We start from the raw sequence: 57,671 nt of genomic DNA, 5'->3' as shown, positions 1-57,671 counted from the left end.
CGAAAACATACGTAATTTTTTATCTCAAAAACGGCAGTAAAGTACCCAAATCCCTATTCAAAATGGGATTTTACCCTGCTTCAACTGATCTTCAATGGGTTACAAAACAAAACCCAGCCAATGGCTGGGTTTTTGGTATGCTTATTGTGCTTTAACATAATACTAACAAAATCAATTGTATTATGAATCAAAACACAACGCGTGTCGATTCATCCCACGGCAATGGGAGAATTGACAAAGCTACCGAACCTGCTTGTTACAATTGGCGTAGCAAGCAAGATGTAAATCTACGAAAAAACGGATTTCTTCATTTTCAAATCGGACTGATTATTGCCTTAGCACTGGTATATGGTGGATTCGAGGCCACATTTGAATTTTTTAAAGACGTAGAACCTATGAACCAAATCGAAGAGATATCGGAGACGGAGTACTTTCTCGATTTCAGTAAGATTGAAGTGGAAAAAGAAATTGTGAAAGAAGTAAAGCCGCTAAAAAAGAAGTTGGTCCAGAAGTTCACTGAGGTAAAAGATGACTTTAAAATCGAGGAGGGAAAAGAAGAATTCGTTCAAGAGCCCAAGGAGCCTGTTGTTTCCAATGCAGGGCTTGGAGGTCCCCCGACAAAGGAAAAACCTAAAGAGGTTCGCGAATTACCCATGGGTGCGATTACCGAAGTCCCTGTTTTTCCGGGTTGTGAACGAGTTTCCAAAGAAGAACGCTTAGCCTGTTTTCAAAAAAAGATGAAAAAGCATATCAAGAGAAATTTCAGGTATCCCAATAGCGCTATCGCCACTCGACAAGAAGGTAGGGTTAGTGTATTGTTCAAAATTGATGAATTTGGCAAGGTTTCGGATATTCGGATGAAAGGACCCGCCGAGGTTTTGGAAGAAGAGGCAGAACGAATTATAAGTAAACTACCCCAAATGACACCGGGAAAAGTTAATGGAAGACCCGTTCGAGTAGTGTATACCATTCCAATCCATTTTCAACTGAATTGATAGAAATTACATTATTTGGCTAGGGGCTGTACGAAAAAAAAACGCCAAGTAAACTTGGCGTTTTGCTGTTTTTGTGACCACGGTAGGGTCGTAACTTATAATCTATTTATTTGATATTCAAAAAGTTATAATTTTTAGTTTTGAAATAAGCACCGAATTACTCACCCGATTGTAATCCCAATTTAAAAGAACATATTTCAGATTAAAAGTACTCAATTTTCATCAACCCTAATTTCGGGATTTTATAGATGTTGAATCATTCGACAATTCCAAGTAACCTCATGGACTGATTCAAGAACCAAAAAATTATTTATTTTTCGCAGATTCACGTACGCGGCGCGCTCCCCTTTTGCCTATCGCCTTCGATGGGCCATGTACATTCCACCTCATAACAAACCTTAGTTTTCCTAAATTTGAATCAAGTTTAAGGACAAAAGGTACAGCCATCGACTACATTTATAGCAAATGAGGCGAATCGATAGACCCCTGTGAGAAACGCCTCACCCGCCATAAATAAAGCCCATCAGACACAACAAAAAATGATAAAAACACCAACACTACTGCTTGACGAAAAAAGATGTAAGCGAAACATTGAAAAACTGATACTAAAATCAAGGAATAACAATTTAGTTTTTAGACCACATTTCAAAACGCACCAATCCATCGAAATTGGCGAATGGTTTAAAGATTTTGGAATCAACAAAATTACTGTTTCTTCCTTGCAAATGGCAGAATATTTTTCTCCCTATTGGAAAGATATAACCGTAGCTTTTCCTGTCAATATTTTGGAAATTGACCGTATCAACAATATTGCCACGAACATCACTTTAAACCTATTAGTGGAATCTTTGGATGTGCTCACTTTTTTGCGCAATCAACTCAATTATCCCGTTGGTGTTTTTCTAAAAATAGATGTTGGTTATCACAGAACGGGAATTACTCCTGATAATGAACAATTAATAAAATCAATATTGGAGGAAATGACCAATACCAAGAACATTACATTCAAAGGCTTTCTTGCACATGCAGGGCATACTTACGACTGTAGAAATACTTCAGAAGTTCTTGCAATTCACGAGGCAAGCAAAAAGATAATGGTTGAACTTAAAAACCAATATTTTCATAATTTCCCCAATGCAATAATATCTCTTGGGGATACGCCAAGCTGCAGTGTTGCCGAAAATTTTGAAGGAGTAGATGAAATAAGACCCGGAAATTTTGTGTTTTATGACCTCACTCAGGAACAAATTGGTTCTAATAGTATGGATGAAATAGCGGTGGCTTTAGCTTGCCCCATTGTAGCTGTCCATGACAAAAAATTAATCATTTATGGTGGCGGTGTCCATTTTTCTAAAGAGAATTTGCTTGACGAGAAATGTGGAACTATTTATGGAAAAGTTGTTTATCATCAAGGGTTAAATTGGAGCAATACTATTCCCGATTTGTATGTTAGCAAATTATCTCAAGAGCATGGCACCATTCATGTTCCAGAATCTTTAATAGGAAATTATAAAGTGGGTGATTACCTTGTTATACTTCCGGTACATTCTTGCATGACTGCCAATTTAACGAAATCTTACCTTACCACAGATAACATAAAAATAGACAGATTATGAGTACAAGAAAGACCTTGATATTTAACCGTTCCGCGTTTGGATCTTTGATGACTATGGAAGATTACATTGATGCAGTAGAAATGGGACACAGGTTACATGCCGAGGGCAAATCTATAGAAACCAATCTATTGCATGCAGATGCACCCAATGGAGAATACCACATAAAAACAGGTGGTTTATTGGGTGAAAGATCATATTATGGCTTGAAAGCCAATGGCGGTTTTTTCAATAATAAAAGTAAATTTGACTTACCAAACATTTTAGGTGTCATCTACTTATCGGATGCTAAAAATGCTTATCCATTGGCTATTTTTGAATCTTCTCTAATTTCTAAAATGAGAACGGCTGCAGCAACGGCTGTAGCAGCAAAACATCTAGCTCCAAAAGACAGCATTAGGCTAAGCGTTATTGGTTATGGCAATCAGGCAGAAGCTCAAATTGAGGCATTGAATTGTGTATGCAATATAGAATCAATTACAATAAGTGGTAGAGATAGCAACAAAGCTAATTTGTTTGCTAAAAAAATGGATGGTCTGTATGAAGCTCCTGTAACACATACAGATATTGAACAGGCATGTATGGAGGCAAACACTATCATTACCTGTACACCTTCTACTTATTTCTTGGTTAAAAAAGAATGGATACAAAAGGGAACATTTATAGCAGCAATAGGAGCAGATAGCCCTGGTAAGAATGAATTGGAACCTACCATTTTTACAAATGCGAAAATAGTGGGAGATATACATCGACAAATCGTTAAAGTTGGTGAAGCACAACACGCAATAAAGAAAGGACTTATAGCTGAAACTGATATTCACGGAGAATTAGGAGAACTGGTTATTGGTAAAATCAAAGGAAGGTCATCAAAGGATGAAATCACTATTTATGATTCTACTGGAACAGCCATACAGGACATAGTTTGTGCCGCATATGTTTATGAGAAGTTGAAAGATAATCGGAATATTATTGGAGTGGATTTATTCGAATAATGCTGTATCTAACAATGTGCATGATGTTCATAGTCGCTAAACACAGCTACGTCACAGACACTGACCACTGATAGCACATTCAGCGAAAAGCTGACATGTGTTGCTACTTGCTGGCGCACTCACGCCCCAAAAGAAATGTGCCCCAACGACCTGTTAAACCAAACTACACAATCCTATTGACCACAAACAGCTCTCAGCCGTCCGCTCAAGCGGCCAACGTGCCATAACATTTGCTAAAAGTCAATTTGGTCCGATGACTTATACTCCCAATACCACAAAATCCACCAGTGGAACGTCGGACTGCGCGGACTCCCAGTAGAACAATGACATGCGATAAGATGGAAGCACGTTTCGCATATCATTGTTGAAGGGATTTTGCTATGTTTCCGTAGAAATCACCGAACTGAGTTTAGCTGGTCGTTCTGTATAATATTGACCCGATCTAAAGCGGGTTAAAAAAAATATCTTTATGTCTAACAAAGCAAACCTTCGAAAAGGGTTATTGAACCATGACAAGGCCCATACAATATTAATATCTTCACCTCCTTCGGCAATGCCTGATAAAATGGTATCTGTCTAAAAGTCAGGATTATTGTTCACGGAATTTTGCGGTTCTGTTTCTGTAAAAGCAAAAATTTTGTGGTATCTATCTACGAAGTTGGTCAAGTCTACAAGCTAACGAAATTCCCTTTGAATCAATAAGTATGATATTAGGGGGGGGGGTACTCTTCCCTGAAAACAACTCAGATTTATGCTAAGGTCATGGATAAAAAATTGTGTGAGGATATGAGACTTGTGGCAAATAAATGTTAAAATAGGGTTATTTCATAGTCATTTCCTAAATCCTTTGGATTAGCTTTCTAATAAAAACCAATATTTATGATGTTAAAAAGAGGGAGTTCGGGGGAGTCTCACAACTTAATGTCCAGCTTAGCTAACAATAGAAAGCCCTCATGCCATAGTGCTCAAAGTGCAATAATCAACATCACAGAACTATTTCTTTGAAGTGGCTCCTGGTTTTGGCATCCATAATTCACCACGGTTGAAACAAATTATACTTTCCCTTTTTAAGTTATTCATAACTTTATTTACCGTCTGTCTAGATGTAAACGTAATCAATGCAATGTCCTTGTTAGAAAGCATATTTTTAGAATAAATAAATCCATCTCTTTCTTCACCAAAATCTTGCATGTAACCAAAAAGAAAATTTTCTATCCTCTCAGTTGCGTTTTTGTTCACCAAAAAAGAAAAATTGCTTTCTATTTTTTTCACTCTTTTATTTATCAACTTAAAAACATAGTCATTTAGTGATTTGTTGTTATCCATTAAACCCTTAAAAATGCGAACATCTAAAATACAGACATAGGTGTCATCCAATGCCGTTATATAATCTTCGCGACCATCATTTTCAAAAAGATTTAATATCCCCAAAATTTCGCCTTCATTATAAAGGTTCTTTATGACTTCGGCCCCATTTTTCAAATAACACGTAACTTTTACTGCCCCATTTTTAATAAAATATATATTACTGGCAAATCTCTTTCTGCCTTTAATTAAAAAATCTTGACCCTTTTTGAAATGCCTATGCTCTATAGCTTGTGCCATACAATCAAATTCATCTTTGCTCAATTTACTGATCAAATCGAATTGCTTTAATTTCCAATACTTTGTATTAAAATCTGGACCAACAGAATTGTAATTGCCAATATTCTTATTGATTGTTTTCATATTTTCTTAAACAATTATTTAGCTATTTCAACATGATGCGGTTTGCTAATTTCCGCCAGCCATTACCCCACCGTAAGTGTCCCAAATAGCATCGGTAACCCAAGATGCTTTTTCTGAAAGTAAAATGATAAAAACCAAAATCTTTAATTACCTCATACATTTTTTTCCAACAATGAAAATATTTCTTCCAATATTCTTATTCTTCGTTTTTTTTTCTATTGCTCCATCTCCCTCCGAACTCCGAATACATCTTATTGTTCGGTCACGAACAATAAGATGTATTCGTTAATGGCCACCAACGCCTTGCGTTTAGTTTGTTGTAACATGTTTTTCAACAATGGCCATTTGAGGTTTGTCCATGCCATTTTCTGGCTCAATGGATAAAATATAGTCTCCCCACCAAGGCCCTGCGGCCCAATATGTTCCGTTAACACAATTCTGTTTTAGATATTCTAAAAAATTATCCAATGCGGCCAACCATCTATCATCGTTTGATGGAACACCATATTCACCGATGAACCCTTTTAATTTATTGGTCCGTAGCCACTCGATAAATGGTTTTACCCTGTCCACCCCAATATTTGGGTTTGCTCCCTCGCCGTCGTAAGAACTGTCATATTTTCCGGAAGCGTCATTGTCAAAATAAACATGGGCTTCAAAGACAAGATTGTTTGAAGGGTCTTTCAAATCTTTTAATGTATCACTGCGGGTCATCCAACGCTCCGCGGAACTCCAACTATCTCCACCAACAATTATTCTGGTATTGATGTCGTGGTCTCTTATACCAGTAATAATATTTTGGGCAATATTAAACCAAGGCGTGGACGAAAGCATATCATGTGGTTCGTTCATAATTCCATATCCCCATATTTCATCCCGATCTGCCAGGGCAGAGGATAATTTGCTCCATAAATCCTTAATATGACCTGTTGTTACATTTGCAGAACCAATAATGTGATCAGTGCCGTTTATGTTATATCTTCCGTAATTGTGCAAGTCAAGAATGACGAACATATTCCTGTTTTTTGCCAATTGAAGAAAATTTTCGATTCTTCCCAGTTCTTCACTGTTTAAATCACCTCCCAAAACGGGTTGGACTCTTTCCCATCTAAAAGGCAATCGCATAAGTTTTAATCCTTTGGAATTGAAATAATCAAGTTCTTCAACAGTGGGATAAGTGTAATCGGTATTATATGTACCTGGAAAATTATTCCCAAATTCTGCCCCCGCTAGATTTACTCCAAAAGGCAACTGGAGGCAATTTTGAGTCTGAAGGTTAAGCAAATATGTTTTTTGAGTCATTCCGTCTTGTGCTGTAATCTCAAAAGATATGGGGCTTTGACTTATCTGTAGAACCTGTCCCTTGCTTATGTTTGATGTGGCGAAAGATGAAAATTCAATTGTTTTTACAACTACCTCTATCGTATTGTTCGGCAAATAGTTTGAAAGGGTTATGTCTGTTCCGTTTATCACAGTTGTATAAACTGTGCCATTTGATTCTAGTTCCAAACCTAGCAGATTGGCGCTGTTTGATACAGACGCGACCTCTAAGTTTAAGCTAAAGGATTTTTTTGTTCCATCTTCCGCTGTTACTTCAATTGAAATAGGACCATCACTTACTTGTAGATTGTCTCCAGTGCTTCTGTTTGCGGTAGCTTTATCGGATATAGCTAAGGTTTTGATGCTTACTTCTACCGTTGAGTAGGGTAAGGCACCTGAAAGCGTTATATTCGTTCCACTTATGGAAGTGGTGTACGTCCTTCCCTCGTGTTCTAAATCCAATTTCAACAAGTTTGCTTCGTTGGATTTGATATCGGTCGGGTTAATTGAGTCATCTTTACTACAAGAATTGAGCAAAACTAAAAGTATCAAAACTGTAATTTTTCTTACTGATTTCATGTTTTTTTTATTTTAAAGTCTCCTTCACAACTTGGAACCAGTTCACTGTCCTGCAAGTAATGAGGTTATTAAGGTTATACTTTTTTGGTTTCTGCCATTATCACCCCATGATTTGGTTTTACGCGTTGATTACTAGTGTTAAAGGGAGCTATTTGTATGGCTCATCGAATGATATTTAATATAATTTCTGTATTGTAGCCAAAAAAAGCCACCAACTAATTAATCTTCGAAGCAACCGAAGACCAAATTCGGTGTTTCAATTATCAAAAAGAGTACTTTCAATACGCTTTATTCTTATTTCGTATTTCGTTTCTTATCATGGTTCCAGAAGTAGTCAAATCCGATAGTGGCCAATCACCAGTAGTGCTAGCCCCCGGTTTTAATGCCGCTGAAAGCTCATCTTTATCAGCGATTGACCAATTTAAATGTGAAATGCCGTGCTCATCCAAAAAGTTCCACCATATTTCTGCCTCTTCGGCATTGATCGTACCATCCCCATTAGCCTCTGACACACCATATTCGGTCACAAACAATGGAATATCGTTGTTAATTGCCACCAATGCCTTATCACGGAGTGCCTTCTTATGGGTAGCTGCATAATAGTGCAAGGTGTACATAACATTCGGGTCGTCTATTTTAGAAAAAATAACATCGTCCACATCTTGGGACCAATTAGGCGTGCCACAAATAATGAGGTTGTCAGGATCATACTTCCGAATCTCGGCGATTACTGCGTCATGATATGGTTTTAATACGTTTGACCAAGAAAGCTTTAAAGGCTCATTATATGTTTCATAAATGACATTGGGGTAATGTCCATATTTTTGAGCCATTTCGCCAAAAAAGGCAATCGCCTCGTCTGAATGGTTTTCAGCATTGTGGTCGTGCCAGTCAATAATGACATACAAACCGTGTTCTAAAGCAGAATCTATCACTGTGACTATTTTTTGTTTCTCAACCTCTGGATTTGCTAAATAACCTCCATGCTCAACCGCCAAAGCGGCCCTAATAACATTACATTGCCAATCGTCTTTTAACCATTTGACCGTTTCGGCGGTATAGTATTTTCCAACCCATTGGCTCCAATAAAATGACATCCCCCTGAGCTGAACCGGGGTGCCATTTTTGTCAACCATTTTGTTCTTGTTGACAGATAGTTGTCCGTACTCTACTACTGCTGATTCATAAGAAAGGTTATTTTCATTTTCATCGTTTTCCTTGTTTTCTGGTTCCCCATCTTCAGAAGAATTATCCTTTTGTGCGATTTCTTCCGTCTTCTTATCATTGGCTTCAGAGGAAGAACAACCTGGATTTAAAAAAAATGCTAAAAACAAAAACAATGGGAAATATTGATATATGATTTTCATATTTTAATTTTTATCTACCCCTAATAGGCAACACTTTATAGGGACTTATTATAACAAAAGCCAACAAACCGACTGCTATTTTTCTTCGAACCTCACGTTATCCATAGCGAAGTTCAACAGGACATCAGCGTTCTGGAACGCCATCCCGAAATCGGAGTCTACAAGACTAAAATCGGGTACGCCCAAAGCCGACAAGGGAATTTCTATGGTCTCCCATCCATTGGTTCCAAAGGGTTGTCCGGAATCGACCCATGGTTGCCAATCATAAAAGGCATCCACCCCATCGGCATCCCTAAAGCGTATTTTAAACGTGCCTGCCGGAATAGGTTCAATAATGTTGATATCGAATTTGAGCACATAATCATCGATATTATCAGCCACTACGTTTTGTCCATCCAAGGTCGAACCGTTTCGAAAAAACAACGCTCGGAAATCTGTATTTCCGGTCTGGAAATTGGCTCTACCGTAACTGGTACCATCCAATGAGATGACAGGGTCGTTCTCTGCCTGCACATCGCCCCACCAAGGCCCTTTGTTGTCCCAATCGAAGAAGACCAAATCTGGATCGTCCACTTCGTCAGGTCCTCCACACTCATAACCTGGAACATCAAACCTCACATTATCCATGGCGAAGTTCAACAGGACATCAGCGTTCTGGAACGCCATCCCGAAATCGGAGTCTACTAGACTAAAATCGGGTACGCCCAAAGCCGACAAGGGAATTTCTATGGTCTCCCATCCATTGGTTCCAAAGGGTTGTCCGGAATCGACCCATGGTTGCCAATCATAAAAGGCATCCACCCCATCGGCATCCCTAAAGCGTATTTTAAACGTGCCTGCCGGAATAGGTTCAATAATGTTGATATCGAATTTGAGCACATAATCATCGATATTATCAGCCACTACGTTTTGTCCATCCAGGGTCGAACCGTTTCGAAAAAACAACGCTCGAAAATCTGTACTTCCGGTCTGGAAATTGGCTCTACCGTAACTGGTACCATCCAAGGAAATAACAGGATCGTTCTCTGCCTGCACATCGCCCCACCAAGGCCCTTTGTTGTCCCAATCGAAGAAGACCAAATCTGGATCCGTGACTGGATGCGTACCATCACAACCTGTAGAGATGCCCAATGCTTCAAGTAATTCGTTTGGAATCAAAACCCTATTTATTTCGTGTATCACACCATTCGAAGCAGCTATGTCGGTATTCAATACCAAAGAAGGCGTCGCTTCTGCGTATGATGGTTGCAACCTGATTGCATCCGTATTATTAACGTCGAAAGAATCGCCTAGCACAGTACTCACAGAACTACCATCTGTCAATTGGGATTCCAATAAAGGTCCAGCGTAGAGATGGTATTCCAACAACTTTTTGAGCGTATCTATCTCTTCGGGAGTGTCAAAATCATCTAGAGAGCTAAAATTACCAATTGCTGCAAATAATGCCACAAATGCATCATTATTGGGCGCAAAAACCGTTAAATTATCGGTAATCGCACTTTCCGAAAGACCTGTCAATTCAATGGATGCCTTTAAAGAAGTGAGCCCTTTGTCCTCCAATCGTGATGGTATATCCAATGTGGCTCCTAAAACTTGTTGAAATATTGCATCTGGCAACAATACTTTGTCGGTGCCATGAACGATTCCATTGATTCCTTGAACATCGGTTAAATTGATTTCGGCATTGGTGTGGGAAGCATCATCTATTGTTGTTCCCATTACGGAAAAAAATTCCCCTTGAGCCGACTCCAGACTTTGTCCATCCACTTTTCTCGAACTCAAATTAGAACCGACAATAACTTGGTACAATAACACTTGGACCAAAACATCATCGGGAACATCCGCCAATGAAGACCATCCAAAAGCGGCATCCAACTGAATCATAAGCATTTCAAAAGCGGCATTACTGGGCGCAAAAATTGTAAATGGACCATCACCTTGTAATACTTCAATCAACTCTGCTTGTGATAAGGCTTCAGCCAATGTGGAATAATTGGGGTTTGCCGCTACATGCTCAACTACACCTGGGGGAAGCAACAAATTATCTACCATATGAACTACACCGTTTGTACCACCTAAATCAAATTTGCCCTGGACAGGTGAGGCTACGCCATTGAATTTTAAATCTGAGGATGTATCTACAAAAAAACTTAGGTTGTTACCATTCGTATCTGCGGCCATAGTCGTCCGATATCCTGTTTCCAGGTTTGAAGACACATCTGCGGTTTTAGTTTCCCATACATGATTAAGTATGATGTTTTCACGTTCCAAAGCCGATAATGCAGCCAAATCTACCTCATTAAAGGCGTTATTTGTCGGTGCGAATAAGGTAAACGTAGTACTGTTCGCCAACGTTTCGTCCAATTCAAATTCTTTCAAAGCTTCCAATATGGTTGATGCTTCAGGCGTGCTCGCCAAAATCTCAGTAATGCTTTGGTCTGGCGTATCCGACTGTGGGAATAAATCATCATCTTCTTCACAAGACAGTAATGAGAAAAATGTCAGGGAAGCTATTGCAAGGTTAATGGTTATATTTTGTCTAATAAATGTCATAATGTTGTTATTTGAAGTTTATGGGACATCTTATTCTATAAATCCGAATTGGTCTAGATAGAATAAGTAAGGACCTTCTTCTCCCCTGAATATTTGGAAATCGATTCTTGTAATGGTCTCAGGACCTGTACCCTCGGGATAAAAGTCCGTCAATGGTATACTTATACTGTTCCATTCATGGGGTACAAGATCGAAACTAACAATGGCATCAAAGTCGTTAAGCCCACAAGCTAGTTTGGTCGTGATATCATTTGCGGGATATATCTGGAGGTTAATGCTACTGTGATCTGCAATAACCAAATCTGATGTGGCTGCAGTTGCCGTAAAGGTGAGACCAGCCCATGGGCCACTTTCCCTTCTAATGGAGGTTGAACCAAGTGCTACTTCATTAGAGGGCTCTTGGGTGCCATCCCATCCTCCAAGTTCCCAATCATTTATAATCTCATCTGTAAAAACAGCATAGTTAAATCCGTAAGGCTTTGATCTGGCAAATGCACCGTTCACATTAACAAAAATGAAGGCACTAGTAACTCCTTCTGGCACTTCAACAGTAAGGGTGGTCGGCGTGACTTCTATAATACGGGCTTCCCTCTCCACTAGATTCCCATCTTCTTTAGAGCCTGAAACGAACGAAACCTCATCGACATCAGTGAAATCACCCCCAGTAATGACAACGGCATTCGTGCCTTCAACAACTTCTTCGGTAAACTCATCGATTGTAAAAAGCAAAAAGTCGTACTCCGCTACACCATGAGAAGTTTCAACCGTCAACTTATTTGAAGTACCTAGGAAGGGTGCATCTAAAGGAACTTGTGAAATTATTTCATTTTCAGTTACGAACGAGCGGTTAAAATTACTTTCAAAGCCATTATATTTTATAGAGGTTGTACTTAAGAGGTTGGCACCTTTGATATAGTACGTACTTCCCAAAACACCGGCTTGAACAGGACTGTCCTCTATCAAATCGGTAACACCTGTAATTATAGGCGCTTCCATGTTTCCTGTGTCTAAGTTATTTGTATTGAATTCATTACTGCACCCTACAATGGCAATCATTGCCAATATGATCAGTATATATTCAAAGTTTGCTTTATGTGAAATGTTTCTTTTCATTTTTGTTTTATTTTTAATTGAAATAGGGTACTGGCGGATCTAACAAAGCTGGGTTGTTCAATGTTTCGTTGGTGGGGTAAGGGAACAACAGTTTGTCTGCCGTAACTGTCACAAACCGATTTCCTATACCATTAATAGCTCCTCTCTCCGTGTCGTTGAACCAACCTCGCTGTCTTGTTGACAGGTACTCCAAGACATCATCTCTTCGTATGGCATCGTACCAGTGATACGCCTCTAGGGCGAACTCTATTTTTCTTTCTTGAAAAAGATCTTCAAAAGTTGGGTTGCTGATCGAAGGTAAGCCTGCACGATTTCTTATCTTATTTATTGAGATCTCCGCCTCCACCAAAGATCCCACATTGCCCCTGATAATGGATTCTGCGTGGGTCAACAGAACTTCAGCATAACGAAGCAAGTAAACGTTGTTTGGATAACTACCAGTGGTCCCTCCTCCATTTGTTGCCGGTGTGCCAATAACATATTTTTTGACCGCAACATTTGTACTCTGTGCGTTACAACCATTGGGCCCTGGAGCAGTATAACCTCCATTTAAGTCTGGGTAGAATGAATTTGGATCCATTATGGTCGCTTTGTATCTTTGATCCATTTCTTTGTCTTCGTACGAATCTTGCAGATCCAATGATGGGCCAATGGATGACCAACCGTCATTGGACCCCGTAATTCCAGGAAGCGCAAAAAAGCTTTGCAGACTATTTCCTTCCGCAAATTTTCCACTTCCTGTCCATTGCGTGGCAATAATGCTCTCAGGATTATTATCATTCGCTGTTAGAAACAAATCGTTGTAGCTACCAGCAATGCCATCTTCTGCAGTGCCCCCTAGAAGTCTAAATTCTCCCGACGCTATTACTTGGGAACTTAATCGATAGGCTTCATCATATTCCCCTAACTTTAAGTGTACCCTGGCCAACATGGACTTTGCCCCGTTGCTGGAAATTCTTCCTGGTGCAGAGGCCTTGGTATGGTTAATCTTATCGGCGGCAAAGTTTAAATCGTTCTTTATGAAGGTATAGACATCGTCTACCAAGTGCCTTGGAATATAATTTTGGTCAACAAGCTCCAAATTGTTTTCTATCAGTGGTACGGAACCGAAAATCCTTACCAAATAAAAATAGGCTATGCCCCTCATTGCTCTTGCCTCCCCAAGAGCATTGTCTATTACAGACTGTGGCACATCGGCATTTGCATTGTCGGGCACCGCATTTATAATGGAGTTTGCATGTGCAATGACGGCAAACAATGAATTCCAGGTTTTACCCAAAGTATTATGTTCACCAGTTACCCCAAACAAATCGAACTCTTGGTTTCTTGGGTCCCAAGTTCTGGCAGTGCCGGCTGACAAATCACCGATAGTCCATGATACTTCAGAAATAAAAAGGTACCAAGGCACACTGTATAAAATATTAGTGGCGCCTTGTATTTGTTCGGCAGTTCTATAAAAATTTGCTGAATTAGGCGAATCTTCAGGTGGGCGATCCAAAAATTCTTTACTGCATGAAATCAAAATCGGTAGCGTCAACAATACTACCAATACCAATCTAGTAATGTTAAATGTTTTCTTCATAATTATAGCGAATATTGTTTTTAAAAGTCAATGTCAATTCCAAGAGTGAATGTTCTGGGAAGGGGAAACCTTCCATTATCTACACCAGCAAGCAACGAGTTTTGATTAAGCGATCCTACTTCTGGGTCATACCCTGAATAATTGGTAAATGTGTACAGGTTTTGTATGGACCCATAGATGTTTAATTTGCTGAACCCAATTTTGTCCAAAAATTTTGCAGGAATACTGTATCCTAGCCGTACATTTTGAATCCTTAGATAAGAGCCATCCTCAATGTATCTATCTGAGATGAATACATTGGGGGTAGCATTCCCTGTATATCTGGGCTGGACTGCGGTGTCAGGGTTTTTCGGGTTCCAATAATCTACGACGGATTCCAATTGGTTTCTAAAAACAAAGTTTCCTCCTGTTAAGGACCTACCCAAACCATTAAAAATCTCATTCCCGTAGGAACCTTGAAGAAAAACACCTAGATTAAATCCTTTATAGTTAAAGTTGTTTTGCCATCCGAAGGTAAAATCGGGATGGGGACTACCAATCACCGTTCTATCTTCTCCTGTGATCTCACCATCTCCGTTTACGTCTTCAAACCTGATATCGCCAAGCCACGTTCTTCCCTGAACACTGGCGTCTCCTACAGGTTGTCCGAATTGTGTGGGCGCATTGGCTAAGTCATTCGTATTTCTGAACAGACCGGCAGTTTTATAGCCATAGAAAACGCCTATTGGTTCTCCAATCGCAGTTTCTGTCAATACTTGCCCCACATCCTCTAAGCTGACCTGCCCATTGATGGTAAGTCCATCAACTAGCTCAAGTACCTTGTTTCGATAATGCGAAACGGTTAATGTGGAATTCCAGGAAAAATCTCCAAAATTCAAGGTGTCAAAATTTAATGTAACATCAATACCCTTGTTCTCCATTTCACCTAAATTGACCCACGGTGGCCTAATGGAACCGGGGCCTCTGCCTCCAAGAACAAAATCGGTAAGGTTTAACTGGAACAGGAAATCGCTGTTTATTTTTCTATAAACTTCGATTGTTGTGTTCAAGTGGCTATCAAATAAGGAAAAATCTAAACCAAGGTTTACCTGTTTTGAAGTCTCCCATTGCACATCGGGATTTGGAATATTAACCACAGAGAATGCACTGCCCAAATCTGTATTATTTGTTCTCAACAGTGCCAAATAGGCATTATTGCTTATTTCTTGATTGCCTACTTCCCCATATCCGCCAAAAAACTTGATGTTTTTAATGGCATTGAAATTTTTCATGAAAGGTTCATTGGATAATCTCCATGCTGCGGAAACGGAAGGGAAGTATCCCCATTTGTTGCCTTCGGCGAATCTTGAAGACCCGTCTGCCCTTAAAGAAGCGGTAATGCTATACTTATTATCGAAGGAATAGATCCATCGGCTAAAATAAGATTCCAACGAATTACTTCCTTTGAATTCATCAATTCTGTGGGTATCGGCACTGGCATTGTTCAACGTAGGCTGATTATTGTCCAAGAAACCTTCACCAATTGTTGTTATCCCATTGAACGATGATTCTTGGGCTTCATGACCGACCAAGAATGTAACATTGTGTTTTCCTCCAAAAACATTGGAATAGGTCAGCAGGTTTTTTACAATCCAAAAATCATTGTTACTATTTACCTTGGTCAAACTTGGGTTGTCAAAAGATACAACACCATAAGAGAATGCCTTGCGAAATTCACTTCTCTTGTTATAACCAAAATTTCCGCCAAATTCACTTCTTAGCTTAAGGTTTTTGAATAATTCTATTTCGGCATATACGTTACCCAGAAATTGGTCTTTTCTTAAATCGTTATCGATATTGTCGAGAATGGCAACGGGATTTGGCACAGCTACGCTGAGCTCATCCGCTACCGGACCGGCATAGGAACCATCAGGATTAAACACCGCTCTCGCAGGGTTGCTTCTAAGTGCAAGGGCAATTATCCCCTCGGTATTACCGTTGTTTACAATGGTTTCGTTGGTTCTATTTACCGTAAGCTGTAGTCCTACTTTTATTTCATTTGTTATCTGGCTATCTAAATTCAATCGGAGACTGGTTCTGTTAAAACCTGTTCTCTTTACGATGCCATCTTGATCTGTATATCCAAGTGACATATAATATTGGGTTCTGTCATTGCCTCCTGAAAAAGATAATTGGTGGTTTTGTAGCAGTGCTTCATCAAAAATTTCGCTCTGCCAATTCGTGCCTTTGCCGAGACGGTCAGGTCGTATAAATTCATTGATTGGAAATAGCCCAAACACCCTCCTCATCTCATTTTGAAGTGCAGCGTATTCTGGCAATTCTAAAACGGGCAAGGGATTTGTGGGTTGCTGAATCGCTGTATAGCTGTTATAATTAATTTTGGTTTTATTTCTATTACCCTTTTTAGTCGTTATTATAACAACACCGTTGGAACCTCGAGAACCATATATGGCCGTAGCCGAAGCATCCTTAAGCACATCCACAGAAGCGATATCGTTTGGGTTGATTCCAGCTAGATTACCTGAACTATCACCGGTATTATCCCCTGAAACCGGTACTCCATCGATAATATATAATGGCTCTGATGATGCATTTATGGATCCTACCCCTCGGATTCTTACTGAAACAGCTCCACCTGGTCTTCCACTGTTGTTCGTAACCGTTACACCGGCAGCCCTACCCTGAATCAACTGATCAATGCTCACTTGGGGTATTTTTTCGATGGCTTCTACACCAACCGATGCTACCGAGCCGGAAATTTGTTCCTTAAGTTGGGTACCATAACCAATAACTACAACTTCTTTTAACTGGCTCAGTTCTTCTACCAGTGATACATTCACGATTGTTTCGTCGCCTACAATTACTTCTTTTTCAGAATAACCCACATAGCTAAATACCAGAATGGCATTTTCACCAAGATTTGAGATAGCATATTTGCCATCAAAATCAGCTATTACACCATTGGAAGCACCCTTCTCTACTATAGTTGCCCCTGGTAAAGGCACCCCGTATTGGTCACTGATTACACCCGTGACCGTTTGAGCAGACATCGCAGATACAACTAAAAATACCAGTACTGTATAAATTCTTTTGCATAGTTTAAAAATCATACAAGTTTGAGTTTTGGTTAATAAATTTTTCATCATAAAATTATTCTCGCAATTGGCATAACAATTAAATTGCTGCCCTTAATCTCAATTGATTATTAATTTGTTCTCTCTTCTCAAAGACATTCAAATTTTTGAGTGTTTTAATTGATGGCTAAGTCAATTGTTTAAACTTTGAATTTGTAGTCTTTAAGGGCATAATTAGTTATTTTTATCTTCTCTCAAGCGGGCATGCAACATAGCTCTCTCATTTTGCAACATCTGTATCAGGATTTCGAAGAGTAGAAAGTTCAAATAGTATAACTTACCAATGTTCAAGCAATTGTAGGTTGTTTAGAAGTATGATGCTATTTTTGATGACAGAAGTTCAGATGACAGAAGTTCATTGGAAGACATGTGTATGCAAACTTGAGAATGCTACCTTTTTTTAATGTAGCTTGGCAACATTTAACAAAAATTTCAAAAAATAAATAAAGAGGTATTAAGGCAATTTTCTAGGTCTAAATATTAAGGGAACAGTGAGCAAAACTTAATATTTCAAACAAATCTTTAAATTTTATCCCATGGTTTTTTTTAAAATGATTTTTAAGGTTTTAAAAAGATACAGCTGCTTTATGACAATGCTAGGCGTCTTAATATCTTCCTGCGCGCTTTGTGGTCAATCCACTGGAAATCCGCTTCAGTTTGTTAGTGTCGGAAAGGATATTTCGAAAAGAGCTATTTCATCCATAACTCAAGACTGTCGTGGTTTTATTTGGATAGGAACCAATAGTACCGGAATTTATAGGTTCGATGGCACAAACCATAAATCGTATTCCCATTCTTTAGACAATAATTCATTAGTTTCCAATAATTCCATCAATTGTCTTTTTATTGATAGTGAACAAAGATTGTGGGCTGGAACTGACATAAGTTTGGAAGTTTATAATCGAAATTTGGACAGATTTGAAAGAATAGATTTATCCAAAACTTTGGATTTCATTCCAAAAAATTTGTTAATTCTATCGATAGCGGAGGATGATTCTGGCAATTTGCTTATCGGCACTCACGGTCAAGGAATGTTGAAGTATGATAAATCCTCAGGTGAATTGATGCAGATAGTTTATGGGGAAAACTCGTTCCCTGATTTGCGTATCTACTCCATCAAGAAGCATTTGAACGGTAAATATTATTTAGCCACCACCTTTGGTTTAATGGAATGGGACACTACAAAGAGTGAGCTGAAAAAAACCGTATTGACAATCGATGGCAGGTCAACTGAAATTAACGAACCATTGGAGACTTTGCTTGTAGATAAGGATGACAACCTATGGCTTGGGACTTATTCCAACGGTATTACCAAGGTTTGTGTTGAATTTGGTTTAGAAACCATGGAAACTTTCACTATAACGAACGCTAAAATCCTTTCTATGCTCCAAAACAAGGATAGGGGCATTTTAATCGGAACTGAAAACGATGGACTATTCGAGATTGGTGTTGACGGAATTGTTCGAAATCAATATACTTACAATAAATTTGACAATAATAGCTTAGCCTCCAATTCGATTTGGTCTCTTTTTAAAGATTCTCAGAATCGAATATGGGTGGGATACTATAGTAAGGGTGTTGCTATGAGTGATGAATTATATAGTAAATTCGACACCCTTGAAAGCCTTGCTGGCAATGAAAACTCGTTGCAGGCCAGCTCGGTCACCGGCATCGTTCAGGATGAGAAGAATCGATTGTGGATTGGAATGGATGGTGGGGGCATAGATGTTTATGACCCAGATGATAGGTCTTTAATGCATCTGGGCTCGGGCGTGGATTCTTATTTTTTCGGTTTAAAGAACGATGACATACAGACGATATTCATTGACACGAAGCAGAATATTTGGGTCGGAAGTTGGAATGGGGGCATTTATTTTCTGCCAGAAGAGTCACGCCAATTTATTAATTATACCATGGAAAGCACCAACGGTAGCATGAAATCGAATAGAGTATTGGGTTTCGCGGAAGATTCCAAAGGTACTTTGTGGATAGCCACTTTTTCAGGATTACACTATTACGACCCTGAGAAGAAACGTTTTTCTTGGCTTAATCTTAAATGGGATTCTGATGGACGATCCATCGACTCTGAATTAAGGACCGTATTGGCAGATTCGCAAGATAATATCTGGTTTGGTACTGCTTCAGAGCTTTATAAGTTAAAAAGAAAAATATCTGGTGATTTTTCTGTAAGTGGTATGTCAAAATATATTACTGATGATGTTGAAGGACATCCAGGTCTAAAGGACATTCAAACAATTTTTGAAGAAAGTAAGGGGAAGATTTGGATTGGTACCGATGGAGGTGGCCTATTCCAGTATCATCCTAAGGCAGAGATTATAAGTCATTTCGAAGCTGCCGATGGGTTTGGGGAAACCTCTATAAATGCAATTGCACAAAGCGATGATGGGGCAATTTGGATTAGTGGAAAATCAGGAATCACCAAGTTGAATCATGGGAACACGGCTTCAATGAACTACACTGTTGATGATGGACTATTGGGAAATTACTTTAACAATAATGCCGTACTCAAAGATAAAAATGGAATATTGTATTTTGGAAGCTATGAGGGGTTGAACTATTTTGACCCCATGAAAATAAAAGCGAATGAACAGCTTCCCAAAGTGTATTTTTCAGATTTCAGGCTATTCAACGAAAAAATCACTCCGGCGGATGAAAAATCCCCGCTCGAAAAGGTCATAGTTGAAACCAATGATGTTACATTAAACCACAATCAATCAGTTTTTACCATAGAATATAGCAGTATCAGTTTCACAAGGCCTGAGAAAAATCAGTATGCCTATTATATGGAGGGTATTGACAAAAATTGGAATTTTGTGGGCGAAACCCGTAACGTAACGTATGCAAACCTATTGCCTGGAGACTATACGTTCAAGGTCAAGGTAGCGAACAATGATGGGGTCTGGAACGACACCCCTATAAGTTTACATATTAAATTATTGCCACCATGGTGGAAAACCAAATTGGCTTACGTCGTTTACGCTCTTATTTTGTCTACGTTGTTGTTTTTAACATACTTGTTTTTGCGTAACCGTATAAAGGAAAAACAGGCCTTAAGTTTAGAACGTGATATGCGTTTGAAAGAAGAGGAACTACATCAAAAAAAGTTACAGTTCTTTACCAATATCTCACACGAGTTTCGAACTCCACTTACCTTGATAAAAAACCCCATCGAAGACCTCATCGACAATAAGGAACTAAACCTTCCGGAAGAGGTAAGGGTTAAACATGAGATTATACATAAAAACTCCGATAGGCTCTCAAGGTTGATCAATGAACTCTTGGACTTTAGAAAATTACAGTCCAATAAGTTTCTTGTTCAGGCAAGTGAATTGGAAGTTGTTACCTACGTTCGTCAATTGGTCGAATACTTTGAACAAGAATCTATAAGCCGCAACATAGAACTGAATTTCACTGGCCCAACTATCCCATTTAAAGTATGGGCAGATTCGGTAATGCTGGAAAAAATCATGTTTAACCTTTTATCAAATGCCTTTAAGGTCACACCCGAGAATGGTGTTATATTTGTCCGCGTTAAAAAAGATAAAGAGCCTACAATCCTTCCATTGATTTCCTCATTAACAAAGGTGGACACTTTTTCAATTTCTGTTGAGGACACAGGGCCTGGAATGAGTCAGACTGAGCACAAAAATATCTTTAAACGTTTTTACCAAATCGGAGCGTTGAACAAAAGTTATTATGGCAGCACGGGAATAGGCCTTGAAATGGTCAAGAGTTTTGTAGAACTCCATCGCGGTAGAATTGATGTGCAGAGTAAAATGGGACGGGGTAGTAAATTTACTGTCATTATTCCGATGGGCAAAGACCATTTTTCCGACCATGAAATTAAATCTAGTGGAATTGACACTGGTGCACTCACCAGTACAAATGACAGCCCCAATCCAGATAGTTTGTACGATTCAAATTCAATACGTCAGGTGGATAAGGAATTCACTTTGTTGATTGTAGATGATAATGCCGAATTACGGCACTATTTAGAAATGGAACTAGGTCGGGAATACAATGTATTAAGCGCAGCAAACGGACTTGATGGTCTCAAAACAGCAAAGGAAAAACAACCGCATCTTATCTTGACAGATGTGATGATGCCTAAGATGGATGGCTTTGAAATGTGTAAGCAAATCAAGAACGACATGGCCACCAGTCACATACCATTGTTGATGTTAACGGCAAAGGTCATGGTAGATGATAAAATTAAAGGAATCAAGCAGGGTGCCGATGCCTATATCACAAAACCGTTCAATATGGAAGTATTGAAATCGACGCTCGTTCAACTGATTACCAGTCGCAGAATACTTTTCAATAAGAATTATGATGGTATTACCACTACTTCAGAGGAAAATACTACGGCGCTCGATAATGTTTTTGTCAAAAGGGTACTGGAGTATATCCGAGAAAATATTGATGATTCTGACTTGGGGGTTGAAAACATGGCCTCTGAGTTTTTTCTGAGCAGAAGCCAGTTATACCGAAAGGTAAAAGCTCTTACCGGTTTATCGGTTAACGAATTTATTCGGAAGATAAGGCTCCAAAAGGCTAAACAAATGTTGGTAGAAGAGGATAAAAATATTAGCGAAGTGGCTTACCAAGTGGGCTTTTCTTCCGCCTCTTATTTTTCAAAGTGTTTTAAGGCGGAATTTGGATATTTACCCACAGAACAGGTTAGATGAGGTTTTAGATACTTATACCAATGGTGTACCTATCGCCTCAGTCAGTAAGGTGTTGGGACATTTTTCGTTAAAGACAAGTCAGATTTATGCTAAGGTGTTTGACAGCATAAATACAATGAAATGGATTTACTGAAGGAGCGGTCAAAAGAACAAGAAAGTCGAAAGCTAGAAAGCGAAACTCCATCCAAAACGTAATCAAGTCCCCAAAAACCTAACCTCTGACTTTTACACTTGTTTCCTGTTAAGTGTTTGTAGCGGTCGTAAAGATAAGCGTAAACCAAAATCACCATAAGGCGCAACCTACTTATTGCCAAGCCGAAGGTATATCAAACAATGACCGAAAGGGAAGTGGGTGGTGTAGCGAGAGGGTAGCACGCTAAAGCAGTGCTACATTGTCCAATTTCTAATCAGAAGGCCAGTGAAATCAATGATTTTTATCGATTCATTCTCTTTATGAAATTTTCGTTTTTTGCTGTAAAAACTCTGGGAACTGCAAAAAACACTGAAAAAGTTTATTGTAAAAACCTAAAGATTGTGAGTAGAGCAATGACACCTTCTTTTTAGCCCAAATGGATAGGCTTACTTTTTTCTATTGGTCTTTTTTGTAGAAATTGACCAAATCCTCTTGAAGCCCCATAAACAGAATAAAAAGTTGACCCATTTTCGTTTTGAAATGGAGCATTTACCTCGCTCAGTATTATTAGTCCCTGGTAAGATTTAGGGCTTGCAGCTTGAAACTTCGTTCCACTCGCTTTTTCATTTTATCGTTCTAAACTACTGCCTAATGTGTAATTTTTCCTTCGCAACCTTCGGGAGCAAAAACAAGATTGAAAAGTACCAAAATTTTAACTATGCAAAAGAGGTTCTTTTAGAAGAAATTCAGTGAATGGAAGGAATCGATTTGATTTTGAAGACTGAAAAAGGAGTAGTTTACAAAAACTTACCAAATATTGTTACATATTTCTTATTAATATGCAGCCTTTATTAAGGGCGAAGCAATATTGTGTACAATTTCAACGCTAAACGTAGAGCTGCTCCCATTTCCAATTTAGTTCGTTTACATAATCAATTTCATATTTCGAAATTATATTTCTTACAAGATGAAATACTGATAAGCATAAGCACAATCAATGTTGATATAAATTGTACCACCTTAGTTTTCATGTCCTTCAACTTATTTGGACTTTATTTTTGAAGAGTTGGGAGCGGTTATGAAATATTTTTTTCCTGCTTGTGTTGGGAATATAAATTTATCACCTTCCTGGGTAACAGTTATTATGTTACCATCATCATCTTTCACAATTAAAATCTTACCAGCCCAAGGATTCAACATAGTACATGTTTTCCCTATTTTACTTTCTATAATCACGTTATTTACAACACTTTGATTTGATGATGCTGAAACAAGAAATGCGCCCTCAGCTCTGAAGTTTTCAAAAGAAACATTTTCCCAACTTGATGGTAATGCCGGGAATATTCGAATAATGCCGTTCCAACTTTGCAATAACATATAGGCAATGCTCTCTACTGCGGAAAGCGGAGTTTCAATTACCGCACCACCGCTTTCCTCGTACATAGTATTGGGCTGAAATAAATTATGCTCCCTTGATAAATTAAGTGTGGAAAGCGCTTTGTCTCCATTTCCTAAAGTTGCATACATTGGGCTGCCTAATGTAAAGGTATATCCTCCAAAGCCCTTTTCTTGGGTGAGTCTTTGCCAGCGATCAAGTGACTTTTCTATTAATTCAGTTTCATTTTTACCTTGATCAGGATTAATAATATGTAAAGGATATATACCAAGTAAATGTGCTGGATGCCTATGTCCAAAATTAAACCCTTGGTCCTTGTCTACACGTAAACCGTTAGCATCTGTAGGAAACTCGGTCAAATTATTTAATATGTCTTGCCAAATATGACTTTGTTCATCGTTTAGACTAAGTTCTTCATCCATATCCAGTAATGTTTGAAAAACCCATTTAGCGCCCATTAATCCATAATTAGTATCCTCATGCAACGCACCACCTCCAAGTTCCTCATACTCTGGAGACCTCGAATTAGCCAAATGATATTTACCATCGGCTCCCTTGTTTAAATTAGAAATAAAGAATACTGCATTATCCTTAAGCATAGAAAACAAAGATAATGCAATGGAATCTTCGCCTGAAAACTTCCAGTACTTCCAATACATTTGTAATACCCATGGCATGTTACCAAATTCATCTCCCCAATTACTCAAACCTTCATAAGTTGTTGAACGACCGACTGTAATTCCCACACCATTAGCATTTTCATTAAACGCACCCGATTTATAGATTCTGTCCATGCCATTTATAAATGAACGCCCAACACCTAGTTTATTTGCAGTATACATTGGCATATACGAAAGTTGCACATTTAAGTTCCACCAAACACCAGCCCATGCCGATTCAGTAATCCATGTGCCTTGAGTATCCATAATTAGATCGGAATCTTCAGCAGAAGCACTGGCGAACTTATATAATTGCAAATACCAGAACTTTTCCCAATACGGATCTTGTTCAATTTTTAGGTAACTCGATTGCATATATTTATTCCACCATTTGTGATGTCTTAAAGTAATAGCCTCATAGCCTTCAATCACTGCTGCCTGAACACGTTCAACAGCATCCGTTGTTGCTTTTATTGCAGCTTTACTCACATCCCTATCATCATTCGTGCCAATAGACACATATAGTATTTGCGTACCATCTTCTTTTTTTATTAGCTGAGAAGCAAGAACGTGAGCGCCACGACTTTTCATTTTGTTTATAACTAAATCAATATCACCTTGTTTGGTTAGTACTGGTTTTGGGGGTAAATGATTTGCATAAGCAGTTGCATCATTTTTTTCCAAATAAAACCTAGGCGTAATTCCCCATTCTTCACGAACACCTACTTTGGCATCAACTTCTCCATTTTCACCCTTTAGTTCTATAATAAATACGTTATGTTTACGGTCTGCAAAAGCCCGCCAATTTACAGTTCCTTTGTCTGTAGTTATTATTCCGTTTGTTTCACCATCAAAAATATTCATGCGCATATCGTTGTTGATCGAAGTTCCAGCTGGTGTAATAATAATATTTCCAGCATATACTTTAGAATCGCAATATTCAAAATCTGGAATGGTATAATGAGAAATAGCTTTATAATGAGCCAATAGCATTCTTAATCCATTAGGATTTATGGTGTCTTTCATAATCATTGCACCTTGAACGCCATCACCTATAAATGCTCCATTAAAAAAGTCTGAATCTACATTGTTGTTCCAAATTAAATCTTGTTTCGCAATAAATTTTTCCCAATTAACCGTTTGTGATTGACCAACGAAAGCAGAAAAACAGATTAGAATTTCCAACATTACTATTCTATAATACTTATTCATAATATTAATATTTAAATTATAGTAGATAGACCTTTGGACAATAACCAATAATTTATTTATTCCCAATTGCCATTAAGCAATGGTTTTGATTGCACTAGGCCTTATCTGATTAATCAATCAAAATGGTTGGTCAAAAAAAAAGTTAAGTCATCATTGTTATTTGATATGAGAATATGGGTTTTACCATTAATAATAATTTTATTGATGCTTCTTGAGTTTTTGTCCAGATGAAAATTCGTGGCAGCTATTGATTCTAACTTTCCATTTCTATTTAAAAGAACATAGCCAGAGTTTGCATCATATCTTATTGTTTCTACTTCTGCCTCATGGATGGCTCCGACACCCACTATATCCATAAAACCATCGTTGTTCAAATCAATAATTTCAAAATCTAAAGTAGGACCCTTTTGGGCCAGGTTTGGCAAGGTGACTAGTTCAAAACCTCTTTTCTCATGGTTTAGCAACAGACAAGAATTCAGATTTTTTACTGTGGCATGATAACTTTCATTCAATATTTCAGTTCCATAAATATCTTGTATTGTAGAATTGGCAAAGGCCTTGTATGATTTAAATTTTTGATTTATGAAAGGGGTCTGTTCCATTGAACATTCCTTGCCCCGAGTAGGCACCAATTTTCCCTTGTATTCCTTGCTCAAAAACATATCAAATGTTCTGTTATCGTCCAAATAACCGGCATATATATGCAATGGTTTTTCAACTGTTGGATGAAACTTATTGTTTTTTCCCAAATTTCCGATCAGGTAGTCATCATCACCATCATTGTCGATATCAACTACCTCGATAGACTGCCACCAACCTTGCGTGTCTTTCAAACTGTGGACGGGCAAAAGGGTGAATTTTCCCTCGTCATTTTCAAATATGGATATTGCCATCCACTCTCCCACCACTATCAAATCTTTGTCGCCATCTTTATCCATGTCAGAAAAGGCCATGTCTGTTACCATTCCGATATCCTTAAATTGGGGAGCAACTTTTTGTGTTACCTCTTTGAATATTCCATCATTGTTTACCAAAATATATGACTTCGGTGGTAGGGGGTACTTTTTTGGCTCTAACCGTCCACCGATGAATAAATCCAAATCCCCATCATTGTCATAGTCAAAAGAAGTTACTTTTTTGGTTGGAGTTAACATTTTAGGCAAGCCCTCGGTCTTTGTAAAATTACCTTGTCCATCATTTTTAAACAATTGGTCTTGAAGTTGTTGGCCATTTTCCTGGAATTCATAACTGCCGTTAGCAGTATATAGATCAAGGTCGCCATCGTTGTCATAATCAAATAAATGCATTCCTATGGTTTCCGACGCTTTTTCAATATCAAAACCGTGGTTCACGAGTTTTTTAAATGTTCCGTCTTTCAGCTGCGTATAAGCTGTGGTGGCCTGTTTTTTGGCGCCACTGATTATCAAATCATCCAATTCATCCCCATTGATATCGGCATTTACAATAGCGGGGCCTAGTTGTGAAAACTTCTGGGGCAACAGCACCTGATCTTTGAAATCGTCATAGACAACCTCGGAATGCGTAAAATCAATCCCATAGTCTGCAGAATTGACTTCAGTAAAAATTTGCTTCATTTTTTCTTTTACATGTGAGGGTGCTCTTATGGCATTCTTTTGGTTCATGACCAACAACCGATTAGCCTTTTGATTCTTCAAAATAGAAACGGTGCTATCCGGCCAGACTACTGTTATGGCCGAAATGTCTTCTTGGGTTCCAACCCCAAAATGAAGGGCATCCTTCATAGCAGACTGATACCCACGTACAAAGTAATTTTCCTTAATCTGCTGTTCCTCTCCATTTTTAATTTTAACCTTAGCCCCAACAGCATCAACATTCTTGGCATTGCCAATGAGTTTTATTTTAATGTAGTTCGATGTGGCCCTGTTTTTAAAGATGGCCGCTTCGTCTGATGAATTGTTGAGCACTAAGTCTAAATCTCCGTCATTGTCCAAATCGCCATAAGCAACGCTATTGGAATTCATGGGAACATCTATGCCCCATTCTTTTGAAGTGTTGCCGAACTCTAAATTACCTAGGTTCTGAAACATATAATTGCTCATTTTTTCACCCGGCATCACTTCTTCCAACGCTTCGATGCCCATACTCGGGTTGGCCATTACCATGCTTCGAAGATTTCTTCTAAAATCTTGATTTCCCAAATCTTTTTCAATACCATTGCTTACGAAAAGGTCTTTGTTACCGTCATTGTCAAAATCCGCAATCAATGGAGCCCAGCTCCAATCCGTTTTGGAAATACCCATCAATTGGGCCACTTGGTCAAAATTTCCATTTCCTTGATTCAACTGCATCACATTTGTCATGTAGGAGTGGTGGTAATTGTTTTCCACCATATACCAGAAACCTCGACTATCCATAGTGGCCATATTTTCCTTACTTCTAAGATGATCATCGGCGAGCATATCCAAAACGGCCAAATCCGGCAAAAGGTCATTGTTGATATCGGCATAATCTGAGCCCATGCTGTTATAGGAGATATGGTCAAAAACCTCTAGCACCTTGTCCGTAAAAGTCCCATCTTTATTATTGATATAAAGATGGTCTGGTTGTATGAAATCATTAGCCACGTAAATATCAGGCCAACCATCTTCATCGAAGTCCCCAATACTGGCACTCAACCCCCATGTTTTGTTTTTTAGCCCGGCTTTCTCGGTAACATTTGTAAAGGTATGGCCATCATTTCTAAATAATTGGTCAGAAAATTCATCTACATAAACTATGGTTTCCTTTTTGTCCACCTTTCTCACATTGTTGAAATCAGAGCGATGGTTTACCAAGTATATGTCCAGGTCGCCATCCTTGTCGTAATCCAAAAAATAGGACTGAATGGAAAAACCAGCATAGTCCAATCCCCAACTCTCGGCCTCTTCCTTGAAAATCGCGTCTCCCTGATTGACAAACAGTTTGTTTTTTCTTAGATAGGGATTGTTTAAGGAACCAGATTTGCACACGTAGATATCCAGAAGACCATCATTGTTGATGTCGATAACACTGACACCGGTGGACCAGCCTTCTTCATCAGCGACCCCAGCTTGCTTGGTAACATCTTTAAATTCAAAATCACCTTTGTTCAGGTATAGCTTATTTGTGGTTTGGTTGCTTGTTAAATAAATGTCCAGAAGACCATCATTGTTATAATCACCAAGTGCAACACCTCCACCGTTGAAAATGTCAAGGTAGTTTATAAAATTGAAGGCCTTGGTTTGCCGAATGGTATTCGTGAAGTCAATCTTGGTTTTGGAACTAGGAAGCAGTTCAAACAGAGGTTGTTGCCTATCTTCATTACACTGTTTGTTCCTTGTATCACTGCACCCAGCTAAAACAAGATAGAAAATAAGCCAAATGTATGTTTTCTTCATGTTGATGAATAATGGAGCAAGATACATCATGTGTACTTTGATAATATTCAAAATCCTATCACAAATGTTGCAAAATGAAATATGGATGTTGTATTTAACAAACCAAGAAGGTTTTTATACCTAAAAATGCAAATGCAGGTACTGCTTTACCACATAGTAATCATCTTGTAAGTTTCAGTCATTTTGCATGTAAACCATAAGATTTCCATTCGGAAAAAAATTGGATATACACTGGGAGATTGTCCATCCAATATAGCGTGATAGCTGTAGCTACTTTATTGTTTATATAGATGTTTTTGGCCAAAGTCCTTTGACAATGGGTGCGTTAATGCATGGTGATCAGGTACAGTGATGATTTAAGCGATGTGGCAATGGTCGTTTTTGACGGTTACACCGAATCAGAATATGGTAAATTTCACCCATGAGTTTTATGGACTGCGATTCCCTTGGCCGTTATACTCTCACTCTTATTTGCCGGACCGGATCTGAGTCAAAGCAGGAAAATCATTTATACTTACACCACTCATGGCCAACAACGTGCTCAATGAAAAGCCCTAGTCCAGTTTCTCTAAATTTAATCCATATTTTCTTTTTTGTCTTAAACCACTTTTTTTGTTTTAATCTAACTTGCTCCGCACCCTATGCCATCGATTCTTTTTACGAAACGGAATCACATCCGTATGGCCAAAAGCTATGATTAACCTGTACACTTGTTATGAAAATGTGATTCCATTCCCTTAGATAGCTCACGTTGTTCTGTGTAACGGGCTTCTCTACTTTTTGCAATAAATTTTTTGTAACAGCACTTTTGAATTTTCATCAACTTCCGACGTAAGTTTTTCTTTTAAGAATCTTTAAATTCTTTGTAGGCCAACATAAGTATATGCCAAAACTATTCAGTTTTTATAGGGATTTACAGAGTTTTTACACCTGAAAGATGTAATACCACAAAAATAACCAACTACCTAAAATCACTTAATTTATCGATGTATGAAGCAAAACTTAGACCCCATAGTAACGCTTTAGCATGTTACCTTCTCGCTATTCAAACTTTACGAGTTTCTCAACTAAACTCTAAATACTTTTGAAATGTACTATTTAAGAAAAAAATTAGATTGAATTTTACTTTACACCTATCTATCTGGATGTAACAAAAACCTAGCGCAAAACATGCGCAAAAGTCTAGCGTAAGTAGTTGGGGACTCTCTTATTTTATGGATTCATTTCCTTTCAATATTTACCCATAATAAGTTTCATGTCATTAAGTAACTTCTTATCAATCACCTTGGCGTATATCTGGGTCGTCTTTAAAGAAGAATGACCTAGCATTTTACTAACTGATTCTATGGGAACCCCATTCGCCAGGGTAACCGTTGTAGCAAAAGTATGTCTTGACAAATGAAAGGTTAACTTCTTATCTATATTGCAAAATATGGCAATCTCCTTTAGGTAGACATTCAACTTTTGGTTACTGATTACGGGAAGAAGTTTACCCTCTCTAGTATTTAAATATCCATTGTACTTTTTTAGGATTTCTTCTGCTACTGGAAGTAGCGGAACGCGGCTTTTAATATTGGTTTTTGAGCGATTGATTTTTATCCATTTTTCACCGTTCATATCCAGTACTATATGGTTGTTAGACAATTTTTCAACATCGATATAGGATAGTCCCGTAAAGCAGCAGAAGACAAATACATCTCTAACGTGTTCCAATCTTGGATTGGGCATATCGATTTCCATCAAAATCTTCAGTTCCCTTTCGTTTAGCATATCCCTTTCCACTATCTTCCATTTTGCCTTCCAGTGGTAAAAAGGGTCTTTGCCTATCCAGTCATTGGCATAGCAGATGCGCATTATCTTTTTTAGGTTGGTGACATATTTAGTCACGGTATTCTGCCCACATGACCTGAGGTTGGTTTTTAGGAAATGCTCAAAACGTTTGATGAAGTTCAAATCCACATCTTTAACATTGATATCAGCATAGCCATACTCTTTGAAAATAAACGATTTTAAATGCCGAGCTGTCCTTTGGTGTCTTTGATAGGCACCCGAGGAGAACTCCGTTCCAACCAATTCGGAAATCTCTTTGTTATGGTTGCTATAGATAATTAGCAGCGTTTTATGTCGTGTACTTTTACCCTGAAACACCCTCTTTATCATTTGGGCGGTATAATGCTTTCCATCCTTAACGAAGTTTCCTTGAATTTGATACAATCGAGCGCGCACATCCTCTAAGAACCTATTCAGCTCACGATTGGATGTCTTAGAGTTTTTGGCGCGTCCAGAACCAGTATTCCAATCCTCAACTTTAATTTTCCGATGGACACTTGTTTCTGCTCGTTTTCCGTTAACCGTAATTCTGAGATAGATAGTGCTGTTACCATTTTTATCAGGAGAATTTTTCCTGATATAGAACAAAATGGAGAAGGAATCGTTCATTTTCTTAAGCTTTTAGTTATTTAATTTCAACCAACTTTTTGCTTAAAAACTGAACCTCAATTTTTTAACATACCATCACCCTCTTTTTTGCGAATACCAAAAAGTACGCACCGAATCACTCACCAAACAGGGTGGTTCTATATGATATCAAACGATATTTATTAAACCGAAAAAGTCCATAAATCATTGATTTACAGACTTTTTGAATTTAATTGATAAATCTAAGTGACCACGGTAGGATTCAAACCTACGACCGCTGGAGCCGAAATCCAGTGCTCTATTCAGCTGAGCTACGTGGCCTTTTATTATGAACTTAACTTTGCTTTTACGATGGTCGAAATGGTCTTTCCATCAGCCTGACCGGCCAATTCCTTGGAAACTATACCCATTACCTTACCCATATCTTGCATTCCCGAAGCTCCAATCGAATCAATGGTCTGTACCACCACTTTTTCAATTTCTTCTTCCGTAAGCTGTTCCGGTAAAAACTTTTCAATTACTGCAACTTGGGCCAATTCAGGCGCCGCAAGGTCATCCCTTCCTTGTTCCTTGAAAATGGCCGCACTGTCTTTCCGCTGCTTTACCAACTTCTGAACCAGTTTTACTTCATCCGCATCGGAAAGCTCTCCGCCACCGCCTTTATCCGTCTTAGCCAACAAAATTGCCGATTTAATGGCTCGCAACGATTCCAAGGCAACAGTATCCTTAGCTTTCATCGCAGCTTTCATCTCTGCCATTACTTGTTCTTGCAAACTCATTTTCTCTTTATTTTGGGCTGCGAAGATAAAAAATAAACCCGAAAGTTTTTCAACTAACGGGTTTAGGTTTTCCATTAAAAAATGGAGTCAATTTAAACACTACTAATCAACATTATCGTGCAAGAATGAGTTATTGGAACGCAATTGTAAATCATCGTTGCTATCCTCACTCAAAGTGGTCCTAGAGACCTTCTGTTCTTGTGGCGTATCATCCAAATCCACCCCTTGCCTTTTATAGGCAGGCTGCTTCTCTATTTCGTCAATGCTATTTCTGTTGTTCTGAAATTTATAATTGAAGTTCTTCAACTTCTTTCTGCGCTCATCAGCCCGGTCCTTCAACATATCGTTGATTGAGCTGTTAAATGGATCTACATTTCCTGAAGCATCCTGGTTTTCTGATGAAGCTTCCGTCTTGATGGTTTTCTTTTCAAAAACCAATTCATCCTCCACCAATTTGGGCTCATGGGTTTCCGCAACAGATCTAGCGCCTGTCAGCTGGGTTTCAAGCTCCATGTATTCTTCAAGGTTGTATCGCGTCTCTCCTTCCTTTTTGTATTCCAAGACCGGTTTTACCTCAACATACTCATTCACATCAATATCCTTAACCGTATCATCAAGATTGAAAGTGATGGTATGTTCTTTTTCCTCATCTTCCGGATTGGCATTCAAAGGCATATCAAAACTCAATGCAAACTGGTCTTCCGCAGCATTGGGAGAAACAACTTCAGGTTCAACAACCTCAATGTCGTTTAAAATGCTTTTAGCTTCGATAATCACAAAGTCATCCTCTACATTCTCCGGAACTACTTCTTCATAAAAGACATTAAAGTTTCTGATATATTTCGTAGTGGGAATAAGGTCTGATTCCTCCGCTTTCGGCTTTACCTCCTCTACCTCTTCCATTTCTAGGGTATGTCGAACCACCTCAGGCTCAGGTTCTACCGGAGTTTTTTCGATTTTGATATCTTGGACCGAAGTGGTTTCAGTTGTCAGTTCTTGCTCTGCCGTTTGCTCGTCTTCAAGTGTATAAAACACCTTTTTGGTCTCGGTGTTTACAATATCATCCTGTTGGTCAATATTGAAACCGGTTGCGATTACGGTTACCGCAATGGCATCACCCAAGTTTTCGTCTTCCCCAACACCCATGATGATGTTTGCACCATGGCCTGCCTCTATCTGAATGTAATCATTGATTTCACCTATTTCATCGATAGTGATTTCCTGCGAACCTGAAACAATGAGCAACAACACATTTTTAGCACCATTTATCTTGTTGTCATTCAATAAGGGGGAATCCAACGCCTTTGCAATGGCTTCTCCCGCCCTTGCTGAGCCGGAAGCAGTAGCGGATCCCATAATGGCAGTACCACTGTTGGAAAGTACTGTTTTTGCATCCCTAAGGTCAATATTTTGAGTATAATGATGGGTTATAACTTCTGCAATACCCCTCGCTGCCGTTGCCAACACCTCATCTGCCTTGGAAAAGCCGGCCTTGAACCCCAAATTACCGTATACTTCGCGAAGTTTATTGTTATTGATTACAATTAAGGAATCCACATTGGCCCTTAACTTTTCGATACCCGCCTGAGCCTGCTTGTTTCGCATGGCACCCTCAAATTGAAAAGGTATCGTAACGATTCCGACAGTAAGAATATCCATCTCTCTGGCCACCTTGGCAATAACGGGGGCTGCACCTGTTCCTGTTCCCCCACCCATACCTGCGGTGATAAAGGCCATTTTGGTGGTGTTTTCCAACATCACCTTGATATCTTCCATACTCTCGAGAGCGGCTTGTTCGCCAACCTCGGGATTGGCTCCTGCGCCAAGTCCCTCAGTCAATGAAACGCCCAATTGTATTTTGTTGGGGACCGCACTGTTCTGTAATGCCTGTGCATCTGTATTGCAGATTACGAAGTCAACTCCGTTAATCCCGGCCTGGAACATGTGGTTTATGGCATTACTACCTCCACCTCCAACGCCAATTACTTTTATCACGTTGCTTTTGTTCTTTGGAAGATCAAAACCAATATTGTCAAATTCGGTGCTATTACTCATGACAGTTTTTTGTTTGTTGTTTAGGGGTTATTATTCTGCATTGTCCAAGAAATCCTTCAATTTCTCAGACCACTTGTCAAAAATTGATTTTCTAGGTGATGTCTGCGTACCTGCAGCCTGACCTGCTGTGCTTTCTTGTCCAACCAAGATTTCCTCCTCTTCCTGTTCCATTTCGCTTTCCAAAACGTTGTCGGTTTTGGTTTCCAAAGCATTCATCAACAATCCTACTGCCGTAGCATATAATGGGCTGGCCACTTCTTCATCTGAATCTCCGGCCAAATGCTCGTTGGGATAACCGATGCGGGTATCCATTCCAGTGATGTATTCCACCAATTGTTTCAGGTGTTTCAATTGGCTTCCTCCTCCGGTAAGAACGATTCCAGCAATCAGCTTTTTCTTCTGATCCTCATGTCCGTAGTTTTTGATTTCAACATACACCTGCTCAATGATCTCAACGACACGGGCATGGATTATTTTGGACAGATTCTTTAGGGTAATCTCTTTGGGCTCACGACCTCTTAACCCGGGAATGGAAACAATCTCGTTATCCTTGTTTTCACCCGGCCAGGCAGACCCAAATTTTATCTTCAACAGTTCAGCCTGCTTTTCGATAATGGAGCAGCCTTCTTTAATATCCTCGGTAATCACGTTACCTCCGAAAGGAATTACGGAGGTATGACGGATTATTCCATCTTTAAATATGGCCAAATCGGTAGTTCCACCACCTATATCGATTAAAGCAACACCTGCTTCTTTTTCTTCTTGACTCAAAACCGCTTCGGCAGATGCCAGTGGCTCCAAAGTGATGTTCCCAAGGTCCAGTCCAGCACTTTTGATGCAGCGACCGATATTTTTTATGGAGGATACCTGACCCACAACCACATGGAAATTGGCCTCCAAACGACCGCCATACATTCCCTTCGGTTCTTTTATTTCAGATTGTCCATCCACTTTATACTCCTGTGGCAACACATGGATAATTTCTTCTCCTGGAAGCATCACCAATTTGTAAACTTGGTTGCATAGTTTTTCCAAATCATCATCATTAATGACCTCTTCAGAGTTTGGTCTGGTGATGTAATCGCTATGCTGAAGGCTTCTGATATGTTGGCCCGCTATACCCACGACAACCGAACCAATCTTTAATCCTGCATCAACTTCTGCCTGCTCTACAGCTTGCTGAATTGAGGAAATAGTCTGGGTGATATTATTGACCACTCCACGGTGAACTCCTAGGCTCTTGGATTTACCAGTGCCCAAAATCTCAATTTTACCGTATTCATTTTCCCTACCAATGATCGCTACGATCTTGGTAGTTCCAATGTCCAATCCAACTGAATATTTACTTTGTTCCATATCTTAAATTTTGGTACAAACCACTTGATTGTCAAATTCTAAACTCACAACAGCGTATTTCTCCAAGGAATTATCCTTGGTTGCTTTTGCATAAAACGCCATAAAATTTTTGAACTTCTCATTGAGGTTCTCCACCCCTCCCAAATTCACCACAAAGTTTTCCAATCGAAACTTTAGTTGATATTTTCCTTCTTCCTCAATATGAATGCCGATAACATTTTTCCGCAAAAAATCATCCTCGTTTATATAATTGAGAATTGTATAGGCATCCTCCAAGGTTTTACCCGTGATTTGGCCCGTAATAATGGGAACCCTAGCAGAATGATTCTTGGAAAGTGGCATACGCTCTCCTAAATCATCCAAATAAAATTTAGAGACTCCCTCTATTCTCCCAATCGGTTTACGCTGAACAATCTTAGATATAAGTTCTCCATTTACAGTAAGATAGACTTGGGCTTGTTTCACCATATCGTTAGTCAGAATTACCTTCTCTATGGTATTCAAAGCTAATCCTTCTTTGGGCCTATTTTTTAGGCTCCCATAATTTTGTATTAACAATTTATTAACTGAGGCTTCAGTTAAATATAAACTGTTGTCTCCCAAAAAATTAATGGAGATATCTGTGATCTTTTTCTGCTTGCTCCTGTAATCGGAAAAGCCGTAAAGTCCGATTACAACCATCATCAAAAGGATTAATTTGATAGCATTCCAATTAACTCGCATAGGCCAATTCTTTTTTGATTTTTGGCACTTCCAATCCAATATCTCCTGCACCCATAGTGACCAAAACTCCAGTTTTACTATATTTTATTTCCTCAATAAGATTTGATTTTGAAACCAATTTCTTTTTGGGGTTGTTTATTTTATCCAAAAGCCAGGTTGATGTCACCCCTTCAATGGGTTCTTCACGTGCCGGGTAAATCTCCATCAATAGAATCGCATCAAACTTGGAAAGGCTTGAGGCAAACTCATCGGCAAAATCCTTTGTTCTTGAAAACAAATGGGGTTGAAAAACCACAGTAATCTCATCCCCTGGATGCATTTCCCTGACCGCATCATATACTGCATTGATTTCCGTAGGATGATGTGCATAATCGTCGATAAAGACAAAATCCTTTTCCTTCAACTGATACGAAAACCTGCGCTGCACGCCCTTGAACGTACCCAAAGCTTTAGCTAGGCGGTGGGGCGGGGTCCCTGTTTGCACCGCCATGGCAAAAGCAGCTAATCCATTGAGCAAATTGTGCCTTCCAGGCTTGTTGAAACGTACCTGTTTCAATACTTCGGAAGGAGTGATCAAATCAAATATGTAGGTACCACGTTCAATTGAAATATTTTCTATACAATAATCGGCATCGTCCTCAATGCCGTAGGTGTATCCCGCTATAGGCAATCCCTTTCGAACAAAAAGTAATCCTTCGGGTTTTATTTTTTTCGTGAAATCGACAAAGGACTGCTTTAAGGCCGTATCCGTGCCATAGATATCCAAATGATCAGCATCCATAGAGGTGATGCACGCAACATTGGGCGACAACTGTAAAAAAGAACGGTCAAATTCATCTGCTTCCACAACAGAATATTCGGTTCCATCCAGTACAAAATTGCTATTGAAATCCTCTGAAATACCCCCTAAAAATGCCGTCAACGGTGTTCCTGTTTCCTTTAGGATATGAGCCAAAATACAAGATGTAGTGGTCTTCCCATGTGTTCCTGCCACCGCAAAGCAAAAAGTGTCTTTGGTGATAATGCCCAATACTTCGGAACGCTTTTTCACCTCAAAACCATTATCTCTGAAAAATTGCAGTTGCGAATGTGATCCGGGTACCGCGGGAGTAAAAACCACCAATGTGTTTTCTGTGTTTTTGAAAGATTCCGGAATCAAATCCAAATCGTCCTCAAAATGAACGTTTATGCCATTTTCAACCAATTCATCGGTGATTGGGGTCTTGGTTTTGTCGTACCCCACTACTTGCTTTCCAACAAAACTGAAATAACGTGCCAGTGCGGACATACCAATACCTCCGATACCAATAAAGAAGACGTTATGTATGCTTTTCAAGTTCAAAACTTAAGTCTAAAGTTTACGTTCATTTTGATCTTTGCTTTTCAGCAACTTTTCAATTTCATCAACAATGTGTTCTGTTGCCCTAGGCAAAGCCAACTTTTGGATGTTCGCTCCCAACGAAGCTTGTAATTCGTTAGAATTCATGAGTTTCAAAAAAGTCGCTTCAAATTCTTCATCCAGTTTGCTTTCCTTCAACAATATGGCAGCGTCCTTTGCCACCAATGCCATTGCGTTTTTGGTTTGGTGGTCCTCAGCCACATTGGGCGAGGGAATAAAAATCGTAGGCTTTCCAACCAAACAAAGCTCGGATACCGACCCTGCTCCTGCCCTTGATATTATCACATCTGCCGCGGCATAGGCATGGTCCATTTTATTTAGAAATGCCTTTACCTTGACGCCATCAGCATCGTACTTCTTATAATCTTCGTGATACAGCTTACCGCATTGCCACAGCAACTGAATTCCCGCTTCTTCGAAAAATTCGAGCTCCTTTTCAATCAATTGGTTGATTCTTCGTGCTCCAAGACTTCCTCCGATAATCAGGACCGTCTTTTTTTCCGGATTCAGTCCAAAAAATTGAAGGGCTTCAGACTGACCAACCTTAAGACTGACCAAATCGGAGCGTACCGGATTCCCAGTCTTGATTATTTTTTCCTTTGGAAAAAACTTTTCCATCCCGTCATAGGCCACGCAAATAGTTTTGGCCTTAGCTGCCAATAATTTGTTCGTGATGCCCGCAAATGAATTTTGTTCCTGAAGCACACATGGGATTCCCTTGCTGGCCGCCATCTTTAACAATGGACCGCTGGCAAATCCCCCAGTGCCAATGGCTGCATCGGGTCGAAACTTTCTTACTATGTTGCGTGCTCTGAACAAACTACTTATCAGTTTTACTGGAAACATGAGATTTTTCAATGTCAGTTTCCGTTGCAATCCGCTTATCCACAGACCTTCGATTTTAAAGCCAGCCTGCGGTACCTTTTCCATTTCCATCTTATCCTTCGCCCCAACGAATAAAAACTCCGCTTCTGGATGCCTCCTTTTTAACTCATTGGCTATGGCTATCGCCGGATAAATATGTCCTCCCGTACCTCCTCCAGAAAGTATAAACCTATAACTGCCCACTTAATACTTCTAAAGGATTGGTTTCATCTATATCATAGGATTCCTCCTCCAAATTCTCTTTTTTGTTGCTTGCGCTCAATACAATTCCTATCGCCATACAGGTCATCCAAATGGATGTACCCCCCATGCTTATCAATGGCAATGGTTGTCCGGTTACCGGAAACAGTTGCACCACTACGGCCATATTGATAAAAGCTTGAAAAACGATCGGCAGCCCCACTCCTATCACCAAAAGTTTAGAAAAAATGGTCTTCGCCGAATTTGCCACTACCACAATCCGAAAAAGTAATAACAGATAGAAAAATAGCAGGGCACCACCTCCCAACAGTCCATATTCCTCAATAATGATGGCAAAAATGAAATCTGACGTACTCTGCGAAAGCATGTTTTTTATCACGCTCTTTCCGGCGCCTTTGCCTACAACTCCACCCTCTGCAATGGCAATCTTTGCCAAGGTCAATTGGTGCAAGTCGTCTTTTCCAGCTTTTTCAGGGCTCCAGAAGGTTTCAATTCTTGATTTCCAAGTAGTGGCCCTTTCCCCAGGAATAACCTCAGGAGTTTTAAACACCACAAACAAGAACATCGATGCCAGAACCAAACCAACTCCGACGATACTGAACAAATATTTTAAAGGATATCCTCCCAAAAAGCAGAGCACTAGTACCAAAATACAGATAATGGCCGCTGTGGAAAAGTTTTCGGGTAAAATCAGCAACACCACTAAAGCTGTTGGTAGCCAAAGCGGCAAAATGCTTTCTTTAAAGGTAATGGACACGTCCTTGATCTTGGTCAAATAACGGGCAATCCAAATCATTAATACAACCGAAGCCAAGGTCGAGGTTTGAAAATTGACCCCAACAAACGGAATCTTAATCCATCTGTTTGCAGTTACGCCTCCAATTTTGGTCTCTACGGTTAAAGTATAGGCCAACAGAATGAGTACAATGGGCAGGGCAATGATGGAAAGCCCTTTGAAATAATGTGTGGGTATGCGATGGACCGCGTAGATTATCCCGAAACCGAGAAATAGCAATACGGCATGCTTCACCAAATGCCCAATCGTTGTACCGTCGTCATTTACATAGACCAAATTGGTACTGGCACTGTAAACAGGTAAAAATGAGAAAAGTGCCAATAGGGCCACTACGCCCCAAATGGCTTTATCACCTTTCAAATTTTTAAATACTGCCAACACCTTATCGCTATTTATAGATTTTTTACTGCTGCCTTAAACTGATCGCCCCTATCCTCATAATTTTCAAAAAGGTCGAAGCTTGCACATGCCGGCGAAAGCAATACGGAATCTCCTCTTTCCGAAATCTTGTAAGCCACTTTTATGGCCTCCTCCATGGAATAGGTCTCCACCATTAGGTCTATCACATTGCCAAATGCGTCCTTCAATTTGGTATTATCCATTCCCAAGCAGATAATTGCCTTTACTTTTTCACGAACCAAGGGCATCAATTCTGAATAGTCGTTCCCCTTATCAACTCCCCCCGCAATCCACACAATGGGTTTTTTAATGCCATCAAGGGCATAATATGTGGCGTTCACATTGGTCGCCTTGGAATCGTTTACGTATTCCACATGATTAATTTTCAGCACCTGCTCCAATCGATGCGGGACGCCTTGGAAGGTTTGGATACTTTTACGGATAGTTTCCTTCCTCACGTTTACCAAAAGTGCCGCTAAACCTGCTGCCATGGTATTTTTTACGTTGTGCTGCCCTTGAAGGGCCAAAATATCTGTACTCATTTCCAAGGTTTTATGTTCTACGTTCATTTTTATTGTTGCATTATCCAGCCAAGCCCCTTGTTCTCGCTTTTCCCTTAAGGAAAAAGGAATCAATTTGGATTGAACAGGATGTTTTTTTAACCAATTTTGAATCACTTCATCGTCCGCATCATATATCAGGTAATCGTTCCCGTTCTGATTCATGGCAATTCGAAATTTTGAAGCGATATATTTTTCAAACTGATAATCATATCGATCTAAATGATCTGGTGTGATGTTGGTCAGAATGGCGATATGCGGTTTGAAATCCCTTATCCCATCCAGCTGAAAGCTGCTTATTTCCAACACATACTCATCAAAATCATTTTCGGCCACCATCTTCGCATAGCTATCACCAATGTTGCCCGCTATACCAACATGTAAACCACCATCTTTTAACAAATGATGAGTCAGCATGGTTGTTGTGGTCTTACCGTTGCTTCCGGTGATTCCAATCAAGGTTGCATCTGTATATTTCGAAGCAAACTCAATCTCAGAAATCACTGGAATGCCCTTTTCCGCCAACTGTTGCACCAATGGCACCTTATCCGGAATACCAGGGCTCTTCATTACCACATCGGCATTCATAATCAAGGATTCTGTATGCTTACCAGATTCCCATTCAATCTCAAAATGTTTAAGAACTTCGCTGTACTCTTTTTTTATTTCCCCTTTGTCCGAGACAAAGACTTCAAATCCTTTTTTCTTGCCCAAAATGGCCGTTCCAACGCCACTTTCACCTCCACCAAGAATCACCAAGCGAGCCATTTACCTGATCTTAAGTGTCACAATACTGACAATGGCCAATAGAATACCTATAATCCAGAATCGCGTGACTATTTTGCTCTCGTGATATAATTTCTTTTGATAATGATGATGCAAGGGCGCCATTAAAAAAAGACGCTTTCCTTTACCATATTTCTTTTTTGTCCTTTTGAAATAACTGACCTGTAGCATTACTGAAAGGGTTTCAGCAAAGAAGATTCCGCACAACAATGGAATCAACAATTCTTTTCTTACGATAATGGCAATGACGGCAATTACCCCGCCTATGGTAAGGCTTCCGGTATCTCCCATAAACACCTGAGCCGGATAGGCATTGTACCAAAGAAATCCGACCAGGGCCCCAACAAATGCAGCTAAAAAGACCACAAGCTCTTCCACTCTTGGCAGGTAAAAAATGTCCAAATAATCTGAAAATTGAATGTTTCCCGAAACCCAGGCAAATATTGCCAACGCCATTGCAATTATTGCTGAAGAACCCGCTGCCAGACCGTCTATTCCATCCGTTAGATTGGCACCATTGGACACCGCAGTAATAATAAAAATCACCACAGGGATAAAGATCAACCATGCATATTCGACCATTCCTTCGCCCGCCCAAGAAATCCAATCGGCATAATCAAGTTCGTTATCCTTCATAAATGGCACGTTCGTCTTGACCGCTTTCATTTCCTGTCCAAAAACCTCCTCAACCCTAAAGTCCTCAGTGATTCGCGTAGTATCTTTTTCCTTGATGGTAACTTGTGGATGGAAATACAGGATGGAACCTACAATCAAACCCAATCCGACCTGACCCATTATTTTAAATCTACCTTTGAGTCCTTCCTTGTCTTTTTTAAAGATTTTAATATAATCGTCAATAAAGCCAATGATCCCCATCCAAATGGTGGTTATGATCAGAAGAATGACATAGATGTTCTTAATGTCCGCAAACAACAACACCGGTAAGAGTGTGGACATGATAATGATCAGACCTCCCATGGTAGGAGTTCCTGCTTTTTGTTTTTGACCTTCCAGACCCAAATCGCGAATACTCTCCCCGATTTGCTTTTTTTGCAGAAAGCGGATAATTCGTTTACCGTAAACCATAGCAATCAGAAGAGATAACAGCACCGCCATAGCCGCCCTAAAGGTCAAAAAACCAAAAAGACCCGCTCCTGGCAGTTGATATTGTTTCTCTAAATACTCGAACAAGTAATACAGCATGGACTACATTATTTATTTAAATCGGACAAAGCCGCTTTTACTTCTTTAAAATCATCAAAATCGACCCTTACACCATTGGTTTCCTGATAGGTTTCATGCCCTTTACCCGCCACCAATATGATGTCGTTGGCCAAAGCCAATTTGCAAGCTGTTTTGATCGCTTGTTTTCTGTTTTCAATGGCCAACACCTTTTTGGAATTGTGGGGTTCCACCCCTGCCTCCATTTCTTCAATAATTGTTGAAGGAGGTTCAGTTCTCGGGTTATCGGATGTAAAAATGGCCTGATTGCTCATTTCGGATGCGATATGACCCATAACCGGACGCTTAGACTTATCACGGTCACCACCACACCCCACTACGGTGATGACGTTTTCATTTCCAGTCCTCAATGCATTGATGGTTATCAACACATTTTTTAACGCGTCCGGAGTATGGGCATAATCAACAATTGCCGTTATTTTATTTTTTGATATGTAATATTGAAACCTGCCATCAACATTCTCCAGCTCACTGATTAGTTTTAGGGTCTCCATTTTTTCAAGACCAAGAATATCCGCAGTAGCATAAATGGCCAACAGGTTGTAAGCATTAAAATCGCCTATCAGTTTGGACCAAAGCTCATTGTCATCAATCTTCAAAAGCTGTCCGTTGAACTGCTTCTCCAAAATTTGGGCTCTAAAATCAGCATAGGTCTTTAAAGCATAGGTCAGTTTCCTAGCTTTTGTATTTTGAAGCATTACCAACCCATTTTTATCATCGATATTGCTCAGGGCAAATGCCGTTTTGGGCAAGTCATCAAATAGTTTTTTCTTGGTATCCCGGTACTCAGCGAAAGTTTTGTGGTAATCCAAATGATCATGGGATAGATTCGTGAAAATTGCTCCCTCAAAATGTAGGCTCTCCGATCTTTTTTGATGGATTCCATGCGAGCTCACCTCCATAAAGCAAAATTCCACCCCTTCTTGGTTCATTTGGGATAGGTACTCATTAATTGTAAGTACGTCCGGAGTTGTATGGGTTGCTGGATGCTCGGTATCGTCCACCATGACTTTTATGGTGGAAATCAATCCAACTTTGAATCCTGCTTTTTTGAACAGACGATACAACAGTGTACTCACAGTAGTTTTACCGTTGGTTCCAGTAATACCTACCAGTTTGAGGTTCTTGGAAGGATTATCATAAAAATTGGCCGCGATAGTAGCCAAGGCGCTATTACTGTTTGGTACTTTTAGATAGGTGACCCCATTGACCAAAATCTCGGGCAACTCCTCGCACACCACAGCTTTGGCTCCAGATTCCACAGCTTTTTCAATGTATTTATGCCCATCCGTTATCAAACCACGGATAGCCACAAAAATGTCGTCCATCTCCACCTTTCTAGAATCGAAATGGACGTTGTTGATTAATACATTGGTATCACCACTTACAGCCCTAAGACTTACTTTATACAATATGTCTTTCAATAGCTTCATGAAAGTTCCAGCACAATTTTTTTGACTTGATCAATATTCGTTCCCTGGTCTACGGATTGCTTTTTAACCTTTCCATTGCCTCTAACCTCGACTTGCAGGCCTAAATTTTCCAATAGGGAAACCGCATCCATACCACACATTCCTTTTACATTGGGTACTTGCGCATATTGCTTCTGGGCATTTGCATAGTACCTCTCGTATTTTTCCTTCAATTCATCTTCGTTCAAAGCTTTCCCTTCAACTTCGTCAACCGTAGGTGAAGTGGTATATATTTTTTGGGCCATCGATTTGAAAACAGGCCCCGAAACATCAGCACCGTAGTAGCCCACGCTCTTATCTGGCTCGTGGATTACCACAATACAGGAGTATTTTGGATTATCAGCAGGGAAATACCCAGCGAAAGATGAGATATATGCCATCTTATCGGGGTCTTTGGCAACATAATTCTTTTGGGTGGTTCCAGTTTTTCCAGCCATGGAGAAACTTTTGGAGTATAGACCGTTGCCGGTTCCATAATCCTTTTCAACCACCTCTTTCAGTAATTGCCGAACTTTGCTTACGGTCTCTTTGGAACAAATGGATGGATTTACAACTTCCTTGTCAAATTTCTTCAAGACTTTACTTCCCTCACGCACAGCCTTAATCAATCTAGGTTTAACAAATTCACCATCGTTTGCGATGGCATTGTAGAATGCTAGAGTCTGCATTGGTGTCATGGACACTTCGTATCCGTGGGACATCCATCCAAGGGAAATACCCGACCATCCTTTGTCACCAGGATAACGTATCACAGGTTTTCCCTCACCAATTATTGGCAATCCCAATTTTTTATGAAGGCCCATATTCATCAGACGGTCGACGAACTTTTCAGGGTTCTCCTTATAATTTTCATGAATAATCTTGGCGAATGCCGTGTTTGAAGAGACTGCGAATGCATGGGAGGCCGATATTTTACCATATCCTCCCCATTTTGAATCCTTTACAACGCGATCATAAATGCGGTACCTTCCTTTTTCTGTATCAATTACAGTGCTCGTATCAATAACCTTGTCTTCAAGCGCTGCCACCATGGACATCAACTTAAAAGTTGAGCCGGGCTCATGCGATTCGCCAACAGCGTAATTCAGTTTTTCATAATATTTTCCTTCTGAAGTACGACCCAAATTGGAAATAGCCTTGATCTCTCCTGTTGCGGTTTCCATGACAACCACGCAGCCATGGTCTGCATTGTATTTTTCAAGCTGTGCCAAAAGTTCGTGATGGGCTATATCCTGGATATTTATGTCGATAGTGGACACTACATCCAACCCATCTTGAGGTTCGACAATGTTGTCCAGACCGACAGGCTTCCATTGACCTTTTGCTATTTTCTGTTTTAGACGCTTGCCTTCCTTCCCCCTCAAATACTGCTCTCCAAAAGCGCCATCAAGTCCTACCCGGGTATAGTAACCGTTTTCATCCACACGCTCATATCCAATACTCCTGGCAGCCATCTTACCCAAAGGGTATTCCCTGACCACGCGATGGGTTTCAATAAAACCACCTTTGTACGGGCCCAGTTTGAACAATGGAAATTGTTTTATCCGGACATAATCCAGGTAATCCACATTCCTAGCGACAAGTTTATATCGGTTTCCGTTGGCCCTTGCCTTTCTGAAGAGTTGTCTGTAATAGGACGAAGGCCGATCAAAAAGATTCCCCAACGAATCGGATAGCACTGCTACATTATTTTGAAAGTTTTCTTCGGATACCGTTTTCGCATCAAATCGAATCTCGTACTTGGGTACGGATGCCGCCAACAAACTTCCGTCGTCGGAATACAGGTTACCGCGATTGGGCTCGATCGTGAACATTTTTTCGGTTTTGTTCAACGCCAATTCCTTATAGTCCTCACCCTTGATCATCTGGATATCCACCAGTTTCACCACTACGCAAATAGCGAAGACCAGCAGACCCCCTGCAACCAAGTAAAGTCTGTTCATGATATTTTTTTCGGTGATCGCCACTACCTACTCGATTTAACCTTTATTTTTTGCGGAGGAATTTTAGACGGCTTTAGCCCTTCAACCGCGACAGTTTGCCGCAGGGTGGACTCCAACTTCATTTGTTGAACCATGGACCGATGCTCGAAGAATTCACTTTTTAGTTTTCTGACTTCTTCGCTCAAGGCCGCAATTTCGTGCACTTTCTTGTCAGCATTATGGCTACTGGAAATCATCATAGCCGCCAAGAAGGAGGCAAAAAGCAAAAACATCCAGTTTTTGGGAGCGTCTCCGCTCACCAAAAACTTTCCTTTTAATAGATCCAGTATTCCCTTTTTCATTTTTGTGTTCGGTTATTTTATGCGTTCGGCTATGCGGAGTTTTGCGCTCCTAGCCCGATTATTTCTTGCTACTTCTTCTGCTGATGGGACTATCAATCCTCCGACCTTTTTTAATGGCACATCAATGTTTCCATAAAAATCCTTTTCGGCCTCGCCCTCAAATCTCCCTGCTCTAATGAACCGCTTGACCAAGCGATCTTCCAAGGAATGGTAGCTTATCAAGCTTAACCTGCCCCCTTCCTTTAAAACTTCGGGCACTTGGAGCAAAAATGCTTTGAGCACTTCAATTTCTTGATTGACCTCAATCCGAATGGCCTGATAGATTTGCGCCAGAATCTTGTTCTCCTTCATTTTTGGTAAAAACCTGCCCAAAACCTTCTTCAAATCATCTGTGGTTTTTATCACGCCTTCTTCCCTAGATTCGACTATTGTTTTTGCCATGGCGTTCGCATTTCGCAATTCACCATATTGAAACAATACGGAAGCCAAGTCTTTTTGAGCGTATGCATTGACCACTTCATAGGCGGACAATTCATTGTTTCTGTTCATCCGCATATCCAAATCCGCATTAAAACGAATGGAAAACCCTCTGTCCGCTTCATCGAATTGATGCGAGGAAACCCCAAAATCCGCTAAGATTCCATCAACTTTCCGAATGCCATAGAACTTTAAATATTGTTTGAGAAATTGAAAATTTTGATTGATCAGCTGAAATCGTTCATCATCAATTGCATTTACCAATGCATCCTCATCTTGATCAAAGGCAATCAACCTGCCCTCACTTCCCAATCTTTTCAAAATCTCTTTGGAATGCCCTCCACCACCAAAGGTGACATCCACGTACACACCATTTTCTTTGATATCCAACCCATCCACCGACTCTTGGAGCAATACCGGGTTGTGGTACTCGCTAGTCATCGACATCAAAAATCTCCTCGGCTAAATCGGCATAATCCTTCTCACCTTCCGCCAAGACCGCTTCATACTTATCCTTGTTCCAGATTTCTATCTTATCAAAAACCGCATTGAGCACAACTTCTTTTCCAATTTCCGCATAAGTGACCAAGTTCTTTGGAATCTGCAACCTCCCTGTATCTCCATCAATAGCAACCTCCTGCATACCGGCCACAAAGTTTCTGACGAAGGCATCGTACTTTCGATTGATCTTGCTTTTCTTCATGACCTTTTGCATCAAAACATCGAATTCCTCCTTCGGATACAACTCCAAACATTGTTGGAAAACCGATCGTTTGATCACAAAGCCCTCTTTCAAAACAGGCAACAACTGATTCTTCAAGGATATGGGCAGAATCACCCTACCTTTGGCATCAGCTTTACAATTATGTTGTCCTATGATATGGGTCACTAGAAATCAATTGGTTAAGAATAATAACTCAAATATATAGATTTTATTTCCACATTTCTCCACTAAAAGACACATTGTTGATAAATTTTCCACTTTTCACTGCAAATAATCACGTTTCGTGCTTAAAAATGACAGCCTGTTTGTTTTTGATTTTTAGGACACTAGAATTGGATAAAAAATTCATGCCCTCCAATGGAAGTAATACGAAAAATGGTGTGATATGAATTGCCTATATTTGCCCTTCTTAGGACCAACTAACTTTAGATGGAAGAACACATCATTAAGGAGGGTAAGTACAGTTACATCGAAAAAGGAGAAGGCACTCCCATGATTATTTTGCATGGATTAATGGGTGGGTTAAGTAATTTTCAAGGGGTATCTGATTATTTCCCATCCAAGGGTTACAAGGTCTTGATTCCTGAACTTCCCATTTATGAAATGCCCATGCTCAAGACGACGGTGAAAAATTTCGCCAAGTTTCTGGAAGATTTTATTGAGTTTAAGGGGTTAAAGGATGTGATACTTCTTGGAAACTCCCTTGGTGGCCATATTGGCCTTTTGCACACAAAGATGTTTCCTGAAATGGTCAAGGCACTGGTAATTACGGGTAGCTCTGGACTTTATGAAAGTGCAATGGGCGATGGATATCCCAAACGTGGAGATTACGAGTTCATCAAAAAGAAGGCCCAGGATGTTTTTTATGACCCTGCCGTCGCTACGAAGGAAATTGTGGACGAAGTGTTTGCAACCGTAAACGACCGAATGAAATTGGTGAAGACCCTTGCCATTGCAAAAAGTGCTATCAGACACAACATGTCCAAGGATTTGCCACATATGAAAACCCCAACATGTATTATTTGGGGAGAAAACGATACGGTTACACCTCCTAATGTGGCCAAAGAATTTCACGAGCTGCTGCCAGATTCGGATTTGTTCTGGATTGAAAAATGTGGTCATGCCCCAATGATGGAACATCCAGACGATTTCAATAAAATTCTTGAGTCCTGGTTGAACCAACGGAATTTCTGACCTATGAAAATCACCTCGGCCGAATTTGTGATGAGCAACTCCAATGTGGCCAAATGCCCAAATGAGCCATTACCTGAGTATGCCTTTATTGGACGGTCCAATGTTGGAAAATCATCTTTGATCAACATGCTCGTGGACCGGAAAGGTTTGGCCAAAACTTCGGGAAGACCTGGAAAAACCCAACTTATAAATCATTTTAAAATCAATAAGAATTGGTTTTTGGTGGATTTGCCTGGATATGGTTATGCGCGTGTTTCCAAAAAAAATAAAAAGGTCTTTCAAAAGTATATCACGGAGTATTTCCAAAAAAGAAAACAATTGGTCTGTGGGTTTGTGCTTGTTGATATCAGACATGAGCCACAACCTGTGGATTTAGAATTTATGGAATGGCTGGGAACCCATCAAATTCCCTTTGCCATCATTTTCACAAAAGCGGATAAATTAAAACCAGCAGTAATTGAAAAACAGGCCAATTCCTATCTACAGAAATTATTGGATGGGGCTTGGGAAGAGGCACCACCTCATTTTATCACATCCTCCGCCAACCGCATTGGCCGAGATGAACTGCTGAACTATATTGATGAAATCAATGCTGAGTTCTTCACTTCCCAGCAATCTTGATTGACTCGACTACACCCTTTCATTGACCAACTGGATCAATTCTTCGGCAGTTTGCAATGCATTCAGCTCTTTCGTAGTAATAAAGACCGTTAATCCTTTTTCATCTTCTGAAAGAACAATGGGAAAGTCAAAGCTGTCATCCACCACACTTGGATAATCATTCTGGAACTCGTCCTTATGCAAAAAATCCATTTGGAGCTCACTTTCCTCACGAAATTTCTTCCAAGTATTATTTTCAGAAACAATTCCAAAGGTGATATCACATAGATTGCAGTCGTATGTAGAAGGACTGAAAACCTTATGCATGCTATCCAAAATGGCGTTGCTCACCCCTGAGTTGGCATTGTAGACGAATAGGAGTTTTTTCGTTTTCATAACTCATAAATACATGGATTAGTCTCGATAAATGGTCAAAATTGACAATAACCATCGGAACTTAGCTATCATTCATCAAATCAGACCGAATATCTTTTATTTCATATAATGGTTTGATCAATTGACACATAAACACTGTTTTTATTTGACATACCTTTATATATTGAGAACCCAATAACCAATACATATGCAACAGCCGGCCAACCAACTTACTCCTGGAGGGTTCGTTCGGACCTTAGCAATAGTCCATTTCGGGTTGATCGCAGGACCTCTATTTTTCGGAATTGTAGTTTATTATTTGGCACCCAGTGGTGTATTCAGCATTCAAGATACTGATGATATGTTTTTGATCGTTGTTCCGATCTTTGCCATTACCAGTGTGTTTTTGGGGGATTTCATTTTCAAACAATCCATCAAAAACATCCCTAGGACCAGTACACTCAAACAGAAGCTGATACGTTTTCAAACCGCTTCCATAATTAAATATGCATTGGTAGAAGCTGCTTCTTTTTTTTCCATTATCGCCTTTTATCAGACAAATAACTTGGCATTTCTCTTAATAGCAGCATTATTGATACTATACTTTTATATGTTAAGGCCCACGAAGGAAAAGATAGTCCGTAGTCTGAATTTAAGTACGCAAGACAGAGACTTGTTCCACCGATTCAATCAGCCCTTGGAGGAATAAGACTTATTTCAACTCCAGCTTTTCAGCGAAGTAATCGCAAAAATCCTTCATTGTAGCGGTCATTTTTTCGTCCTGGGTGGCCTTCATGAAAGTATCGGCCATAGTGACCAGGGTCTGGTGAAAAAAGATTTTCATCTCATCCACGGGCATATCCTTGGTCCATAAATCAATCTTTAAAGACTCCCTGTTCTTACTGTCCCAAACGGAAAGCATCATTGCCTTAGCTTCTTCATTTTTTACGCCTCCATCCTCAGCTGACCATTTCAAACCTTCAGGGACGCGATTTTCGTCCAATTCTACAGTAAGTTTTATTTCAGAAGTATGTGCTACTGCCATCTATTTTCTCGGTTTATAATTTGATTTCTTAAAAATTTCATCTGCCGGCAAATCCAACATTTGATTTAGGGTAATATCATTTTTATCCATAAAGGCCCTAACAATCTGCCATCCCATATACCTTCCAAGTCTACCCGGTGATTCACTGTCCAACTCCAATCTAAATTTTGAAAATGGAGCGGGATCTAAGAAACGCCTGTCCAATTCGGATTGGGTACTATATAACAACTCGTTTTCCACGAAATAACGCCAAATCTGCTCCTCGTTTTCCACTGCCCATTGCATTTCTTCATCGGTATATCCAATTTTTTGGGCGTCCGTCTCTTGGGACACCAATCTATCCTTCAGATACAATTCCTTTCCGAAATGTACCATTCTGGATAAAAAGGTTCGATTTCGGGGATATTTCAAAAGGGTCTTCGCAAAGGTGCCGGCCACATCTGAGGTGAGGTATTTTTTATCCAGTCCTGATGCAATGTAACGTTGTATCCCTTCATAAAAATGATGATCAGCGCCTAAATAATTATCCAATCCCAACAGTAAAATGGAATCTGCGAGTATCACCCTGTCATTGTAGCGTACATCCGAAGTAACAGTGACTACTTTTGGAACATTGAAATTTGGGAAGTAATAGGTTATATGTTGAAAAAGCGACTCTAAGTTTTGGGTTTCCTCTCTGAAATCACCAAAAGCCTTGTCAACCTCCTGCGATAATTCCACTTGGATCGTATCGGTAAGTTTGGCAATCCAAATACTATCAGGAAACTGAGCTGGAAACAAATACGGGTATTTGGTTTTCAACGTTTGGATGTCATCCGGTGTGGCTGTTGCAAACTCCCTATCAAAACGTGCTATGGATAATTCAATAGGTATTTTGGAAATTGCTTCAGCTGTTTTATCCTCTTCCTTGCAAGCCAAATACAGCATTGGAATCAGAAAAAATAAAAGGATACATAAGCGAAAACCCAAGTATTTTGACAACCTCTTCATTTTTAACACTGCAGCGTTTAAATTTACAGGGCACAAAGGTAATTTATTGAATCTAAAAAGAAAGGTATGCAAACCGAAAAGGTAATAGAACATATAGTGAATTGGTTAAAGGATTATGCTACAAAGGCAAACTGCAAGGGGTTTGTCATCGGGGTTTCCGGCGGTATAGACTCCGCCGTCACCTCTACCCTTTGTGCAAAGACAGGTTTGGATCTTTTATGCGTGGAAATGCCAATTCACCAGGGCAAAAACCAAGTAAATCGTGCCGATAGACACATTGATTGGCTCATTAAAAACTTTTCAAACACCTCTAGACAAAAAGTAAATCTTACGCCCGTTTTTGATAGTCTAGTGGATTCCTTTCCCAGAGTGGAGGATGAAGAAGCTCGTTTTATGTCACTTGCCAATACCAGAGCAAGGCTACGCATGACCTCATTGTATTACTTTGCGGCCTTAAAGGGCTATTTAGTGGCGGGAACCGGCAATAAAGTAGAAGATTTTGGCATCGGGTTTTATACCAAATATGGTGATGGCGGTGTAGATCTGAGCCCAATTGCCGACTTATTGAAAACCGAAGTCTATGAGCTTGGAAGGGTTTTGGGTGTAAACCAGGATATTATGGATGCTGCCCCTACCGATGGGCTCTGGGGAGATAGCAGAACCGACGAAGATCAGATAGGCGCGTCGTATCCAGAGCTGGAATGGGCCATGAAAATGGATGGCGAAGGAAAAAGTTTTGAAGATTTTTCGGACAGAGAAAGGGAAGTATTCGTTATTTATAAAAAGTTTAATACTTCGAACAAACATAAGATGATTCCTATACCCATTTGTGAAATTCCTGAGCACCTAAAGTGACCTTTCAACCTAAAAATCCCAGCTTAAGACGAAAAAAACCATAGAAATTCTGTGGTTTTAAGAAAAAAAACTGAGTTTTACGCTTACAAAGTGTTATCTTGCTCGTCACGCCGCGTAAGTAATTAAGTACTAAACAACGAATAAAACTCAAACCAAATGATTAAAGTATTAATAGCTGACAACCATCCCATAGTTCGACTCGGCATTAAGCAGGTGCTCGAATCTAGTTCAGATATTGAAGTCATTGCTGATGTTTCTACCACTTCTGAACTATTTGAACTTTTGGAGAAAGTTTCTCCGGATGTTGTAATGCTCGAAATGGACATTCCTGAAATCAATGGGATCGCTACCCTAAGAAAGATGAAACAGGAGTTCCCCAACGTTAAAACCCTGATGTATAGTGGACAATCTGAAGATGTTTATGCACTAAGCACCATTCGTGCTGGAGCTTTCGGATATCTCTCAAAGGCCGCCGATTTAGATTACATTATCACTGCTGTTCGCAAAGTTAGTGAGGGTAATATGTTCATCACCAACGAATTGGCACAACGACTTGCCTTCGATGAAGGGACACAGAAACCTCGAAGATTCTTCAGAAAGCTATCTTCCCGTGAAGTCGAAGTCTTGAAACTTTTGGCCAGTGGAAAGCGTAACAAGGAAGTCGCCGAAGGGTTGAACCTAAACGAAAAAACCGTAAGCACCTACAAAGCCCGTTTGATGAAAAAATTGAACGTGGACAACTTGGTAGATCTTTTGCAACAAGCAAAAGCATTGGAGCTTTATTAAAATAACCAGTTCAAACTGATGAAAATCCCGGGTAGTAATATTCGGGATTTTTTTTTGTTTAGGAGAGTACCCTATTCAATTTGGCGTTCAGTAACTTGTTCAACTGCAGATAGTTTACAATTTCTTCCAAAACCTCAGAATTATCGCCATTATTGTCCTCAGTGCTTTTTTGAAGTTGTAGAATTCGATTTTTTATCAAATTACATCGCAAAGTGAGGATTGTTTCACCCACCAATTGCGCTATGCCCTGCTTCTTTTCCTTGGGATAGATATCCTTCCGTGTCCAGTCATCCAAAGAATATTTTTCTTCTTCCATTAATATGGACGACACCTCGCTGATCATTTCCTGGTCCAGGTTTGACAGAAAGGTATTCACAGCAAAATCCTCGCTCTCATTCAAATCTTCAATGAGCTTATAATAAATGGTTCTGAACTGCTCATTCGTCAGCTCAATCTCATCTTCTTGCAAATCAAGATACACCTTCTCATATACCTTTGCCTCCACGATTTCAGGTTCAAGTACCAAATCTCCTTCTTCATTTTCTTTCAACACCAAATCTTCGAATTCCTGTTTTTGGTTTCCATATAACAACAGCATTTCAATGATTTTCCGCTCCAGCTCGTATTGGACATCAACCTTTTCAACTGCTGGTTCATTTTTGACCACTTCAAAGGCCTTTCGCTCTTGTTTTAACTTCTTGGCGGCATCGGCAAATCCCTTTTTATCGATCTGAGCCAATGTGTTATACAGTACCTCTTCAGAGATTTGCATCATTTTGGCACATTCCTGAATGTAAATTTCCTTTTTGATACGATCAGGAATCTTACTGATGCTATTAACGATATCCCTCACGGTATCAGCTCGCTTTATGGGGTCGTTTGCGGCTTCTTCAGCCAAAAGTGAGGTCTTGAACTGGATAAAATCCTTGGCATTTTCCTCCAGGTAAAGCACCAAATCCTCATAGGTGTTGGTTTTTGCAAAACTATCGGGGTCTTCCCCTTCCGGAAAGCTGCACACCTTAACATTCATCCCCTGCTCCAGAATAAGGTCTATCCCACGTAATGAAGCCCTTAATCCGGCTGCATCACCATCGAAAAGCACAGTGATGTTCTTCGTAAGCCGGTTGATTAAACGGATTTGCTCAGGAGTCAATGCCGTTCCACTTGAGGCCACTACGTTCTGTACGCCTCGTTGATAGAACTGAATCACGTCGGTATAACCTTCCACCAAATAGCAATTGTCTTCCTTGGCGATGGCCTGTTTGGCAAAATAGATACCATAGAGCACCTTGCTTTTATGGTAAATTTCGCTTTCAGGAGAGTTTAGATACTTGGCGGCTTTTTTGTCGTTAGTTAAGATTCGACCCCCAAAACCCAATACTCGACCACTCATGGAGTGAATTGGAAATAGTACCCGACCTTTAAATCGGTCAAATTTTCTGGATTCTCCTCCCGCTTGTTCCTTAACTATGGTCAATCCCGTTTTTTCCAGAAATTCGAGCTGGTAACCATTTTCCATGGCCGTTTTGGTAAAGGCTTCCCATTCATCCAAACCATAACCCAGACCAAATTTCTTTATGGTTTCATCGCTAAACCCACGTTCTTTAAAATAGGTCAGTCCGATCGCTTTGCCCGGTTCAGAATCCCACAGGATTTCCGTGAAATATTTCTGGGCATATTCTGAGACCAGGTACATACTTTCCCGCTCGTTGGCCTGTTCCTTCTGCTCATTGGTCTGTTCGGTTTCCTCTATTTCAATATTGTACTTTTTGGCTAGGTATTTTATGGCTTCGGGATACGTGAAATGCTCGTGCTCCATCAAAAAAGCAACAACATTTCCTCCTTTCCCACTACTGAAGTCCTTCCAAATTTGCTTTACCGGTGACACCATAAAACTTGGGGTGCGCTCATCGGTAAAGGGGCTTAATCCCTTAAAATTGGAACCAGATTTCTTAAGTTGTACAAAGTCACCGATAACCTCTTCCAAACGTGCGGTCTCGTAAACTTGGTCTATGGTCGTTTTTGAAATCAAATCGGTGCTTTAAAATAGCCTTTAAAGGTAATTAAAAAAGAAATTTATGGAACTCTAAAATATGAATGTGCAACATCAACAAAATCCTTTGCACAGCTAAAAATCCATGCTGTTTTTCCCTCGTCCAATAAGTTCCTGTGTTCTTTGGAACAAATCTTGATATCCATAGCACAACTCTTTCATCACAATACTATGAAAAACATTCTTTCAACAGCGTTATTGTTCCTCATGACATGCACTGTTAGCGCTCAAAAGATTTATTCCACGAACAGTGATTACAAAGCCGATATCAAGGTTTTTGTTGTTGATCAGGAATATAATGCTGATTTATTGGTTTTCAAGGTAGATGCGGAATACAAAGCCAAAGAAAATGAGGGAAGATGGTATTTTGTTGATGCTGGATACAAGGCCAAAAAGAAAATTTACTTTGTTGACGCAGCTTATAAGGCCGACCTTAAAGTCTTTTTTGTCGATGCTAGCTATAAGTCCGGCTGGAAGGATATGTCCAAAAAACATTTGATATACTAAGACTCGCCCATTCCAAAAGTTGGAAAAGAGTCCTAGATTTGTAGTATATGATTCTCTTCTTTGGTACAAGACCCGGAAAAAAAGAAACGAAAACATTATCTAGTGTTTCTTGCCCATATTGCAAGCAAACGGGTACATTGACCGCCGTTTCGCAAGCCAATTACGTACACCTGTTCTGGATTCCCATTTTTAAATTGAAAACATCCCAGTTTGCAGAATGCTCATATTGTAAACGTGGTTTTTATAAGGAGGAATTCTCTCCTGAAATGGAAAGGGCCCTACAATACAATTAAATGCCGCATTGAGCGCAGTGAAATTTCGGTTGTAATTTTCAACTGCACTCAAATGGACAATGTAGAGGTTGGTTGGTTACAAATCGAACCGAAGGCCTAAGGAAATATTTCTTTGCTCTACAACAGCATCTTTAAAAATAGGATTCAAGTCGTATTTGACATATAGGAGCATTCCATCAAAACCTGCATACGCACTGAGTCCATATATCAAATCACTGGTGTTGTAATCCCTTTTGAATTTATCTTTTACTTGTTGCCCATCCCTGGAGTATTTTAATTTTTGACGGGTACCAAGATTAAATCCACCATAACCTCCTATTCCAAATCTCACTTGATTTTGAATGGAGTACCGTATACTTTTTTCAGTTTCTCGAAAACGGGAAGGACCGAATTCAAAATGTACCGGAAAAACCAAATTATCCATACGGAGTTTGGATTTATCCAATTCAAACTCAAATTCCTCTAAAGTGGTCTGATCTCCATTTTGCACGAAAATTTGGTTGTTATCTGGCTTTAACCCATTAAACTGGAATGAAAATCCATAATGGAAGCGGAGCCAATTGGAATTCCTAAAAACCCTTGTTCTCCACTGCCATCCCAATTCTAAAAACCTGCTTCCTGCAATTTTATAGGGAGAATCATCCAATGACTGCCCATCAATTAATGCATTGTTCAACCCAATGGCAAGTACAAAATCTGAATAGGTTCGTCTGTCGTATTTGATTTCATCCTTCCATCTATGATTGAAAGAAAATGCCGGTTTCCCATTGATGTCGATTCCCAATCTTATTCTATCGCCGTCGATACTATCTGTTTCCGTCAAGGTTAAAATTTGACCTTGGTTTCGTTGGATCAACGATATTCTATTTTCGATAATGGCAACTCGATTTTCAATGTTCAAGGCTCTTTTTTTAGCCACTTCAGCCTTCAAAAGTTTCGCTTCCTCAGCGGTCAGGGTCCCGCGTTCCATTCTGCGGTTAATATCTTTAACCTCTTGTTTTAGGGCTTCCTTTTCCTGCTGTATGATTTTCTCCTTTTGCGCTTTTAAATGCTTTATGTCCCTTTCATATTCTTCCTGGCCTACAACGTTTTGGGTTAACAATGACAGTACTATTACCGTAAAATACAGTGTAATCTTTCTCATGATGGTTTCTTGATTTTATCCCTCTTTTCCTCCCCCTCCCAACAAAGGGAAGGGAAAGTAAAAAGGTCTTTTGATTGATGAATATTTTTAATTGTTCCGATCGGCAACGGCAGTTCGAAGCTTGAAATAACCGTCTTTAAGTGCGTCAAATATCTGATCTCTAAAGGACTCGTCCAGTTCGTCTTCCACTTCAGTCAATAATGCCATGGCATCCACTTTGCCAGAGTTCAATATTTGGTCTGAAAGGATCTGCCTTTGGGCCGCTCTTAAAAGTGAATCAACTTCTGCTTCGCTTACCTCATCATTCATGGTCTCCAATAGCGCCACTTGTGCCACTACTTCGTTTACTTTTTGGGCTATTAATCCTTCAGGAGTATTTAGTATGTTATCTTTTAGGGGTTGATTTTCAACAATTTCAGATATTGTTTCTTGTGCATCGTCGGATGCCAGCCCTTCAACACTTGACTTTTCTTCAAACTTTGTTTGCGTATCTGTCGCGACTACCTCTGTTGTATTTTGTTCAATGTCCAACGGAATCAGGTCATCTTGGTTTGGTTGGATAAATTCTTCTTGCTGGTTTTCTTTATCCACTACCTGTTGCGTGTTGTCGGATGGGGTTTCGGCTCGGAAAAAGAATACTGAGATCAAAAGAATCCCTATAAAACTAGCGGCCACCGCCAAGAACCATTTATTGCCCGATTGCTTTTGTTCGACCTTAATTTGGCTTGAGACCTCTTCCCAGGCTTGGGCCGAAGGCGCAATGCGACGCTCCTCCAAGGTTTTTTTAATA

Annotated in this window: 41 protein-coding genes and 1 tRNA gene (1 of these 42 only partly in view); 11 read left to right on the top strand and 31 right to left on the bottom strand. The window is 39.7% G+C overall.

Annotation, left to right across the window (positions count from 1 at the left end; all coding sequences use genetic code 11):
- The first annotated feature begins 182 nt into the window (after window positions 1-182).
- The 3 genes from ACULLH_RS06415 (at window position 183) to ACULLH_RS06405 (ending at window position 3,600) form a co-directional block, all read left to right on the top strand.
- Complete coding sequence (locus ACULLH_RS06415) at window positions 183-995, top strand: energy transducer TonB (RefSeq protein ID WP_454087895.1); 813 nt, start codon at window positions 183-185, stop codon at window positions 993-995.
- Between the two features lie 539 nt (window positions 996-1,534).
- Window positions 1,535-2,611 carry an alanine racemase gene (locus ACULLH_RS06410; RefSeq protein ID WP_454087894.1) on the top strand — a complete coding sequence of 359 codons (1,077 nt, stop codon included), beginning with the start codon at window positions 1,535-1,537 and terminating at the stop codon, window positions 2,609-2,611.
- Complete coding sequence (locus tag ACULLH_RS06405; protein ID WP_454087893.1) at window positions 2,608-3,600, top strand: ornithine cyclodeaminase family protein; 993 nt, start codon at window positions 2,608-2,610, stop codon at window positions 3,598-3,600. The genes ACULLH_RS06410 and ACULLH_RS06405 overlap by 4 nt, the downstream gene beginning before the upstream one ends.
- Before the next feature lie 993 nt (window positions 3,601-4,593).
- On the opposite strand, the gene ACULLH_RS06400 is transcribed toward ACULLH_RS06405, so the two are convergent.
- The 7 genes from ACULLH_RS06400 to ACULLH_RS06370 all read right to left on the bottom strand — a co-directional run bounded on the left by ACULLH_RS06400 (window position 4,594) and on the right by ACULLH_RS06370 (window position 16,952).
- Complete coding sequence (locus ACULLH_RS06400) at window positions 4,594-5,328, bottom strand: Crp/Fnr family transcriptional regulator (RefSeq protein ID WP_454087892.1); 735 nt, start codon at window positions 5,326-5,328, stop codon at window positions 4,594-4,596.
- Between the two features lie 309 nt (window positions 5,329-5,637).
- Complete coding sequence (locus tag ACULLH_RS06395; RefSeq protein ID WP_454087891.1) at window positions 5,638-7,227, bottom strand: glycoside hydrolase family 5 protein; 1,590 nt, start codon at window positions 7,225-7,227, stop codon at window positions 5,638-5,640.
- 278 nt (window positions 7,228-7,505) lie between these two features.
- The gene (locus tag ACULLH_RS06390) at window positions 7,506-8,594 is read right to left on the bottom strand and encodes a glycoside hydrolase family 5 protein (RefSeq protein WP_454087890.1); all 1,089 of its coding nucleotides are present in this window, start codon (window positions 8,592-8,594) and stop codon (window positions 7,506-7,508) included.
- A gap of 75 nt (window positions 8,595-8,669) precedes the next feature.
- Entirely contained in the window at window positions 8,670-11,147 is a 2,478-nt protein-coding gene (locus ACULLH_RS06385) for a glycan-binding surface protein (RefSeq protein ID WP_454087889.1), read from the bottom strand.
- Window positions 11,148-11,177: 30 nt separating this feature from the next.
- Window positions 11,178-12,260, bottom strand: a complete 1,083-nt coding sequence (locus ACULLH_RS06380; RefSeq protein WP_454087888.1) for a hypothetical protein — start codon at window positions 12,258-12,260, stop codon at window positions 11,178-11,180.
- A 13-nt stretch (window positions 12,261-12,273) separates the two neighbouring features.
- Window positions 12,274-13,842 (bottom strand): RagB/SusD family nutrient uptake outer membrane protein, encoded by a 1,569-nt coding sequence (locus tag ACULLH_RS06375; RefSeq protein WP_454087887.1) that lies wholly within the window; start codon window positions 13,840-13,842, stop codon window positions 12,274-12,276.
- Window positions 13,843-13,862: 20 nt separating this feature from the next.
- Entirely contained in the window at window positions 13,863-16,952 is a 3,090-nt protein-coding gene (locus ACULLH_RS06370; RefSeq protein WP_454087886.1) for a SusC/RagA family TonB-linked outer membrane protein, read from the bottom strand.
- 611 nt (window positions 16,953-17,563) lie between these two features.
- On the opposite strand from ACULLH_RS06370, the gene ACULLH_RS06365 reads away from it, so the two are divergent.
- Window positions 17,564-21,685, top strand: a complete 4,122-nt coding sequence (locus ACULLH_RS06365) for a hybrid sensor histidine kinase/response regulator transcription factor (protein WP_454087885.1) — start codon at window positions 17,564-17,566, stop codon at window positions 21,683-21,685.
- A 1,174-nt stretch (window positions 21,686-22,859) separates the two neighbouring features.
- On the opposite strand, the gene ACULLH_RS06360 is transcribed toward ACULLH_RS06365, so the two are convergent.
- The 18 genes from ACULLH_RS06360 to mraZ form a co-directional block, all read right to left on the bottom strand.
- On the bottom strand, window positions 22,860-25,085 hold the full coding sequence (locus tag ACULLH_RS06360; RefSeq protein ID WP_454087884.1) for a glycosyl hydrolase family 95 catalytic domain-containing protein: 2,226 nt from the start codon (window positions 25,083-25,085) through the stop codon (window positions 22,860-22,862).
- 113 nt (window positions 25,086-25,198) lie between these two features.
- Window positions 25,199-28,483 (bottom strand): VCBS repeat-containing protein, encoded by a 3,285-nt coding sequence (locus ACULLH_RS06355; RefSeq protein WP_454087883.1) that lies wholly within the window; start codon window positions 28,481-28,483, stop codon window positions 25,199-25,201.
- Window positions 28,484-29,713: 1,230 nt separating this feature from the next.
- Window positions 29,714-30,922 (bottom strand): site-specific integrase, encoded by a 1,209-nt coding sequence (locus tag ACULLH_RS06350; protein WP_454087882.1) that lies wholly within the window; start codon window positions 30,920-30,922, stop codon window positions 29,714-29,716.
- Window positions 30,923-31,148: 226 nt separating this feature from the next.
- Window positions 31,149-31,222, bottom strand: a tRNA-Arg gene (locus ACULLH_RS06345).
- 5 nt (window positions 31,223-31,227) lie between these two features.
- Window positions 31,228-31,680 (bottom strand): GatB/YqeY domain-containing protein, encoded by a 453-nt coding sequence (locus tag ACULLH_RS06340; protein ID WP_454087881.1) that lies wholly within the window; start codon window positions 31,678-31,680, stop codon window positions 31,228-31,230.
- Between the two features lie 102 nt (window positions 31,681-31,782).
- A complete protein-coding gene (ftsZ, locus tag ACULLH_RS06335; RefSeq protein WP_454087880.1) occupies window positions 31,783-33,735 on the bottom strand; it encodes a cell division protein FtsZ in 1,953 nt (650 codons plus the stop codon).
- Between the two features lie 30 nt (window positions 33,736-33,765).
- Window positions 33,766-35,091: a cell division protein FtsA gene (ftsA, locus tag ACULLH_RS06330; protein WP_454087879.1), complete on the bottom strand. Its 1,326-nt coding sequence runs from the start codon at window positions 35,089-35,091 to the stop codon at window positions 33,766-33,768.
- Between the two features lie 3 nt (window positions 35,092-35,094).
- The gene (locus ACULLH_RS06325) at window positions 35,095-35,775 is read right to left on the bottom strand and encodes a cell division protein FtsQ/DivIB (protein WP_454087878.1); all 681 of its coding nucleotides are present in this window, start codon (window positions 35,773-35,775) and stop codon (window positions 35,095-35,097) included.
- 28 nt (window positions 35,776-35,803) lie between these two features.
- Window positions 35,804-37,156: a UDP-N-acetylmuramate--L-alanine ligase gene (gene murC, locus ACULLH_RS06320; protein ID WP_454087877.1), complete on the bottom strand. Its 1,353-nt coding sequence runs from the start codon at window positions 37,154-37,156 to the stop codon at window positions 35,804-35,806.
- Between the two features lie 9 nt (window positions 37,157-37,165).
- A complete protein-coding gene (murG, locus tag ACULLH_RS06315; protein ID WP_454087876.1) occupies window positions 37,166-38,281 on the bottom strand; it encodes an undecaprenyldiphospho-muramoylpentapeptide beta-N-acetylglucosaminyltransferase in 1,116 nt (371 codons plus the stop codon).
- Window positions 38,268-39,476 carry an FtsW/RodA/SpoVE family cell cycle protein gene (locus ACULLH_RS06310; RefSeq protein ID WP_454087875.1) on the bottom strand — a complete coding sequence of 403 codons (1,209 nt, stop codon included), beginning with the start codon at window positions 39,474-39,476 and terminating at the stop codon, window positions 38,268-38,270. The genes murG and ACULLH_RS06310 overlap by 14 nt, the downstream gene beginning before the upstream one ends.
- Window positions 39,477-39,487: 11 nt before the next feature.
- Complete coding sequence (gene murD / locus ACULLH_RS06305) at window positions 39,488-40,822, bottom strand: UDP-N-acetylmuramoyl-L-alanine--D-glutamate ligase (protein ID WP_454087874.1); 1,335 nt, start codon at window positions 40,820-40,822, stop codon at window positions 39,488-39,490.
- The gene (mraY, locus tag ACULLH_RS06300; protein ID WP_454087873.1) at window positions 40,823-42,043 is read right to left on the bottom strand and encodes a phospho-N-acetylmuramoyl-pentapeptide-transferase; all 1,221 of its coding nucleotides are present in this window, start codon (window positions 42,041-42,043) and stop codon (window positions 40,823-40,825) included.
- An 8-nt stretch (window positions 42,044-42,051) separates the two neighbouring features.
- Window positions 42,052-43,515: a UDP-N-acetylmuramoyl-L-alanyl-D-glutamate--2,6-diaminopimelate ligase gene (locus tag ACULLH_RS06295; protein WP_454087872.1), complete on the bottom strand. Its 1,464-nt coding sequence runs from the start codon at window positions 43,513-43,515 to the stop codon at window positions 42,052-42,054.
- The gene (locus ACULLH_RS06290) at window positions 43,512-45,521 is read right to left on the bottom strand and encodes a penicillin-binding protein (RefSeq protein ID WP_454087871.1); all 2,010 of its coding nucleotides are present in this window, start codon (window positions 45,519-45,521) and stop codon (window positions 43,512-43,514) included. Before ACULLH_RS06290 ends, ACULLH_RS06295 begins: the two co-directional genes overlap by 4 nt.
- Window positions 45,521-45,838: an FtsL-like putative cell division protein gene (locus ACULLH_RS06285; RefSeq protein ID WP_454087870.1), complete on the bottom strand. Its 318-nt coding sequence runs from the start codon at window positions 45,836-45,838 to the stop codon at window positions 45,521-45,523. The genes ACULLH_RS06290 and ACULLH_RS06285 overlap by 1 nt, the downstream gene beginning before the upstream one ends.
- Before the next feature lie 12 nt (window positions 45,839-45,850).
- Window positions 45,851-46,756, bottom strand: coding sequence for a 16S rRNA (cytosine(1402)-N(4))-methyltransferase RsmH (gene rsmH, locus ACULLH_RS06280; RefSeq protein ID WP_454087961.1), 906 nt, complete (start codon window positions 46,754-46,756; stop codon window positions 45,851-45,853).
- Window positions 46,749-47,204 carry a division/cell wall cluster transcriptional repressor MraZ gene (gene mraZ, locus ACULLH_RS06275; protein WP_454087869.1) on the bottom strand — a complete coding sequence of 152 codons (456 nt, stop codon included), beginning with the start codon at window positions 47,202-47,204 and terminating at the stop codon, window positions 46,749-46,751. Before mraZ ends, rsmH begins: the two co-directional genes overlap by 8 nt.
- A 264-nt stretch (window positions 47,205-47,468) precedes the next feature.
- Here mraZ and ACULLH_RS06270 point away from each other — a divergent pair, with 264 nt between their 5' ends.
- Both ACULLH_RS06270 and yihA read left to right on the top strand, forming a co-directional pair.
- Entirely contained in the window at window positions 47,469-48,233 is a 765-nt protein-coding gene (locus ACULLH_RS06270; RefSeq protein ID WP_454087868.1) for an alpha/beta fold hydrolase, read from the top strand.
- Window positions 48,234-48,236: 3 nt separating this feature from the next.
- On the top strand, window positions 48,237-48,854 hold the full coding sequence (gene yihA, locus ACULLH_RS06265; protein ID WP_454087867.1) for a ribosome biogenesis GTP-binding protein YihA/YsxC: 618 nt from the start codon (window positions 48,237-48,239) through the stop codon (window positions 48,852-48,854).
- 9 nt (window positions 48,855-48,863) lie between these two features.
- Here the strand turns inward: yihA and ACULLH_RS06260 are convergent, their stop codons facing one another.
- Window positions 48,864-49,229, bottom strand: a complete 366-nt coding sequence (locus tag ACULLH_RS06260; protein WP_454087866.1) for a GTPase — start codon at window positions 49,227-49,229, stop codon at window positions 48,864-48,866.
- A 187-nt stretch (window positions 49,230-49,416) separates the two neighbouring features.
- Between ACULLH_RS06260 and ACULLH_RS06255 the strand changes: the two genes are divergently transcribed.
- Entirely contained in the window at window positions 49,417-49,917 is a 501-nt protein-coding gene (locus tag ACULLH_RS06255; protein WP_454087865.1) for a hypothetical protein, read from the top strand.
- A 3-nt stretch (window positions 49,918-49,920) separates the two neighbouring features.
- On the opposite strand, the gene gldC is transcribed toward ACULLH_RS06255, so the two are convergent.
- Both gldC and gldB read right to left on the bottom strand, forming a co-directional pair.
- Window positions 49,921-50,253 (bottom strand): gliding motility protein GldC, encoded by a 333-nt coding sequence (gldC, locus tag ACULLH_RS06250; RefSeq protein ID WP_454087864.1) that lies wholly within the window; start codon window positions 50,251-50,253, stop codon window positions 49,921-49,923.
- Window positions 50,254-51,243, bottom strand: a complete 990-nt coding sequence (gldB, locus tag ACULLH_RS06245) for a gliding motility lipoprotein GldB (RefSeq protein WP_454087863.1) — start codon at window positions 51,241-51,243, stop codon at window positions 50,254-50,256.
- Between the two features lie 66 nt (window positions 51,244-51,309).
- Between gldB and nadE the strand changes: the two genes are divergently transcribed.
- On the top strand, window positions 51,310-52,098 hold the full coding sequence (gene nadE / locus ACULLH_RS06240) for an NAD(+) synthase (protein WP_454087862.1): 789 nt from the start codon (window positions 51,310-51,312) through the stop codon (window positions 52,096-52,098).
- Between the two features lie 156 nt (window positions 52,099-52,254).
- Window positions 52,255-52,884, top strand: a complete 630-nt coding sequence (locus tag ACULLH_RS06235; RefSeq protein ID WP_454087861.1) for a response regulator — start codon at window positions 52,255-52,257, stop codon at window positions 52,882-52,884.
- Window positions 52,885-52,942: 58 nt separating this feature from the next.
- Here the strand turns inward: ACULLH_RS06235 and dnaG are convergent, their stop codons facing one another.
- The gene (gene dnaG / locus ACULLH_RS06230) at window positions 52,943-54,916 is read right to left on the bottom strand and encodes a DNA primase (RefSeq protein WP_454087860.1); all 1,974 of its coding nucleotides are present in this window, start codon (window positions 54,914-54,916) and stop codon (window positions 52,943-52,945) included.
- A 192-nt stretch (window positions 54,917-55,108) separates the two neighbouring features.
- Between dnaG and ACULLH_RS06225 the strand changes: the two genes are divergently transcribed.
- On the top strand, window positions 55,109-55,444 hold the full coding sequence (locus ACULLH_RS06225; protein WP_454087859.1) for a DUF6150 family protein: 336 nt from the start codon (window positions 55,109-55,111) through the stop codon (window positions 55,442-55,444).
- A 47-nt stretch (window positions 55,445-55,491) separates the two neighbouring features.
- Window positions 55,492-55,737, top strand: coding sequence for a zinc-ribbon domain-containing protein (locus tag ACULLH_RS06220; protein WP_454087858.1), 246 nt, complete (start codon window positions 55,492-55,494; stop codon window positions 55,735-55,737).
- A 76-nt stretch (window positions 55,738-55,813) separates the two neighbouring features.
- Here ACULLH_RS06220 and ACULLH_RS06215 read toward each other — a convergent pair whose 3' ends face one another.
- Window positions 55,814-56,881 (bottom strand): hypothetical protein, encoded by a 1,068-nt coding sequence (locus ACULLH_RS06215; RefSeq protein ID WP_454087857.1) that lies wholly within the window; start codon window positions 56,879-56,881, stop codon window positions 55,814-55,816.
- Between the two features lie 87 nt (window positions 56,882-56,968).
- On the bottom strand, window positions 56,969-57,671 hold the 3' portion of the coding sequence (locus ACULLH_RS06210) for a hypothetical protein (protein ID WP_454087856.1). Its footprint extends 20 nt past the window's final position; only the last 703 of its 723 coding nucleotides appear in the window; its start codon lies off the right edge, out of view — the gene reads right to left on this strand; it ends in the stop codon at window positions 56,969-56,971.

It is taken from the genome of Flagellimonas sp. 2504JD4-2 (genome assembly GCF_053642935.1).
This window is presented reverse-complemented; position numbering and strand designations above follow the sequence as displayed.

What these genes read in the sequence shown, in the direction of transcription:
- ACULLH_RS06415 (WP_454087895.1), top strand. Translation starts at nt 183, where the DNA reads ATGAATCAAAACACAACGCGTGTCGATTCATCCCACGGCAATGGGAGA.
- ACULLH_RS06410 (WP_454087894.1), top strand. Translation starts at nt 1,535, where the DNA reads ATGATAAAAACACCAACACTACTGCTTGACGAAAAAAGATGTAAGCGA.
- ACULLH_RS06405 (WP_454087893.1), top strand. Translation starts at nt 2,608, where the DNA reads ATGAGTACAAGAAAGACCTTGATATTTAACCGTTCCGCGTTTGGATCT.
- ACULLH_RS06400 (WP_454087892.1), bottom strand. Translation starts at nt 5,328, where the DNA reads ATGAAAACAATCAATAAGAATATTGGCAATTACAATTCTGTTGGTCCA.
- ACULLH_RS06395 (WP_454087891.1), bottom strand. Translation starts at nt 7,227, where the DNA reads ATGAAATCAGTAAGAAAAATTACAGTTTTGATACTTTTAGTTTTGCTC.
- ACULLH_RS06390 (WP_454087890.1), bottom strand. Translation starts at nt 8,594, where the DNA reads ATGAAAATCATATATCAATATTTCCCATTGTTTTTGTTTTTAGCATTT.
- ACULLH_RS06385 (WP_454087889.1), bottom strand. Translation starts at nt 11,147, where the DNA reads ATGACATTTATTAGACAAAATATAACCATTAACCTTGCAATAGCTTCC.
- ACULLH_RS06380 (WP_454087888.1), bottom strand. Translation starts at nt 12,260, where the DNA reads ATGAAAAGAAACATTTCACATAAAGCAAACTTTGAATATATACTGATC.
- ACULLH_RS06375 (WP_454087887.1), bottom strand. Translation starts at nt 13,842, where the DNA reads ATGAAGAAAACATTTAACATTACTAGATTGGTATTGGTAGTATTGTTG.
- ACULLH_RS06370 (WP_454087886.1), bottom strand. Translation starts at nt 16,952, where the DNA reads ATGATTTTTAAACTATGCAAAAGAATTTATACAGTACTGGTATTTTTA.
- ACULLH_RS06365 (WP_454087885.1), top strand. Translation starts at nt 17,564, where the DNA reads ATGACAATGCTAGGCGTCTTAATATCTTCCTGCGCGCTTTGTGGTCAA.
- ACULLH_RS06360 (WP_454087884.1), bottom strand. Translation starts at nt 25,085, where the DNA reads ATGAATAAGTATTATAGAATAGTAATGTTGGAAATTCTAATCTGTTTT.
- ACULLH_RS06355 (WP_454087883.1), bottom strand. Translation starts at nt 28,483, where the DNA reads ATGAAGAAAACATACATTTGGCTTATTTTCTATCTTGTTTTAGCTGGG.
- ACULLH_RS06350 (WP_454087882.1), bottom strand. Translation starts at nt 30,922, where the DNA reads ATGAACGATTCCTTCTCCATTTTGTTCTATATCAGGAAAAATTCTCCT.
- ACULLH_RS06340 (WP_454087881.1), bottom strand. Translation starts at nt 31,680, where the DNA reads ATGAGTTTGCAAGAACAAGTAATGGCAGAGATGAAAGCTGCGATGAAA.
- ftsZ (WP_454087880.1), bottom strand. Translation starts at nt 33,735, where the DNA reads ATGAGTAATAGCACCGAATTTGACAATATTGGTTTTGATCTTCCAAAG.
- ftsA (WP_454087879.1), bottom strand. Translation starts at nt 35,091, where the DNA reads ATGGAACAAAGTAAATATTCAGTTGGATTGGACATTGGAACTACCAAG.
- ACULLH_RS06325 (WP_454087878.1), bottom strand. Translation starts at nt 35,775, where the DNA reads ATGATGGTTGTAATCGGACTTTACGGCTTTTCCGATTACAGGAGCAAG.
- murD (WP_454087874.1), bottom strand. Translation starts at nt 40,822, where the DNA reads ATGGCTCGCTTGGTGATTCTTGGTGGAGGTGAAAGTGGCGTTGGAACG.
- mraY (WP_454087873.1), bottom strand. Translation starts at nt 42,043, where the DNA reads ATGCTGTATTACTTGTTCGAGTATTTAGAGAAACAATATCAACTGCCA.
- ACULLH_RS06295 (WP_454087872.1), bottom strand. Translation starts at nt 43,515, where the DNA reads ATGAAGCTATTGAAAGACATATTGTATAAAGTAAGTCTTAGGGCTGTA.
- ACULLH_RS06285 (WP_454087870.1), bottom strand. Translation starts at nt 45,838, where the DNA reads ATGAAAAAGGGAATACTGGATCTATTAAAAGGAAAGTTTTTGGTGAGC.
- rsmH (WP_454087961.1), bottom strand. Translation starts at nt 46,756, where the DNA reads ATGACTAGCGAGTACCACAACCCGGTATTGCTCCAAGAGTCGGTGGAT.
- ACULLH_RS06270 (WP_454087868.1), top strand. Translation starts at nt 47,469, where the DNA reads ATGGAAGAACACATCATTAAGGAGGGTAAGTACAGTTACATCGAAAAA.
- yihA (WP_454087867.1), top strand. Translation starts at nt 48,237, where the DNA reads ATGAAAATCACCTCGGCCGAATTTGTGATGAGCAACTCCAATGTGGCC.
- ACULLH_RS06260 (WP_454087866.1), bottom strand. Translation starts at nt 49,229, where the DNA reads ATGAAAACGAAAAAACTCCTATTCGTCTACAATGCCAACTCAGGGGTG.
- ACULLH_RS06255 (WP_454087865.1), top strand. Translation starts at nt 49,417, where the DNA reads ATGCAACAGCCGGCCAACCAACTTACTCCTGGAGGGTTCGTTCGGACC.
- gldC (WP_454087864.1), bottom strand. Translation starts at nt 50,253, where the DNA reads ATGGCAGTAGCACATACTTCTGAAATAAAACTTACTGTAGAATTGGAC.
- gldB (WP_454087863.1), bottom strand. Translation starts at nt 51,243, where the DNA reads ATGAAGAGGTTGTCAAAATACTTGGGTTTTCGCTTATGTATCCTTTTA.
- nadE (WP_454087862.1), top strand. Translation starts at nt 51,310, where the DNA reads ATGCAAACCGAAAAGGTAATAGAACATATAGTGAATTGGTTAAAGGAT.
- ACULLH_RS06235 (WP_454087861.1), top strand. Translation starts at nt 52,255, where the DNA reads ATGATTAAAGTATTAATAGCTGACAACCATCCCATAGTTCGACTCGGC.
- ACULLH_RS06225 (WP_454087859.1), top strand. Translation starts at nt 55,109, where the DNA reads ATGAAAAACATTCTTTCAACAGCGTTATTGTTCCTCATGACATGCACT.
- ACULLH_RS06220 (WP_454087858.1), top strand. Translation starts at nt 55,492, where the DNA reads ATGATTCTCTTCTTTGGTACAAGACCCGGAAAAAAAGAAACGAAAACA.
- ACULLH_RS06215 (WP_454087857.1), bottom strand. Translation starts at nt 56,881, where the DNA reads ATGAGAAAGATTACACTGTATTTTACGGTAATAGTACTGTCATTGTTA.